General features: G+C 67.4%; 31 protein-coding genes and 1 pseudogene (1 of these 32 running past the window's edge). 14 read left to right on the top strand and 18 right to left on the bottom strand.

Translation table 11 applies throughout. The features are described 5' to 3' along the window. Positions 1–1044: 1044 nt before the first annotated feature. The 3 genes from ACWD0A_RS23660 (at position 1045) to ACWD0A_RS23670 (ending at position 3551) form a co-directional block, all read left to right on the top strand. The gene (locus tag ACWD0A_RS23660; protein ID WP_451301092.1) at positions 1045–1539 is read left to right on the top strand and encodes a hypothetical protein; all 495 of its coding nucleotides are present in this window, start codon (positions 1045–1047) and stop codon (positions 1537–1539) included. A gap of 247 nt (positions 1540–1786) precedes the next feature. Further along, the gene (locus ACWD0A_RS23665) at positions 1787–2395 is read left to right on the top strand and encodes a hypothetical protein (RefSeq protein ID WP_451301094.1); all 609 of its coding nucleotides are present in this window, start codon (positions 1787–1789) and stop codon (positions 2393–2395) included. Positions 2396–2462: 67 nt separating this feature from the next. Next, positions 2463–3551, top strand: coding sequence for a helix-turn-helix domain-containing protein (locus ACWD0A_RS23670; RefSeq protein ID WP_451301096.1), 1089 nt, complete (start codon positions 2463–2465; stop codon positions 3549–3551). Positions 3552–3558: 7 nt separating this feature from the next. Here the strand turns inward: ACWD0A_RS23670 and ACWD0A_RS23675 are convergent, their stop codons facing one another. Beyond that, positions 3559–8217, bottom strand: coding sequence for a sacsin N-terminal ATP-binding-like domain-containing protein (locus ACWD0A_RS23675; protein WP_451301098.1), 4659 nt, complete (start codon positions 8215–8217; stop codon positions 3559–3561). Positions 8218–8381: 164 nt separating this feature from the next. After that, complete coding sequence (locus ACWD0A_RS23680; RefSeq protein WP_451301100.1) at positions 8382–11609, bottom strand: N-6 DNA methylase; 3228 nt, start codon at positions 11607–11609, stop codon at positions 8382–8384. 302 nt (positions 11610–11911) lie between these two features. On the opposite strand from ACWD0A_RS23680, the gene ACWD0A_RS23685 reads away from it, so the two are divergent. Continuing rightward, positions 11912–13576, top strand: coding sequence for an RNAseH domain-containing protein (locus ACWD0A_RS23685; protein ID WP_451301102.1), 1665 nt, complete (start codon positions 11912–11914; stop codon positions 13574–13576). A 160-nt stretch (positions 13577–13736) separates the two neighbouring features. Here the strand turns inward: ACWD0A_RS23685 and ACWD0A_RS23690 are convergent, their stop codons facing one another. After that, a complete protein-coding gene (locus ACWD0A_RS23690; protein ID WP_451301104.1) occupies positions 13737–14162 on the bottom strand; it encodes a restriction endonuclease in 426 nt (141 codons plus the stop codon). 820 nt (positions 14163–14982) lie between these two features. Between ACWD0A_RS23690 and ACWD0A_RS23695 the strand changes: the two genes are divergently transcribed. After that, entirely contained in the window at positions 14983–15642 is a 660-nt protein-coding gene (locus ACWD0A_RS23695) for an HAD family hydrolase (protein ID WP_451301106.1), read from the top strand. Here the strand turns inward: ACWD0A_RS23695 and ACWD0A_RS23700 are convergent. Continuing rightward, entirely contained in the window at positions 15623–16897 is a 1275-nt protein-coding gene (locus tag ACWD0A_RS23700) for a tetratricopeptide repeat protein (RefSeq protein ID WP_451301108.1), read from the bottom strand. The two genes, ACWD0A_RS23695 and ACWD0A_RS23700, sit on opposite strands and share 20 nt — an antisense overlap. A 362-nt stretch (positions 16898–17259) precedes the next feature. Between ACWD0A_RS23700 and ACWD0A_RS23705 the strand changes: the two genes are divergently transcribed. The 4 genes from ACWD0A_RS23705 to ACWD0A_RS23720 are packed head-to-tail and all read left to right on the top strand — an operon-like array spanning position 17260 to position 20638. Continuing rightward, positions 17260–17619, top strand: a complete 360-nt coding sequence (locus ACWD0A_RS23705) for a hypothetical protein (protein ID WP_451301110.1) — start codon at positions 17260–17262, stop codon at positions 17617–17619. 5 nt (positions 17620–17624) lie between these two features. Further along, positions 17625–18929: a radical SAM protein gene (locus tag ACWD0A_RS23710; protein ID WP_451301112.1), complete on the top strand. Its 1305-nt coding sequence runs from the start codon at positions 17625–17627 to the stop codon at positions 18927–18929. Continuing rightward, the gene (locus ACWD0A_RS23715; protein WP_451301114.1) at positions 18926–19831 is read left to right on the top strand and encodes a radical SAM protein; all 906 of its coding nucleotides are present in this window, start codon (positions 18926–18928) and stop codon (positions 19829–19831) included. The genes ACWD0A_RS23710 and ACWD0A_RS23715 overlap by 4 nt, the downstream gene beginning before the upstream one ends. A 36-nt stretch (positions 19832–19867) precedes the next feature. Next, positions 19868–20638 (top strand): hypothetical protein, encoded by a 771-nt coding sequence (locus ACWD0A_RS23720; RefSeq protein ID WP_451301116.1) that lies wholly within the window; start codon positions 19868–19870, stop codon positions 20636–20638. A gap of 59 nt (positions 20639–20697) precedes the next feature. Here the strand turns inward: ACWD0A_RS23720 and aspS are convergent, their stop codons facing one another. From aspS to ACWD0A_RS23755, 7 genes are all read right to left on the bottom strand, one after another. Then, positions 20698–22008 carry an aspartate--tRNA(Asn) ligase gene (aspS, locus tag ACWD0A_RS23725; protein ID WP_451301118.1) on the bottom strand — a complete coding sequence of 437 codons (1311 nt, stop codon included), beginning with the start codon at positions 22006–22008 and terminating at the stop codon, positions 20698–20700. 1165 nt (positions 22009–23173) lie between these two features. Beyond that, entirely contained in the window at positions 23174–25606 is a 2433-nt protein-coding gene (locus ACWD0A_RS23730; protein ID WP_451301120.1) for a hypothetical protein, read from the bottom strand. A gap of 850 nt (positions 25607–26456) precedes the next feature. Continuing rightward, positions 26457–28727 carry a Helicase associated domain protein gene (locus ACWD0A_RS23735; RefSeq protein ID WP_451301122.1) on the bottom strand — a complete coding sequence of 757 codons (2271 nt, stop codon included), beginning with the start codon at positions 28725–28727 and terminating at the stop codon, positions 26457–26459. A gap of 36 nt (positions 28728–28763) precedes the next feature. Further along, positions 28764–30098 (bottom strand): AAA domain-containing protein, encoded by a 1335-nt coding sequence (locus ACWD0A_RS23740; protein WP_451301124.1) that lies wholly within the window; start codon positions 30096–30098, stop codon positions 28764–28766. Continuing rightward, positions 30095–31585, bottom strand: coding sequence for a hypothetical protein (locus ACWD0A_RS23745; protein ID WP_451301126.1), 1491 nt, complete (start codon positions 31583–31585; stop codon positions 30095–30097). The genes ACWD0A_RS23740 and ACWD0A_RS23745 overlap by 4 nt, the downstream gene beginning before the upstream one ends. Continuing rightward, positions 31582–32715 carry a hypothetical protein gene (locus ACWD0A_RS23750; RefSeq protein WP_451301128.1) on the bottom strand — a complete coding sequence of 378 codons (1134 nt, stop codon included), beginning with the start codon at positions 32713–32715 and terminating at the stop codon, positions 31582–31584. Before ACWD0A_RS23750 ends, ACWD0A_RS23745 begins: the two co-directional genes overlap by 4 nt. A gap of 37 nt (positions 32716–32752) precedes the next feature. After that, positions 32753–33610 carry a hypothetical protein gene (locus ACWD0A_RS23755; RefSeq protein ID WP_451301130.1) on the bottom strand — a complete coding sequence of 286 codons (858 nt, stop codon included), beginning with the start codon at positions 33608–33610 and terminating at the stop codon, positions 32753–32755. Between the two features lie 127 nt (positions 33611–33737). On the opposite strand from ACWD0A_RS23755, the gene ACWD0A_RS23760 reads away from it, so the two are divergent. Both ACWD0A_RS23760 and ACWD0A_RS23765 read left to right on the top strand, forming a co-directional pair. Then, complete coding sequence (locus ACWD0A_RS23760; protein WP_451301132.1) at positions 33738–35021, top strand: metallophosphoesterase family protein; 1284 nt, start codon at positions 33738–33740, stop codon at positions 35019–35021. Continuing rightward, positions 35018–38191 (top strand): AAA family ATPase, encoded by a 3174-nt coding sequence (locus ACWD0A_RS23765; protein ID WP_451301134.1) that lies wholly within the window; start codon positions 35018–35020, stop codon positions 38189–38191. The genes ACWD0A_RS23760 and ACWD0A_RS23765 overlap by 4 nt, the downstream gene beginning before the upstream one ends. Before the next feature lie 40 nt (positions 38192–38231). On the opposite strand, the gene ACWD0A_RS23770 is transcribed toward ACWD0A_RS23765, so the two are convergent. Genes ACWD0A_RS23770 through ACWD0A_RS23785 form a run of 4 tightly spaced genes read right to left on the bottom strand, consistent with a single transcriptional unit; the run spans position 38232 to position 46161 of the window. Further along, the gene (locus ACWD0A_RS23770) at positions 38232–39308 is read right to left on the bottom strand and encodes a Wadjet anti-phage system protein JetD domain-containing protein (RefSeq protein ID WP_451301136.1); all 1077 of its coding nucleotides are present in this window, start codon (positions 39306–39308) and stop codon (positions 38232–38234) included. Beyond that, complete coding sequence (locus ACWD0A_RS23775) at positions 39305–43819, bottom strand: hypothetical protein (RefSeq protein WP_451301138.1); 4515 nt, start codon at positions 43817–43819, stop codon at positions 39305–39307. Before ACWD0A_RS23775 ends, ACWD0A_RS23770 begins: the two co-directional genes overlap by 4 nt. Before the next feature lie 9 nt (positions 43820–43828). Beyond that, positions 43829–44629: a hypothetical protein gene (locus ACWD0A_RS23780; RefSeq protein ID WP_451301140.1), complete on the bottom strand. Its 801-nt coding sequence runs from the start codon at positions 44627–44629 to the stop codon at positions 43829–43831. Beyond that, positions 44626–46161, bottom strand: a complete 1536-nt coding sequence (locus tag ACWD0A_RS23785) for a hypothetical protein (protein WP_451301142.1) — start codon at positions 46159–46161, stop codon at positions 44626–44628. The genes ACWD0A_RS23780 and ACWD0A_RS23785 overlap by 4 nt, the downstream gene beginning before the upstream one ends. 386 nt (positions 46162–46547) lie before the next feature. Here ACWD0A_RS23785 and ACWD0A_RS23790 point away from each other — a divergent pair, with 386 nt between their 5' ends. Next, entirely contained in the window at positions 46548–47405 is an 858-nt protein-coding gene (locus ACWD0A_RS23790; protein ID WP_451301144.1) for a hypothetical protein, read from the top strand. Positions 47406–47495: 90 nt separating this feature from the next. On the opposite strand, the pseudogene ACWD0A_RS23795 reads toward ACWD0A_RS23790, so the two are convergent. Continuing rightward, positions 47496–47809 (bottom strand): annotated as a pseudogene (locus ACWD0A_RS23795) (transposase); the annotation flags it as partial. Positions 47810–48174: 365 nt separating this feature from the next. Here ACWD0A_RS23795 and ACWD0A_RS23800 point away from each other — a divergent pair. Then, on the top strand, positions 48175–48675 hold the full coding sequence (locus ACWD0A_RS23800) for a DUF6207 family protein (protein WP_451301146.1): 501 nt from the start codon (positions 48175–48177) through the stop codon (positions 48673–48675). A gap of 256 nt (positions 48676–48931) precedes the next feature. On the opposite strand, the gene ACWD0A_RS23805 is transcribed toward ACWD0A_RS23800, so the two are convergent. Both ACWD0A_RS23805 and ACWD0A_RS23810 read right to left on the bottom strand, forming a co-directional pair. Next, on the bottom strand, positions 48932–49222 hold the full coding sequence (locus tag ACWD0A_RS23805; RefSeq protein WP_451301148.1) for a barstar family protein: 291 nt from the start codon (positions 49220–49222) through the stop codon (positions 48932–48934). Positions 49223–49228: 6 nt separating this feature from the next. Further along, positions 49229–56299, bottom strand: a complete 7071-nt coding sequence (locus ACWD0A_RS23810) for a polymorphic toxin-type HINT domain-containing protein (RefSeq protein ID WP_451301150.1) — start codon at positions 56297–56299, stop codon at positions 49229–49231. Between the two features lie 247 nt (positions 56300–56546). Here ACWD0A_RS23810 and ACWD0A_RS23815 point away from each other — a divergent pair, with 247 nt between their 5' ends. Next, positions 56547–57671, top strand: partial view of a hypothetical protein gene (locus ACWD0A_RS23815; RefSeq protein ID WP_451301152.1) — the 5' end (the start) only. The gene runs 2217 nt beyond the window's last position; only the first 1125 of its 3342 coding nucleotides appear in the window; the start codon lies at positions 56547–56549; the stop codon falls past the right edge of the window.

Consider the following 57671-nt stretch of genomic DNA (forward strand, 5'->3'; position numbering starts at 1 on the left):
CCAGAAAGGGCGCTTCGTGGCCGATTCCGGCAACCCCAACGAGAACCTTCCGTCCCGCGCCGGGTCGTGGTCCCGGGGTGCCCAGGCGATCGACACCACGCGTTAGAGGATGGCGCGGCGTCATGCCTGGCGGCATGACGGGGTGTTGGTGGGGGCTGGCCCCCTGACGGGGGCCATGAGGGGTAGGAACGGTTGGGCCTGGCGGCCCAACGTGGTTGTCTTCGACTCCGGCCTGGCGGCCGGAGGTTGGTGGTGTGTCATGCCTGGCGGCATGACGGGGTGTTGGGGTTACGTTCCGGTCCCTGGCGGGACCGGGTTTGTGTGGGCGCCTGCCGGCGCCTTGATGTCATATAGGTTTGTTGGGCAGTGATTTGATTTGGTGTCGTCCCCTCCCCTGGCGGTGAGGGTTAGGTGGGCTGGCGCGCAGTGGGTGTGGCTGCCCCGGGGTTCGGGGTTGGGTAGCTGCGCGGTCGATCGGGTGCGATCCCGTCGAAGGAGCCTGCCCGGGTACAGCTGGGTGCGGAGCTCGTGGAGATGGATCCTGAGGAGATGTCTCCGCGGGCGTGGAAGTCTGGGACGAGATCTCCAGGCTCATTCCTTGAGCCGAAGGCGGCCGGTGACATTGTCGTGCTGCAACAGCGAGTGCACGCTTTTCTGCAGGGGCTGGCGCCCCTGACCGGGTGTCTCGCCCGCGCAAGCCGGGCTCCAAGTGCTGCGAGGTGGGTAGCGGGGTTCTGTCGGTGATGCCAGCGTCCTGGCTGCCCGTCTGGGTGCTTTGGTGTCGCCGGAAGAGAGGGGCTCGGCTGTTGGCGGGGTATCGAGGGCTGCCTGGCTCCCTGGGGGTGGGGGGCACCGCTGTGCCGGGGGCGGGATCCGGTCAAGTTACGGTGAGCCATAGTGAGATTCAGTGAGACACCGTGGGATCTGGTGAACACTCACGGACAACCACGGACTCTGGCGGACGATGGCCGGGTGTGGCCGAGGGTAACGGGCCTGGGAGCGGTCGCCGTTTCAGCAGAGTCTGGGTGCGTCACACTCCCCCGTATGCCGAGCTTTCAGATCAGGAAGGCAATCGGTGACGCCCACGAACTGCGCGTCACCCAGCAGCTCACTCTCCGCGGGTGGCATGTCAGTCCCTGGGGGCAGGGAGTCATGGGCGAGCCTATTCGGCGCGCCCTGCACGGCACTGGCAGCTGTCTGCGCTGGACTCCCGACCTCATCGCGGCATGCGGCCGGCAGATCGTCCTGATCGACTGCAAGAGCCGTATGACCAGCCGGGCCAGCCGGAGGCATGCCATCGAGCGGGCCGCCGTCATGGCCCACCTCCAGCTCGTCGCCTGGACACAGCTCCCGATCTACTACGTCTTCGACAACCTCGACCTCCTCACCCCCTGCGACGCTCTCACCCTCGGACACCAAGGGCCGCGGAGCGCCGTCGGATCGGGAACCCTGTACGTACTGGTGCCGGCTGCCAGATCTCTGCACTTCGACGACGTCTTCGGCGTCCCCGACCACAGCGGCATGCCATCCGTGGCGTAGCCGGAAGTAGGTCTCGGGGCCTTGTCGGAGGCTCCCGCTTCGTCTCCGGTTGATGCGAAGTGCTCAGAGAACGGACCGGGGTGACGGTGGGACAGCTCAGCGCATCTTATAAAGGCGGGACCTCATTTGCGGTAGAGTCTTTATAAGTTGATGCCGACTCTCGGAGGTCCCCTTGGCCCTGTCCCTCGTAACGCCGTCCCCCGAACCCGATGATGTGCGGGCTCAGTTGGGGGGCGTGGGGACCAGGTTGGAGTTCCTGCACGACGTACTGCGTGCGGGTGAGGCGGCAAGACGAATCGCCGTCCCTAACGATCCGACGGGAACGGCGGGTCGACGGGCCTACGAGGCGCATGTGCGGACCCTTCGCGAGCTGCACATCAAGCACGAGAAATGGGCGCGGCTCGTGCACGGCCGCCTGGAGCTGGTCTGCAACGCCGACCGGTCGATCGCGATCGGCGTGATGGTCGGCGACGCGGCCACCGGACAGGCGAGCCTGTTCCCGAAGAACGCCCGCCGCCGCGGCCGCGCCACGGAGCAGATCACGCGCGCTAATGCGGGCGAGGGAGCTACGCATGTTCAGACGGCTCTGTTCGTGGCCGGCGCTGGGCCCAATGGTGTGGCGCTGAGCGAAGAAGAGACCTTCGCGCTGAAGACCTGGTTCCTGCTCTCCTACCGCACGAAGACCGGGGACGCGGTGCGGATCGACTGCGAGCTGTCTCAGCCTAAGAGGTTCGAAGATGGCTTCGTGGTCGAATGGGGAAGGCGGATTCCGCTCCCTGCGCTCACGATGGACGGAATCGAACCTCTGAACGATGATGGGCCTGAAGAGATCGACATCCCCGTCGATTTCCGCTGAGGCCCGATGGTGGGGCGGCGGACTCCGTCGCCCCACCGTGCACCACAAATAACTGAGGCAGCCCCACATGGTGACCCCGTCGCGTATCACACTGGCCCGCAAGCGCAGGGGCCTGACCCTCTCCGAACTGTCGGACCGGGCCGGGGTATCGCTGCAGAGCCTGTCCAACTACGAGACAGGCCGCACTGCTCCGCGTCCCGACACCGTGGACAAGATCGCTTCTGCGCTGGACTTTCCCGCCACCTTTTTCGAGGGCCCGGCGCTGGATGAGCTCCCCCCCGAAGGGATCTCCTGGCGGGCACGCAGCAAGACCTCGTCACGGATACTGGATGCCGCCCGGGCAGCGGGAACGCTCGGCGCAATGCTCTACGACTGGATCGACGAAAGGTTCCGTCTCCCGGCCGTGGACGTCCCCTCGCTGGGCAAACCCGACCCTGAGACGGCCGCCGGTATGGTCCGCACCCGCTGGGGACTGGGCGAGGCGCCGGCACCCAACATGGTCCACCTTCTGGAGGCCCACGGGGTGCGTGTGTTCTCACTGGACCCCGACCACGCCGAGGTCGACGCGTTCGCGGTGTGGCGTGACGGCGTGCCCTTCGTTTTCCTCAACACGCTCAAGTCGGCCGAACGAGGGCGCTTTGATGCGGCCCACGAACTCGGGCATCTCGTGATGCACGGCAGCGAGCACGCCTGCTCAGGTCCCGAGGCCGAAAGGCAGGCAAATGACTTCGCGTCCGCGTTCCTGATGCCCAGGGCGAGCGTCCTGGGCCACATGCCCTCGGGGGCGCATGTTGACCAGATCATCCGCGGGAAGCGGATCTGGAACGTCTCCGCCATGGCCTTGACCTACCGCATGCACGATCTGGGTTTGCTCACCGACTGGCAGTACCGCTCGACATGCGCGGAACTGAGCCGTCTGGGGTACCGGTCCGACGAGCCCGAGGGCATGGGGCAGCGAGAAACGTCGCAGGTGTTGACGAAGGTCTTCACCGCGCTGCGTACGAAGCACGTCAGGCCTTCAGGCGTCGCGGCGGAGCTGGGACTGACCGGTGAGGAGATGAACCGACTCTTGTTCGGGCTCACCCTCACCACCTTCACTGGTGGTGGCCGACAGGACACTTCTGCTCTCAAACGGAGCCTGTCCGTGGTCCCCTGACCAGGCCTCAGTCCGCATGTTCGAAGGAGATCGTCAGACTTCGGCACTCCCGGACGCCGGCGAGGGTGACGGTTCCGCTGGGGCGGGCCGTCAGCTGCCGCAGCGGGTCCAGGATGATCCGTACGGTCGGCGGCGTGTCCGTCCCACGCTGCAGGCCCGACACCACGACGAGAAAGAAGTCCTGCTGGGAGGCTGCCCGCTCGTACTCGTGGGGGGTCAGGGAGAGGGAATCCTCCTCCGCTCCCAGGAAAGACTTCACCTCGTAGAAGCGGCTCAACTCGTCAACGGCGTCCGCCCCGACGCCGCGCTGGGCCCGCAGGTCCCGCAACTCCTCGGAGTCCCGTGCCAGGGCCGCCCGTACGAGGTCGAGAGCGACGGCCTCCTGCTCCAGCGGGGTGAAGCTCTTCACACCGCTCCGCTGTCGGGGTACTGCCGGACTCGGGCTCGGACGGGACAGCACGGGCCGGCTCGGGCCAGGGGTGGCGGCTCCGGATCGTGACTGTTGCTTCCGTGAGGTCTCTGCGGGGGCCGTGAGTACCGGGCGCAGCTCAGTGGGATCGACGAGCCGTCGCTTCTCGATCGCTGTGGGTGCCGGGGCAGGCAAGCGATCTTGGGGCTTGACCAGGCGTGCTGATCTGCTCTTACTGGCCGCGCTGCTCCGTTCCATGGTGTGGCGCGCGAGGGTCTCCTCGCGGAAGGCGGCCAGCCGTTGCTCCGCTTCCGCGTCGGCGGCCTCGTTGAGGGCGCTGATGCGGTCCTCTGCCCGGGTGATGTCGATCGCGGTCAGACCGGCCTCGGCTCGTTGCCAGGCTGCGACCCATGCGTGCGCCACTTCACGTCGTCGGGCGCGGAAGCGGCCTGCGAGAGTCCGGCCGACGTGGGAGAAACGTGCGAGCGCCGAGGTGGACCGGACGTACAGGATGCCCTCCGCCCGGTCGATCGCGGTCTCGACGGGGACGTGCATCAGGTCGGCACACCCGGACGGCGTGACCGCGCACATCAGTCCGGGCTCGACGCAGACGACGAGATCGGACAGCTCGTCCCAGGTGCAGGAGAGTTCGCGGGCGGTACTGGGATCGTTGCGTTGGAGGTCCTCGCGAAGGTGGGCTACGGCCGCGGCGAATCGGGCCGTGGCGTGCCGGTCGGGTTTCGGGGTCCCGGGCGGGTACGGGGCGGTGTCGTCTGGGCCGAGAACGGTGATGCCGAGCCGGTCGACGAGTCTGGGGAAGTGCTCCAGCTCCGCCCCGGGGTGCCACACTGCGGCTTCGCTTCCGCCCGCAGCGAGCGCGCCAGCGATCTCGGTGGCGATGGCCTCGTCCGCCGTGGCGTAGACGGGGCGATGGCTTGTCCATCCTCGGCTCGTCCACAGCGGCAGCTGCCGAAGCCTCTTTCCCTTCAGGGCCTCGGGATCGGCGGCCGCCAGGCCCTCGAGGAACTGCAGGCTCTGGAGCAGTACCGTCTGGGCCTCCGCGTCCGGTTCTTTCTGCCGGGCTTTCGAGGTGGACGGCGCAAGCTCCCGGATGACGGCGATCGCATCGTCCGTGCCGGGCTCAGGCACTCCCAGCATCTGCCACAGTGCATCCCCGTCGGCGACGTGGGGTGCGAAGGCACGGAACCGGCCGAACAGCGGCTTGCCGCGCAGGCACGTGGCCGGTGTCCGCCAGCCCGCGTCGGTGAGGACGAGGCCGTCGCCTTGGGCAAAGGCACGCAGAAGGTCGTCGCGGGACAGTTCGCCGGCGGGGGCACGGGAGGGAACCGTCTTGGCGGCGAGGGCGCGGTAGAGCAGCAGGGCACCGGACTCGTCGCGGTTTGCGCCTTCTTGTTCAGCCTGCCGCAGCCGCCGCAGCCGGTCCACGATGTCGGCGGTGGTGGGTTCGCCGCCGACGCCGAGGGCCTTGAGCACGTCTTCACGGCGCCCGACGGCGGCCTGGATCTGCGGGTGCAGCAGTCCGTCCGCGTCCGCGCCGTACACCACCGCGGTCGCCTCGGTCTTCCGACGCAAGACCGAGGGCGCCCTGGGGGTCCCGCTCTCGTTGTCGAGCCACGGGATCTCCTTCAGGCGCCAGAGCCAGAACCCGGGGACTTTGCCCACCGGGTTCCAGGAACGGTAGGCGATGGCGGCCGTGACCTCCGCGTGGTCCGCGTACCGCGTGGTCCAGGCCCTGCCGAGCACATGGATGAGTGCGATGGCCCGTTGACGTCGCAGCGCTCCGTCCGCCTCGTCGGCGATCGCGCGCGCCACGGTGTCGAGGTCGGGCGTTTCGCGGTCGTTCAGGGTGTACTCGGCACCGCGCGCGGTCATCTGGGCCACCCGGCTTTCCGGTGAGCCCGGCGCGTGGACGGGCACCTCCCGGCGGTTGAGCCGCTCCTTACGGTGGCGGTGGTGCTGGATCCGGGGCGCCGACTCTGCACCCAGCAGCCGCAGGAAACTCAAGGGGCTCATCCCTGAGCCGGTTCCGCGCAGGACGTCGTTGTAGCGGGGGCGCAGCCACGTGAGGCCCGGGGTGCTGCCGGCGGCGTGGGCGAAGCTCTCGGCGCGGTCGATACGGTCGAGGGTCGGAGGCAGATACGACTCCGCAACAGCCGCCCACCCGTCACGCCGGCCTCCGTCACGCGCATACTGGCGGACCTGGAGCGCGACGGCCTGGCCCACGTCGCCCCCGAGCCGGGCTCGGTCGCGGTCGTCGAGCCGGGCGAAGGCCTCCTTGAGATCGCGCAGTTGACCGTCGGTGAGCTGCAGTGCTGGGCCGGCGGTCCGGGCTCTGCCATGGTTCGCCAGACGCCGCAGCGCGGTGAGCTCGTCTCCGTCCGTCAGCAGGGCGTTGTGCTCGACCAGCCACTCTCGTACGCGGGCGGCGGAAGGGGAGTCGGCGAGGAAGGCCGGGTGCAGGACATGGGCGAAACCGAGGCTTTCCGCCAGGCTGCCCGGACGGTCGGCGAAGATCCGCAGTTCCCCGCTTCCGGGCGGCCGGTGCCGGGTACCGGTCTCGTCCGCCAGCCAGGCGAAGCCGAACAGGCGGAAGTCCCAGCCGGATGCCAGGCCCACAGCGGCCAGCTCGATGGCGTCCTCTAGCGAGCGGTTCTCGTGCCCCAGGAGCTCGAGGGCGTCGTACGCGTCGACCGGGTGCGGCTTGGCGGCGCCGTGGTCCGCCCAGTCCTCCAGGACCTCCCGGTAGCGGCCTGCCCAGTCCCGCGCCGCGTACGGGAGGGCCGGGCAATCGGCCAGCTGCTCGATCTCCGTCTCAGTCAGGAGACCGGTGAGTTCGGCGGTCTCGACGGCCAGGTCCTCCAGCGCCTGGGGCCCCCGGCCGGGAACGTCGATCCGCAGCCGCGCAGCGATCTGCAGACGGGAGCGCTCAAGCAGCGCCGCCTCCAGCGCGCCAGCGGCACCGGTGCGTTGGTGCCGACTCGACTGTTGAGGCAGGGGCAGCATCGACCAGGACGCCGCCGGGTCGAGCCGGAAATACTCAGTGACCGCAGCCGCCCACAGGTCGGCCAGGCACGGCACGAGCGCCTTGTTCCAGGCCGTTTCCCTGAGTCCCTGCCGGCTCGGAGTGGGGTCGAATGCGGCATGGACACGCACGGGCAGAGAGAGTGGAGTCACAGGGAGCCGGACATGGACGTGGCCGGGCCTGTCCTCCTCGGATTGCGATGAGAGGGCGACAGCCAGGGGTGTGGAGTCGCCGACGGCCTTCGCCTCGGGTTCGAGGCCCGGCGGAGGCGTCACGGCGGCGTGGCAGACCCGCCAGCACCGGCCGTCAGGATCACGCACGTGCGCCACATCCACCGCCACGCTCTGCCCGCCGACTTCGGCGGTAAAGCCTTCGGCGGCCGTTCTCCGCAGCGAGAGTCGCTGCAAGGTTCGGCCTTGGCCGTCGAGATGGACCACCGCGGCAACATGGCGGAGGAAGAGCAGCGCCTCATGCCCCCAGGAGGCCAGCCAGTCGTCCACGTCAGTTGCCGTGAGCGGCTCCTCGGTGAGCGGAACACGGAAGACCGTCCAGCCGTCGCCGCCGAACTCGGGGGGCAGAACCCGCACCGGGGCCAGACCCACACCTGACTCGCCGATCCGCAAACGGTAGTGGCCGCTGTACACCTCGATCGTGGGCGAGAAGCAGAAGAGCGTCATGAGGCCGATCCCGAACCGCCCGGTGGCTTCCTCGTCCTCGGCTTTGCTCGTCACCCATGGCATCGACAGGGGGAGGACGTCTGTGAGGAAGACCGGTCTGCCGTTGTGGGCCAGCAGCAGGGTCTTCTTGCAGACCTGGATCCGTACCTCGGTCGCTCCGAGGTCCTCCGCGTTCTGCACGACTTCTGAGAGTCCTTGCAGACGATCGGTGGACATCCGCTTGGCACCGCGCCGGGCCCCGATCACCGAGTCCTGCATCACACCGGCGTCTGCGGCCAGTTCCGCAAATCGTTCGACGGCAGCACTGGCTGCTTCCGGGGTCGGCGGTTCGGGCACGATTTGCCCCGGCGCGCACGTCTTCTTGAACAGCTGCTCCGCCCAATTGGCGGCCTCCTGCTCCTCGGCTGTCCGCACTGCCATGACTCCCCCGCCCGCTGTTAAGCCCGACTCGGCGATGATCCTCTTTCTTCGGACCGACACTTGGGCGTCGCGAAGCCGGCCGGGAAGGTGCCCGCGGTATGAAGGCGCCGCGGTCATCGGGCTGCTTCGGCCGCCCGCACTACGGCGTTCGAACCGATCCGACGAACACCTGGCCTGTCCACCTGCCGCAGCAGCAGTTTGGCCAGTTGAACCTACCGAAGGCCCCGGTCCGCTCCCCTAAAGTGGCCCACACGATCGAGGAGTCCACCCTTTGTCGCCGCTCATATGGCGGCGTACGGGATCTCCATCCAGTGTTCCTCCAAACTACGCAGGGTCAGCTTGTCGTCACGGATCTCATCAATCAGGAACAGCTCCCGAGCGTTGCACACAGTGCAAAGACTCACCGACGCCAGTGGCCATAGCCCGAGGGGGGCTGCGCCGTGGGCGTGGACGATGTAGATGCGGTCGGGCTTGACTGGAAGCGGGCTGAACCGCTCGAAGGGCTCCCACCCAGGGTGGCTGCCTGTCAGGCGCAGGCCCACCAGTCTGTACTCCGATTCGTCCAAGTACTCACAGCGCTCTACCCAGTCCCAGTGGATGCGGGAGAGCCAGTTGACAGAAGTCAGGGCAGACACGAGCTGGGGTTCCAGTTGAGTGATCTCTCCGTCGATCTCATGGCTCGCACGGATGCCGTGGGCGTGGTGGGTGTCGTTGCGAAGGTCCTTGATCTTTTCCAGGAGGGGGTAGGTCTGTTCGAGGACACCAGTCAACTCCCGCACGCCGGGAGAGGTGAGGTCGGCCATCAGATTGTTCACGAGCCACAGCCACGTGCCGAAGGTCGCGCCGCGGCTGAACTGCTGCCGTAGTTTCCTGGTGAATCCGTCTAGAGCAATCTTCTCTGCAAGGGTCAGGACACCCAGTACCCGGGCGATTCCCTCCCCCATTTTGAGCAGTCCGTCCTTCTTCTCTGATGCGTGGGTGCTGGTCCGGTATCGGCGAGCTAGCGCTGCCACGTGAAAGGGGTAGCTCGACTCCGCCCGCCATACAGGGTCTTCCAGAGGGGAAACGAGTGTGTCGATCAGTTGGGCTTTGGATGCGGCGGCACGCAGGTCTTCCCGCAGTTTGCCAGGATCGGTCTCCTTACTGGCGAAGACGTTCGGCAAAAGACTCGAGGTGGCCTTCTTCAGGGCTTGGCGACTAGAGTCGACGGCCTCGATGAGACGGTCGTTTTCTTCATTCGGGACGAAGTCGGCCGGGACCTGCCAGTCCATCAGGCGTGGGCCGCTGGTGTATGGCTCGGCCTCTTCGCGTGAGTTCAACCATTCGCACAGCGTGTGACCACTGCCGTGCAGCGGGTGGAGGACGTGCAGGGAGGTGACTGCTTCGCCGAACCCCGGTGGAAGCAGTCGCCAGTTCCCTGGGCGTCCCACGAGATCACCGCCCGCGCATGGGGTCAGGCTGGGCCCGGAAGCAGGAGCTTCGGGCAGTTCAACGGCCGTATCGACGAGCCGCAAGTCTTGTGCCCGCAAGTGGAATGGCCGGTCTTGGCCGATGGCGTCATCGCCGACTGGGGGGATCTTGGATGTTTCCAGGCGGGCGAGCTTCCACAGCGGTTCGAACGGCCCTTGCAGTTGTTCGGTGGAGAAGAATCGTTGGAAAGAGATCTCGTACCCGTAGCTGGTTTTAGCGTGATCGATCCAGAATGCTGAATCCTCCGGCAGCGCCTGCTCCACGTACTCCTGGGGGTCCTCACCGAAGGGAACTTTGAGGACCCGGCGGAGCGTCGGGTCCGGCTCCGGAGCGCCATTGAGTTTCTGGACTTCGCCCTGGGGGTCTCGCACGCCCAGTGCATCCCTCAAGGCCCGCTGGAATACCGCGCTGGCTGGCCAGGTGTGGCCCTGCCTGGCCAGCGCAGCCTTGACGGCCTTGACGGCAGCTGACTTACCCGGCCACCCCTCACCTGACATTGGGCGCAGGGCGGTGAGCAAGTGCTCTAGAGCGCCGGACTTCTGTATGGCCTTGGACTCGGCGAGGTGGGTCAGTGTCTCGTCGGAGATTTCGAAGCGCAGCTGCAGTGGTTGCTCAACGGCGATTTGCTGGTAACCGAGCTGGTCAGTGCGTACCACCCTGAACGTGCCGCGTTCCGGATGCCGGCCGTCGACAGCGGCGGCCATGGCTTGCGTGTACGCAGCGGTGATGGCTTCGGCTTGAGCGGATGTGATGTATCTACGTTTCGTCCCGAGAGGCCTGCGCATCTGCTGCTGGCGTTCTTGCGCGTCGAGCAGGATGACTGTGCCGCGCAGTTCCCTGGGTTTGCGGTTACTCAAGATCCAGACGTAGGTCGGGATGGAAGTGTGGGGCAAGACCTGTGTGGGCAGGGCGATGACCGCCTCAAGCCAGTCGTTCTCAATGATCCAGCGGCGGATTTCGGACTCGCCTGATCCTGCTGCGCCCGCGAACATGGGCGCGGCGCTGAACAGGACCGCCAGTCGGCTGCCCTCGGTCCCTGCGTTCGCCGGCTTCATCTTCGAGAGCATGTGCTGGAGAAACAGGAGCGCACCGTCGTTAACGCGCGGCAGTCCGGCGCCGAACCGGCCGTTGTAGCCTAGCTCGTGATGCTCGGTGAGGACGGTTTGCCGTACCCGCTTCCACTCCATGCCGAATGGCGGGGCAGCCACGATGTAGTCGAAGTGAGCATGCTGATGGCTATCGTCCGTGAGGACGTTGCCGAGTGTGATGGTGTCGGTCCCCCCGCCTCGCATCATCATTCTCGACTGGCATATCGCCCACGTGTGACTGTTCAGCTCCTGCCCGTACAACGCGACGCTGGTGTTCGGGCCATGAACGGATATCTGCTCAGCTGCTCTGCTGAGGAGGCCGCCAGTGCCACAGGTCGGGTCTAGGACGCGGACCTCGTCGTGCTGCTGGCTGAGTCGGTCCGCGTCAGGTGCGATCAGCAGCCGGGCCATCAGACCAGCCACATCTTGGGGGGTGGAGAACTCACCTACAGTCTTGCCTGCTTGCTCAACGAAGAGACGGACCAGTTCGTCGAAGGTGGCGCCCATCTGCTGGTCGGATACCTGCACGGGGCGTAGGTCGAGGTCGGCGAACCTCCGGGTGACCATGTTCAGGAGGTCTGCCTCGTGCAGACGTCTTACCTCCCGTTCAAACCCATAGCTCTCCAGTACTTTCCTGACTGGATCGGGGAAGGCGCCCACGTAGGCCAGCAGTGCGGACGTGGCGGAAGTGACGTTGCCGTCTGCGATCTGGCGGAGCGTGAGGGCACTTGTGGTGGGCAGTTGCAGCACATTGTGCGACACCTCGGCAATGGTCCCGCCGTCGTCCGCTGCATCTGCGGCATGCCTTCGTGCCGCCTCGGCCACACACTCAAGGCGCCGAATCACCGTGAAGGGGAGGATCACGCTGCTGTAGCCCGCAGTGTCGTAGTTGCCGCGCAGCAAGTCGGCCACGGACCAGATCAGCTCGGCTGGATGCTGTCCGTCACTCATCAAGGCTCGGCCCCTTCTTGTCATACGACGGAAAAGGGATCATCTCACTTTCATTGCGGGGCAGGGGCTTGCTCAACTCCATTCGTTCTGGGCGGCGCTGTCAGACACTGCGTGTAGGTTCCGAGACGTTGGCCCGTCTGAAACTGCCCCGAATACCACTGGTGGGGCATGGGGGGACTGAGCTGTGTCATCTAGTGAACGTGTTGCTGCTCGGAAGATCATCTCTGCTGCTCTTCGGGCTGGAGCGGCGTGGATCAACAGGGCTGAAGAGCCTCGTGCATGGCGGGAGTTGTCCCGTATGCATGGGGGTGATCCTGGCGAATCTGCCTGTCGGGGCCGGTCCTGCGACGCCTGCCGAGATGATCGACTTCCTGCCGGTGCGGCTGCGGGAATGGGTGCCTTTGGAGTGGGATGAGCTGCCTTCGGAGATGGGTGATCTGGTCGTCCTGGCGGACGTGCCGGCCGGCAAGGTGGCGCGCGCCATGGAGAACGCCGACCTGGACACCCTGCGCACCGTCGTACTGTACAAGTCGGTGGAGTGGCGCAGGCGGGTGATGGGGCAGTTGGCCCGAGACTACGCTCTGCCGACTCTGGCCGATCTGCCCGATGAGCAGCCAGTTGTCCTTGCGCCCGGGTATGAGCTCTTGGCAGTGCGGCTGCCTGAACTCGTCCGCCACGGAAGCCACGACCGGAGCCTGATCCTGAACACTCTGCCCTGGTTCAAGCCCGGTGCCTGGCGGGCGCTGGTCACCGCGTTGTGCGAGACCCGCTTCCTCACCGACCAGGAGAAGGACACTGGGGTGACGGACGCCAAGCACGCGCTCAAAGTGCTCTTCGCCGAGCGCGGCACCCCTTCGCAGTTCATCACCATGGACTCCGATCCCGGTGACCCCTACCGGCTGAACATGCGCGATCAGATCGAGCGGGCGAAGGCCCGCAAGGCAGGACTGCCTGAGCCGCCAGTCGCCTACAAGGACGACAATGCCGTGCAGATCGCTCTCGGCAGCCTGCAGTCCGACTCCGGCATCATCGACAACCGCCTGGCCGCCACGGCCTTCCACCGCAATGCCAAGGACACTGCCCTTGACCGGGAGGCCGTGGCCGTGAGCCTGTGGACCCGCTACCACCGCTTCGAGGAGCGACCGAGCCGCCCCCGCAAGCCGGCCGTGCTGGCTGTCACGCTGGTCGCAATGCGGATCACGCCCGGCGAGGACGAGTACTGGCCCACCCGCATGTACACGGACCAGGGCTGGCGTCCCCTGGCCCAGGCACGGGCCCTGCACCATGCCGGTCCCATCGGCAAGAGGGGGCATCATCTGCGCGAGGACCAGGCGGGGCCAACAAGCGTCCGCGCCTATGTGGACCAGGCGCTGGCTTCTCTCGGGCCCCGGTATCCGATCATCGTCTTCACCGAGCAGCGCGAACGGATCTGGCCTGGGTTGTGTAACGACAAGCTCGGTGATGTCTGTGTCCCCGGCCAGGGCCTGATCGCGCAGGGGTGGGATCTGGCCGTCGTCCGGGTCGGCAACGGGCAGGGGACTCCCCAGCCGTCACGGCGCACCGGCGGAGGCGGGAAGCTTCCGGCCAACCCGTTGCAGCCGGTCATGCCGGAGAAGATCCTCTACCGTCACGACCACGAGGGTGTCGTGTCATGGCTGTTTGCTGGGCAGTCGCGCCAGCATGCCGGCGGTCAGCGCACTGGCACCCAGTACACGCGCCGCACCTTGCCCGGCGGGCAACTGGCGCAGATGAGTTCTCCTTTCCATGCCATGACCCGCACCGAATACGTGGTCGCTCATCGCGGCGGCTGGCGCGAAGAGCAACTGCTTGGCCTTGCCGCGCGGGTCTCTGAACAGGCCGCCATGTGGGACGGGCGCACCAACCTCCCCGCGCCCTTGCATCTTGCGAAGAGCGCCGACGAGAAGCACCCCGGGTTTGGGGACCAGGAGGGACTGAACGATTACTAATCTTGTTGTCAAGCGCCTGCTGTGGCCGGTGGTGTCGGCCTGTAAAACCGTCCGTCACGGGGCAGTGTCCACAGGAAGTTGACGGGATGCCGGATCAGGGTGGCAGCCCCTGGGCCACTACGCCGCCTCTGAGACCGGCGTTCCTGGTCCGCCCCGTTGCCTACCCGTACGTCTTCTTCCAGCGCTCCCGGTGCTGACGGTCGCCCTGTCCCAAGCCGTTCACCGTACTCAAGGACAGCAGAGATGCCCCGCTGTTCCACAGGCCGAGGTGGTCACGATGGACGGCGATGATCTCGTTGTCCGACGCAAACCGCTCGGCCGGCGCGCTGAAGTAGGTGGTGGCCACGAAGATCGCCACATCGGCCTTGAAGTGCATCGTCGCCCCGAGCAGGTCACGGACCTCACGGCTGGGAATCTTGTTCTTGGGCGTGTAGCGCTTGCACTGGATCACCATGCTCCGGCCGTCGGGCAGGCGTCCCCGGACGTCGGCGCCGTTGTCGTGAGAGCCGCCGACCCGCCGTACATCGGTACATCCGTCCCGCCGGCACAGGTCCACGACGAAGTCCTCGAACTCCGTCCCCGTCATCGCGTCGACCTCTGCGAGGGAGAGGCTGCGGTGCCCGGCCCTCAGCGCCTCATCACGGCGCCACCGCCGATCCCCCCGCTTGATGAGGCGGTCTGTCCGCCACAGCCACCACCCGCCAGAGGCGGCCCCGCCGAGAACAAACGCAGCCACGAGGTACGGCCAGATCGCCGCCCAGAACACCACCAGCAGGACGACGGTCACTCCCCCGCCAGTGGCGCCGACCTTGAGCTGTTTCCGGCGACGCTTCCGGGCAGCTGTCGCTCGTCGTCTCCGTGTCGCTGACATGATCCTCCCCCGTTTCAGAGCAGCAGTCTCGGCAAGCCCCGCAGGCATCGGTAAGGGCACCGATCAGCCAGTGGCCGATACAAGACGGTTGACTGCAGCGACGGGTCCGGCGAGCGGGTGCCGGTCAGGAGCTTGGGGAGGCCGCCGAGCTCCGGGGTGATCAGTCACTGCAGCTCGCGTGGGGCGAACGCGTCGTGGCGAAGTGCTTCTCCACGTCGGCGATCCCCCTCAGGGACTCGATGCTCTTCATCGCCAGCACGGGCTTCACCGCACACTGACGGCCTGGTCCCCGGCACAGGGAGTCATCGGGCGCTGTCGGCATGCACAAGGACCGCTCGAAGGTGCCGCGGGCGACGTACTTCTGGGCCTGGTCATCGAGGCCGTCGAGCCATCTATGTGGCGGTCCATGACCTGTCGGTCGGTGGTACAGCCCGTTGGTCTCTGTGAACGGCCAGGGGACCCTGGGCGGGGAATGGCCGGGCGCAGTCCGAAAGGGCCGCTTCGCCGTCGTACTGGACCGTCTAACCTGCGGAGCATGATTCGTGCGGTGGTTTTTGACGTGGGTGAGTGTCTTGTTGACGAAACCCGGGAGTACGGGACGTGGGCTGACTGGCTGGGCGTGCCACGGCACACCTTCGCGGCGATGTTCGGGGCAGTCATCGCGCAGGGCCGGGACTACCGGGAGACGTTCCAGGAGTTCCGGCCCGGGTTCGACCTGACCGAGGAGCGGGAGAAGCGCGCGGCGGCCGGACAGCCGGAGTGGTTCGGCGAGGGTGACCTGTACCCGGACGTCCGGCCCACCCTGGCTGCCCTGCGTGAGGCGGGGCTGTGGGTTGGCATCGCCGGGAACCAGACCGTGCGGGCCGGCGGTCTGCTGCGGGGGCTGGACCTTCCCTCCGACATGATCGCCACCAGTGACGACTGGGGAGCGTCGAAGCCGGACGTGACGTTCTTCGAGCATGTCATCGACGCGACGCCTGCCGAGCCGGGCGAGATTCTTTACGTCGGTGACCGGCTCGACAACGACATCCGCCCGGCCGTGCAGGCAGGGCTCCTGACGGCCCTGATCCGGCGTGGGCCCTGGGGCACGATCCAGCAGCGCGACCCGGATGCGGACGCGATCACGACGATGCGCATCGACTCGCTGGCGGAGCTGCCGGAGAAAATCGCCAAGTTCAACGCTGAAGAGCGCTGACCGTCGTGCCCCAGTCGTAGAGACGCTCGTCGAGGTCCCGGACGCACTGCTCGTTCTGCCAGGCGGCGAGCGTGCGCCGGACCTCGCGGATGCGGTCCATGCCGGTGGCGTACCAGGTGACCGCCAACTGGTCGAGGGCCTGGATGGCGTAGCTGCATGCCTCCTCCGGTCTTCCGTCGGCGGCTTCGACCGCAGCGAGGTCGCCGAGGATGACGGTGCGCTGTTTGTCCGACTCGGGTGGCAGATGGTCGAGCACTTGGTGGAGCGTTTGGCGCGCTTGCGGCACGTGGCCCGCCTTCAATTGCGTGTTGCCTTTGAACGCGGATAGGCGGACAGGGCTGAACCAGTCCAGCCACTCAGGACTGGTGTGCTCGGCTCCCGTGGAGAGGGTGTCCTCGGCGCGGTGGATCAACCGCAGGGCCGTGTCAGGGTCTCCGCAGCGGGTCTCGCACTCCGCCTCGACGGCATCCAGCCACGCCCAGAACTCGGCTGATGCTTGTCCGCGGCGGGCGTAGGTCCGGGCGGCCAGCATGCGCTCGATCGCCGCCTCCCGGTCTTGTGCCCAGCCTGGGATGAAGGCCATGTGCGCGAGGATGGCTGCTCCGAGCAGCCGATCGTCCGCTTCGCCTGCCGCCTGCAGAGCCCGGAGGAGGGTCTCTGAAGCCTGCTCCGGCTGTCGCAGATCGAAGAACTCGATACGCCCGGCCAGCAGGTAGGACTCGGCCAGTGCGGCCGCGACGGTCTGGCGGGCTGGGCTCGCCGTCTCGGGGAGGAGGGCGCAGCCGAGGCGGGCGTGCTCCAAGACCGTTGGGTGCAAGACGGCAGGAGCAACGGACCAGTAGAAGTGGCGATGCGCGCGTGTGACGGCCTCGAAGTGCTTGCCGACACTCGCTGGCTGCGTTGTGCCTCCTGTTTGGGCGGGGACGGCTGCCAGCCGTGCTCTGGACAGGGAGGCGCGCGGGGTATTGCCGATCGCTGTGCTGGGCTGGGGCCGTGTGCTTCCCCAGGGAGGGGTGAATCCGAGGTCTTCCATGCTCTGCCCCAGGAGGTGGGTCAGGACTCGGTGGACATCGGGCTGCGGCCAGGGGGGTGTGGCGGACTCCCAGCGTCGGATCTGCCGGACGCCGACAGCCAGCCCTCTGATACCCAGCTTTGGCGCCGCCTTGGTGATGGCGTCGGCCAGGGCTTGCTGGGAGTTGTATCCAGCGGCCAGACGGGCGGCCTTGAGTCTGGTGTTGCCTGCGGGACGGGACATGGATCTCCTCCGGGGCGGGCTCTCATCAGAGAGTGACACGCGGTGTCCTCACAGCGGGCGCAAAATCATCCATGAGACAGCAATTAAGCCCTCTCTGGGTCCTCTTGATGACCTGTCAGGGTCCTCGAATAGGACCTTGTGGGTCAGGATGATTGCACCTCGTCACTAGTAAGCCGCGTCCCGCCACGCAGCTCTGCCCACCGCAGGGCGGCGGGGTTGGCGAGGAGGGCCGGCGCCAAGGAGCCCGGTTGCCACAGGACGGCTCAGCGCCGCCCCGCCCATCACCCCGAGTGGGGGCGGTACCCGCCGGACTCCGGCGGATGCGGTTGTTCCAGTACATCCAGAACACAGGAGGGTCAGTCATGCCCCAAGCCAGGCGAGAGAAGACGGATCACCTCATCTACGCGGACGTCGTGGACTCCAAGTCCAAGGCGGGCGTGTGGATGGGAGAGCGCGCCTCCTTCCAGGAGAAGCAGGGCCGCATCATCGAGGCGCTCAAGGAGCAGACCGACTGGGTTGAGCTGAAGGACGCGATCATGGTCATCGGCACTGACCCGGCCGGCATCACGGTCATCGCGCCGAACCCGGCGCTGCCCGGTGTGATCGCCCTCGCCGACGGTGGCTCCCTGGCCGCCTCCCGGAAGCTCCAGGCCGCCGCGGAGGACAAGGTCCGCGCGGTCATGGGCGAGCTCGGGATTGCCGAAGAGGAAACGGCGGCCTGACCACCATGGCCGTCCCCCGGATGCTGTGGGGGAAGTACTTCCAGTACGAGCGGGACGGGGAAGCGGTTCTCCTCGACCCGGTCGCACTGGGCAGTGTGTTCATCGACTCCGGCGAGGTCCACGACCTCGCCGGGGTCCCCCCGACCGCGACTCATGAAGCCCTCGCAGGTCTCGGCTTCACCCCCGGTGATGGGCCCGTGGCCGACCGGCGTGAAGCACTCCGTGACCGACTTCGACTCCTCGGCCTCGACTCCAGCCCGCGCCGCATCAACGGCCTGCGCGTGGTCCTCACCGACCGCTGCAACATGGCCTGCACCTACTGCTTCGTCGATACGAACACCGGCAAGCCGGACATGACGAAGGAAGAGCTCTCGCAGGGGCTGGAGTTCCTGTTCGAGCAGAACTCCGGACAGGACGAGGTGTCCATCCAGTGGTTCGGCGGTGAGCCGACCATCCGCTTCGACCTCATGCGATACGGCGATCAGCTCGCCGACACCCTCGCCGCCCGCTACGACGTGGCCAGGGTGCGGCGCACGGTCGTCACCAACGGTGCCCGTCTGACCGACGAAGCCCTCGACCACTTCGTCGCGTTCGAGTACGGGGTCGGCATCTCCATCGACGGCCCCCCGGGCATCAACTCAGCCCACCGTCTCCTGCTCGGCGGACAGCCGGCAGACGACCGGATTCGCCGCAACGTCGCCCGGTTCGTGGAGGCCGAAGGACTGCACGTTGGATGCAACCTCACCCCGACAGCCGCGAACATCGGACGCCTCGCCGAGACCGTCCGCTGGATCATCGACGACCTCGGCCTGAAGTTCATCTATGTCAACACGCCCATCCCGACCAAGGGCCACTGGCAAGTCAACGGCGCCGACCTGGCCCGGGAGCTGTACGAGGCGCGCCTGGCCGCCCTGGGACGGGGCGGCATGCTGTTCTCCGTCCTGGACCGCGCCTTCCAGGCCCTCGACACCCGGCGGCCGATGCTGTTCGACCACATGCAGGGCGACCGCAGTCTGAACGCCGCCCTGCTGCCCGGCAACCGGGTCAGCCTGTGCGACATCAACTTCACCGAGCCGTCGTTCCTGCACACCCTCGACGAGCTGCGGGCCGACCCCGGACTCCTGGCAGGCGTGGCGAAGAAGGTCGCCCCGATCCCCGAGTGCGGGAACTGCCCGGCGCTGGCCATCTGCGGCGGACCTTCCCGCAACGAGCAGACGCTCATCGGCGGCAGCATCCCGGACCCCGAGATGTGCGCCTTCTACACGAGCACCGTGGAGATCGCCGTGTGGGACAACACGGGGGTGCAATGAGCATCCACGTCCGTACGGCGCTCATTTCCACGGCCGGGCACTGCAAGGTGGCCTGCGGGTTCTGCTTTAGGGCCGACCGCGCCCACGGCTTCCTCGACACCGCGACCTACACCCGCACCCTGTCGCGGCTGAAGGAGACAGGCGTGGAGGGGGTGTGCCTGACCGGAGGCGAGCCGACCCACCATCCGCAACTCCGGCAGCTGGTACGGCTGGCCCACCAGTTCGGCATGGCGGTATCGATGGTGACCTCGGCTCGCACCGCGGACGAGGTCATCGCCCTCTCCCAGGTGGCGCATCTGCTGGCCAACGTGACCGTCTCCGCCGACTCACGGGGCGCGATGCTGCTGGGACGCACCACCCGCACCGCGGCCTCCGGGATCGACACGCCGCGCGCCATCAGCGCCGAGACGAAGATCCTGCACGTCACCTGCTGGGGTCTGAGCGACGATGAGTGCCAGAACCTGGCCGACCTCGTGTCCGAGGCAGGGGTGGAGGTCCAGTTCAGCCCCGTCGTCCTCGACGAATGCGCCTTGCGCCGCGATGGCAAGTCGGTCCAGGACTATCTGGTGCAACAGCAGCTCGACGCCAACGTGCTGGGCCGCTACTTCAACCTCGCCGACCGGTACCGGGCCTACCTCGACGAGCTCTGGTACCTGCAACTGCCTGCGGCCGGGGGCGAGCGGTGGTCGTGCCGCTCGGCAATCGCGTACGTGTCCGCGGACGGCCGCATCCGGCGCTGCCCCTTTGGCCAGGCGTCGGTCAGCGCCCACGCTCCTCGTGCCGCGATCAGACATTTCCTGACCGCTCCGGCGCAGGACCAGGTGACCCCGGACTGCGCCGCCATCTGCCGCCCCTCCGCCACGCCCGACGACCGCCGCGCGTCGTGCACCGCGCCAGCGTGAGGGCGGCCCGACGCATACGACTCCATGGACCGCTCTATGACGATCACGACACCCGAGGACTTCACCCGCCGGTGGCGGCAGCCGCCGAACTTCCCGATGGAGGTCCCCTTCGACTACACGTTCCTGCCCGCCGTCGACGTCCTCGACCACCTCCGCAAGGATGAGGAGGTCCGGTTCACGATCCTCGGCGACGACGACTGGCACGTGCGCATGGACCGCACCGCCGCGTTCCGCACCGCGCCGCTCGAAGAGATCCTCACCTGGCCGTTCCGGCTGGTGCACTTCAACCTCACCCGCATATACGACGACCTCCTGGACGGCTTCCAGGAGGAAGTCATGACCCCCTGGCGCACGCATCTGTCCGCCCACGGCTTTACCTGGCAGCGCTTGGCGCCCATCTTGTTCCTGTCCACCGAGGGCGCCTCATCGACCTACCACAACGACAACTCGCACGGCTTGGTCTGGCAGGTCCACGGCACCAAGACCTTCCACAGCTACCTCGAACCCGACAAGCACCTGCCGGCCGAAGCGGCGGTCCTCGGTGAGACCACCGGCGAGGAGCCGCCCGAGCACGATGCGGCCGATCGCCAGTCCGTCACCATGCGCCCCGGTGACCAGCTGTGGAGTCACGCACTGACACCCCACTGGGTCACCACCGAGTCGGCGCTTGCCATGAGCGTGACCCTCTCCCACGGCGGCCTGTGTCATCAAGGCCGCTTCTGTGAGCGGGAGCTGGCCCTGCGGGCCTACTGGGACAAGAATCCGGGCGAAGCGTGGACGCATGACCTGCGCAATGTCCGCTACTGAGACCGCGTCCCACGACACGAGGCACTGCGCCCGTGTCGTGGGACGCAGCCCGCCGCCGGTTACGGGGTGAGCCGGTTCGGCCCGCGGAAGAGGAACGTGGCCTCGCGGATGGAGTCCAGACCGAGCATCACCATCAGCACCCGCCCCAACCCCATGCCCAGGCCGCCATGTGGCGGGCACCCGTACCGGAACGCGTTCAAGTAGTCCTGCAACGGCTCGGGACTCATGCCCTTCTCTGCGGCCTGCTTCAGCAGCACGTCGTAACGGTGCTCGCGCTGGGCGCCGGTGGTGATCTCCAGCCCCTTCCACAGCAGGTCGAAGCTCAAGGTCACGCTCGGGTCGTCGGCCGGCCGCATGTGATAGAAGGGCCGGATGCCGACCGGGTAGTGCGTGATGAACGCGAACTCGTGCCCGGTGGCCTCCTTGATGTGAGCCGAGATGCTCCGCTCGCCCTCCGGGTCCAGGTCCTCCTTGACCCCCGCTGGGTCCCAGCCACCCTTGCGCAGGATCTCGTGCGCCTCAGCCATCGTGACGCGAGGGAACGGCGTCGTGGGGACGGTGACCTCGACGTCGAAGTGCTCGGCGATCGCCTCACCGTGCGCGTCGGCGACCTTGGCGATCGCATGGGCGAGCATCTGCTCCTCGAACGCCATCACGTCGTCGACGCCGTCGATCCAGGCCAGCTCCACGTCGACGCCGGTGAACTCGGTGGCGTGCCGGGAGGTGAACGACGGCTCTGCGCGGAAGACCGGTCCGATCTCGAAGACCTTGTCGATCCCCGCCGAGATCGCCATCTGCTTGTAGAACTGCGGCGACTGCGCCAGATAGGCGCTGCGGTCGAAGTAGCCGAGCTCGAAGACCTCCGCGCCGGATTCCGAGGCGGTGCCCATGAGCTTGGGGGTGTGCATCTCCGTGGCGCCCAGCTTGTAGGCGTACTCGCGCATCCCCTGCTCCAGGGTGGTCTGCACGGCGAACATCAGCTGGGTGGCGGGACGGCGGCGCACGTCCAGGAAACGCCAGTCCAGCCGCTGCTCCAGGCCAGTGTGCTCGTCGATCGGCAGCGGCGTGGCGGCCAGGTTCAGGACCTCCACCTGCTCGGGGACGATCTCCAGGCCGCCGAGCTTGACCTGAGCGGCGTCGACGACACGGCCGGTGATCTTGATTGCGGACTCGGGAGTGAGGGCTTCGAGCTGGGCCTCCAGTGGCCCGTCGTTGCGCTTGTGGGTCACCTGCACCATGCCGGTGTGGTCCCGAACGATGACGAACTGCATCTTGCGCTGCAGGCGGAGGGTGTTCACCCACCCGCACACGGAAACGGTACGGCCAACATGTTCTCGCAGGTCAGAGACATGTACGCGGCTGTGGATCATTTCGGTCCTCCGAAGGACGTCGTCATGATCCCTTGGGAGTGCGGGCGAGAAGGGCAACTCGCGGTACCACCGCACTTTCACCGCCACCAGGTGACGGCCTCATTCAGGCCCGGTGACGGGGGCCGGCCGGCGGGGCATAGGACCACCAGAGGGTCGTTCCTCCCCGCGCTCAGGAGGGTCTTCACCACGGGGCGCGAGACCGCCTTCCCAGCTACCGGCGGCTCTCTCTACTCGCGTGATCCCTGGCTACTCGTCTCCGTCAACGCGTTGCCGGAAGAATACGGACAGCGCAACCACGTTCGCAATCAAACAAGGCCCCAGACCGCCTCACACACGCCCCCAGAGCCCCGGAATCAGCCAGTCCGCGCGAACTTTCGGTCCACTGGATCCGAAGGCCACGAGTACGCCGACCGGCGGCACGACGCGCACCCGGCCGAGGGCGGACAGGTGTGAGAACCAGACAACTTCCCGACACGCACCCGGCACGGGATGACAAGCCGCTGCGGCGAGTCCTTGAAGACACCTCCATGAGCCGCTGGGAAGGCCCGCGCGACCTATTGGTTGGGTCGATGCCCCTGGCAGCGCACTCCCATGCTCGGGCGTTCGCAGACTCACCATCGCGCGAGAGCCTGTGCAGGTCACAACAGACCCACACCTGCCAGCCGCAACCCCCTGCAAGCGGGGGTTGCGGCTCATCGGGTCCCTACGTGAATCCTCGCCAGGCGACGACCGGTTCAGGCGGCGGCAACCAAAGAACGCCAGTTCGTAGGCAAGTGCGGCACACGGAAGCACCGTGGAGGCCGGCCACACAGGTCGACAACGGCCGCTTCGATGATGCGGACGACGCGCAGAGGAGTTTCCGGGATGAGGGGTATGACGGCTACGCGGTCCCAGTCCCGTCGTCTGCTGAGGTGGGTGACTTGATGCTCGCCGACGACCCGCTGCCAAACGGCGCGGCGGTGGTGGCGTGTGGCCGAGCCGATGTAGTCGATGACAAAGGACCCGGCGGGTCGCTGAGTGGCGATCAGGGGTACGTATACGCAGCGGAATGCATCGACGTCTCGCAGCCGGGCGATCGGATGGGCTACCGGGTCGTGTCTCAGCCGCCATTTTCCGGCCCGGTCGCTCATTGCCTGCCACAGAGCAGGGGTGAGTACGGTGCGACTCACGCGATCTCCTCTTCGGACAAGAACTCGTCGTCTTCTCCGTCACCGTGGAGATCGGTCGCCGCCGCCCGGTTGCTTTCATCGACGACGTCCTGGACGTGGCCGATCTGGGCTTCCCGATCCTTCGCCATGCGCACCAGGGCGTCGATGCGGCCAGCGATTGCCCCCTTGTCGGGCTGTCCGGCCCCTCTGACCTCAAGGGCAAGTTCGGAAAGCCGGCTGCGCTGAACGAGGTCAAAGACGTGATGCTCCTCCTCGAGTGCTTCCAGCTTGCTGATCTCCCTGCCCAGAGCCGGGATAAACTTCACAGCCGCGTCGAGGGCTTCGCTGGCCCGTTCGTCCTTGCCCAGGGGCCGGTTCGGCTCCTGGTGGTCGTTTGAAGCCCCACGCTCCTTGGCGCGGCGGGTGAGAGCCTGGTTGGAGAACTGGTCGAGAAGCCCGATGGGGGCGAGTTCCGGGACCGGTACCAGGTCGTAGCGCACCGTTCCGTCGGCGTGCTTCATGAGCCTGCCGAGGTCGTCAGTCATAGCTGCGCGGACCAGCCGGGGCTCTGTCGGAGAGCCATCCTCGCGGAGCGCCCCGGTCTTGCCAGCCGCCCAAGTGTTCCAGGAAGTGTCGGTGGGTGCCTCCAGGGCAATGCCGTCCATGGTGCCGGGGTCGGGGTTTTCGAGAAGGAGTTCATCGGCGAGAAGGGCGCGCATGTATACCGGGCCGCACGGCACGAACTCAGTTTGCGGGTCCGCAGTGGGTGCGGTTCGCACCCGTCGGCCGAGGAGGGCCTGGCGTGCCTTGATGCTCGCGAAGCCGCGGGCGGTTTGCCTTGAGCCGATGTCGACGATCTGCATGTTGTGGTGGGCAGCGGCGACGGTGGCCAGTACCTCGAACAGCGCGCTGAATGTGTCCGTCGTTTTCCGGGCATGCACACACTCGACCAGTGCGTCGGTCTCGCCGTCCCAGGCTCGCAGCGGGTCCTCGAAGAACGCTTTCGCGTTGACCTGTTCGAACGCCCGGCGGTTGACCGGCAGTTCCCCGAAGATCCACTCGCGCAACAGCGCCAGCCTGCGGTCGTCCAAGCGGTCGCTGTACTTTCCGCCCTGCGGGCGCGACTTGAGGACCTTGCCGATGATCGCCCGCTCGGGTCCGTCGCCGAAGACGAGCATCACCGTGGCAGCCACCATCCCCTGCCAGGTCGGTGGCAGCCCGATCTCCTCAAGCGGCTCGAGGGAGCCTTGGCCGCACACAGCTTCCAGCAGAGGCAGAGTCCACTCCGTCGTCGCCGGACTTCCGCTGGCAGCGGCCGTGTCGAAGAGGCCTTCCTTCGCGGCGCGCCTCAGCGCCGCATAGATGTCGTCGGCCACGAGGCGTTCGGCTTCCGTGGGGGGGTGGCCCAGGTGCTCGGGTCCGTGGAAGTGCTTCTGGATGCTGCGGAAGAGGGCGGGCCCGTCCAGCCGGACGTCACGGCCGCGGCGGTCGGTCACCCGGTAGGCCAGCCGTACCGGCATCACGGTGGTGTGCAGGAGTTCGCGTGCCTCGTCCGGCAGGTCATCGACGAAATCGAAGCCGGAGACAGTGCTCTTGACCCTGCCCAGATGGATTGCAACCGCCTCGCTGACGCTGATGATTGCGGAGGGTTCCTTGTCTGTGTTGTCGAAGACGTCCGAGCGACGGGGCTTGAGCAACGGGAGTGTGGCAAGTTTGCCGTCCGGGTCTACCCGTGCATCGCAGACCGCCTTCCGGCTTGCAGCATCCGCCGGTGCGAGCGCTCCGACCGCCCTGGTCCAGTCCGGTTCTTCTCCGTCCTCTCCGGCCGGGGCGAAGACGGTCTGCAGCCACAGGCCACCGTCTTCCACCCCGTCGCTCAGCACAGAGTCATTCAGCGGGTCCCATCCGTGCTCACGCTGTCGGGACTCCTTCACCTGCTGCGAAGCCTTACCCATCTCGTCGACGAGCCCAGAAGGCGTCAGGTACGTGTGGGCGACGCCCACAAGGGCAAGGCCCTCGCGGTCCAGGAGTGCCTGGCTGCGTGACACCGGATGTGCACTGGTCGGCACATCTCGCATCGAACGACCTTGCCGTGTGCGGTAGTTCATCAGCTGCTGGACCAGGGCCACCGTGGGCATGACCAAGTCAAGGCAGTACACACGGTACTCACCGAGGCGCATCGGGCGGACCCGGTCCCTGTAGCGGCCGGTCTTCGCGCTGAAGGTCGGAAGCGAGCGGTCGACCTCGTCCCAATTCTGGATGTAGGGGAGGAAATCAAGGTGATCGGGGTGAAGGAGTATCGCTCCGGCAGCAATCAGCTTCTGGAACTTCTTCTTACGCCGCTCTACCTTCTGGGAGTCGGCGACACCCCACTCACGCGCGGCAACAAGCGTCGGATCAGCGTCGTCAACGCCGTATGCATGGCCTTCATCGAGCAGTTCTTCGGCCATGAGGCCTCCCTCAGGGTAGGACGGACGGCACGGCGGCCGATGGCCCGTCGTATCCGCCTCCCGCGGCTGCGCCCTGCTCTTTGCCGTACTGGCTGAGCAGTCAGGTTCGGGCGGTCATGCCGCCCCTCCTGCTGCCCTGCACCACCACGCATGGAAGACGTCGGGCCTTGGGCCAGAACCTTCACAAGCGGGAGTCCACCGCAACGGAATAGAGAATGGCTCCACGTGAGTACGCAGAACTGTACTTGAGCCGCTGGCAGTTGAGATGCAATCACGCGAATTGCACGCCTTGACCCCGCTGGCCCCCTCGGCTCCCGCCCGCGACACCGCCAGCAGCCTTGGCGTCAGCAGCCCCACCAGCTTCCCTCCCCGCCCCCGCGGAGCTCGGGCCTGGAGCAAGTCCTGTGTGACCGACTGGAGCTGACCGACGAGGAAACTGGCCTCCCGGTGGCAAAGAAGCTGCCACTTCTGTCGGCGCCGGCTGTCTCCGCGCTGATCGACAGAACCAGGAGATGCGGGAAACCGACAACCGAACCTCACGAACTCCAGACCCACGTACACCGGCGCACAGGCGTCCAGCCCAGGTCCTGCATCGACAGCCGGCGGCCGAGCGACCTGGTGAACACCTCCGCGATAAGCGCCGGGGTCGTACCGTGGGGCTGCCGCGCGGCCACCCGGAAACGGGTACCGCACCGCTCAAGAACCGACGAGCTGGGCCTGCGGAAGCGGCGGCGGCAGCCCTGGGGAGCGTAGCCAGTCCAGGCCACGGCGCGGCGAGCCCGGACACCCGCGAGCGGGGCACGTCAGCACGGGGGCCCGTGCCCCACCGGCCCTTTTCGGGATGGAGGGGTTACCAGCGCATGCCGAGCGTGTCGAGAACACGAATGCGGTCGGGGGAAAGGCGGTCCTTGCGGCGGCGGGCGTTGCTGATCCACTGCCCCAGACGCACGGGTTCGCCGTGGAGGATTTCGATGTGTCGTTGGGGGACGTCGAGGTGTCCTTCCCGTGTCTGGAATGCGCGGGCGGCGGCCATGCCTCGGACCCAGTTCCGGGTGACCGGTTTTGCGTCATGGCGTGGTTCGGCAGTCTGGATCGCGCCGAGGCCAGCGAGCAATTGCTGCTGCTGGGGGTGCAGTCGCTCAGGGTGAAGGCGTTGGGTCCGCAGCCACTCCCCCAGGCGCTGCCCGTCATCGGTGACGTAAGACCTGGGTACGTCGGTCAGTGAGTGGCCGGCTTCGCGGTGCGAGCGGGCGGTGTGGAAGGCGCGTTGCCAGGTCAGGGGCCAGGGCGGGTTCCAGTTCGGGTCCAGGTCCTGGAGGGCCTTCATGCGGGCGGGGGTGAGCTGGTCGGCTCGTTTGCGCTGGGTGGCGAGCCAGCGGCCGAGGGCGAATCCGTCGTGCCAGTGGTCGACGGGGGCCGCCAGGTGGCCGTGCTGGTGGGCGTAGGCGGTGGCGTGGGCGAGGCCGCGGTCGAAGGCGTGCTGGTGGGGGTCCCAGATGATGTCCAGGCGCTCGAGAGCGTGGGTGCGGGCGGCATCGAGGGCGCCGGTGGTGTGCAGGTGGCGTTGCCAGGTGAGCCAGCGGCCGAGCGGGTAGCCGGCGGGGTCCTCGAAGGCCTGGGGAACATCGAGGTGGTGGTGGGTGCGGTGATAGCGGCGGGCTGCGGTCAGGCCGCGGCGCCACTCGGCGCTCTTGGGGGCAAGGACGCGCAGAGTGAGAGCGAGGGCGACTTCTTCTTGCTGGGTGGGGCGGTCGAAGCGGAGCCAGGTGCCGGGTTCGTCGGTGGTGAGGGTGGGGCGGTTGGTGCGGGGGTCGGCGAGGCGGGCGGTGAGGCGTTCGTCGTGGGCTCGGAGGGCTTGAACGGTGCGCCACAGGGGGGTGTAGGCGTCGGCGCCGAGGAGGTCGTCGGGGTCTTCCTCGGGGGTGAGGTAGACGGGGACGATCAGGGTGGCCTTCTTGCCGGCGCCAGGGGGCTGTCGCAGGGCGCGGCCGACGGCCTGGACGGTGTCGACGGGGCTGTTCTTGGGGTCGGCGAAGACGACGGCGTCGATGGAGGGGACGTCGATGCCTTCGCCGAGGACGCGGGCGTTGGCGAGGACGGCCGGCTGTTCGGGGTGGGTGTGGGCGGCGAAGTCGAGCAGGATGCGGCGGCGGACGCGGGGCGGGTGGGTACCGCTCACCCAGTTCGACCACAAGCCTTCGGGTTGCAGGTCGGCGGGCAGGGCGGCCGCGGTGTCGGGGAGGGTGGTGGAGAAGGCGCGGGCGTCGGCGACGCGGTGGTGGAACGTGAGGACCCGACGCAGGCGGTGGTCGTGGATGGCGCGCAGGACGGCGACCTGGCGGCCGGCCAGGCGCAGGCCGTCGACTCCTGCGCCGGGGTCGGTGGCGAGCCAGTCCCGCAGGTCGGTGCTGTCGACGACGGGGACGAGGATCTGGTAGTCGGCCAGCAGCCCGAGGTCGATGGCATCGGAGAGGGTCAGGCGATAGGCGACCGGGCCGAACAGGTTCTCGTCGTCCATGGATGCCACCGGGTCGTCGCCACGGTCGCTGTCCGGGTCCCAGACACGGGGCGTGGCCGTGAGGTACAGGCGGCGGGTGGCGGGGATCTGGTCGTCGTGGTGGATGGCGGCCCAGGCTTTCCCGAGCCGGCCCGCGGTGCGGTGCGCCTCGTCCACGACCGCAAGATCCCACGCTGGCAGCCGGTGGGTGTGATGGGCGGCCAGCAGAGTGGGCAGGGAGGCGTAGGTGGCGTACACGGTCACCGGCTCCCCTGTGTCGGCGGGGGTCAGGGCAGCAAGTTCGGCCGGATCCGTGGTCATGGGAATGTCGCCAGCCGAGGGATGCTCGACAGCCTGGCGTGCCGAACAGACCGCCACCGCACGCCCCTTACGGCCCGCCGCGTGCCAGGACCGCACCGTCTGCGACAACAGGTCCAGCGTCGGCACCAGCACCAGAACACGGCCCCGGGCAGCCAGCCGGAACGCCGTACGCGCAGCGATCAGGGTCTTACCCGTACCGCAGGCCGCGATCACGCTCGCCCGGGCATGCGTACGAAGTGTCTTGACCGCCGCGGTGACAGCGTCCTTCTGATGCGGCCGAAGCTCGGGGTCGGTGGTCGGCATGCTCTCCTGCCGGTGACGGGTGTCGGGACGATTCTCTTAGGCGGCGCGGATGCGGTAGTCGCTGAGGTGGGCGAGGACGTGCTGGTTAGCTTCCCAGCCGTCGGGGAATTTGGCGGGGACGCCCAAGTGCACGGGATCGGTGGAGGGGTGTGCGTCGAGGAGGTCGGCGATGCCTGCGCGGGCGATGACGATGCAGGCGTGTCGGTGGCGCGAAGTGAGCACGCAAAGGCGTCCGGCCTCGAGGTGGAAGGCGGAGGCGTCACGGCGTCCGGACAGTGGGTGGAGGACGATGGTGACGGCGTACTCGCGTCCTTGCAAACGGTTGGCTGTGTCGACCGTGATGCCTGCCAGGTGCGGGGATTGGCGGTGCAGGATCTGCTGGATGTGCCGTGCCTGGTCCCGGTGTGCGGTGCCGATGGCGATGTCGGCCGGTTTCAGGGCCTGGCCGCCGGGTTCGTTCTCGCAGAATGTGGTGGCGTGGCGGGTCAGCAAGCGGGTGGCTACGTCGGCGGCAGCCTGTGATGCCTGCGGGTCGATGCGGGCCGTGTGCCGGGGAGGGAGCTCGTGCAGGGCCCAGCCGGTGCGGGCGGCCAGGTCTACGGTTTCATCGAGCGGGCCGAGCATGCCTGCGGTGGCGAACTGCATGCGTCTGTCGGATTCGTGGGTGCCAGCGCTGAATCCGGTGAAGGGGTAGAACGCTTTGGAGACGGTGTCCGCTGCGGACGGGGGCAGCCTCCAGGAGACGGGAAGGCTGTGGACTGGCAGGTCGGGGTTCTTTTGAAGCAGGACTGCGACGGCGCTGTTCATGGGATCGTGCGGCAGGCCGAGCCAGCGCGGGGTGTCGATGGTGGAGAACGGATCCAGTTGTCCGGGGTCGCCGACGAAGAGGGACTGGTGTGCCAGTTCGGCGATCAGGAGCAGGGCGTCCGAGCGCATCTGGTAGGCCTCGTCGATGATGGCCCAGGGCCATTTCCGGTCGCGGACGCCGGCCCATTTGCGTGCGGTGGCGATGACGACGTCCGCGTCGTCGAGTGCCTTGATGTTGACGTCGATGCGGGTGTTGGCCAGGGATCGTAGGTCTTGGGGGGCCGTGTAGGTGTGGGCAGTGAGTCGTCCGATCTTCAGCTCACGGGCTTGGGCGGCCAGGCGGCGGACGAGGTCGTTGACCTGGTGGTTGGTCTGTGCGATCACGATGCAGGGCTGGTTTGCGGCGGCGAGGGCGCGGACCGCTCGGACGACCAGGGTGGTTTTTCCCGCGCCGGGTGGGGAATCCACGACCAGTCCCCGGTGCTGTGTGTGCCGCAGGTCTGCGAGGACCCTTTGGGCAGCGGTGCGCGCCAGCTCGGCCGGTGTCGACATGGGGGCGGTCATGAGTCCTCCTCGGCCGGTTCCGGGTCGGTGGTGTCGTCAGGGGGTCCCCCGTGGGTCCAGGGCGTGTTCTCCCGGGTGGGGAACTGAGGTCGCTGGAAGTAGTCGGGGGCGGTGGTGAAGCAGATTTCCGCACCGAGATCGGGTACGGCCTCACGGTTGGGGTTGCGCAGGGTGCCGGTGTGTGTGTTGGCCTGGATGACGACTTTGGTCCCATCGGGCACGGGGGTGCTCTCGCAGATCTCGTAGCGGCGTTTGGTGTTGTTGGGGGTCACCAGGGTGTGACCGGGTTCCAGGCGCAGTGGATCGGTGGTGTGGAGGGTGAAGCGGGGGCGCAGGGTGAGGTTCCCTTTGTCCGTGAGAGCGGTGTGGTCGGGGTCGGTTTCAGTGACGGTTCCGGTGAAGGCTTCTCCGGTGGTGTGGCGTTCGGCGAGTACGAACGGGTCTTCCAGAGCGCGTTCGGCTTCGAAGGCGGCGGCGGCCTGTTCGAGTTGGCCCAGGCGGCGTGCCGCCTGCACGGCGTGGTCGTGAATGGGCTGCGGGCGGCCGCCGTCATCGATGTAGCGGCTCTGCTGGGTGAACTGGATTCTGTCGTCGGTCCAGCGTTTGTTCGCGCCAGGTGTCTGGGGCAGTCCCTGGAGCACGGACAGGGCGGTCCAGGCGTTGTTCCAGGTGGGGTGCAGGTACTCGTCCAGTGTCTGGCGGAGGTCGGCGAGATGATGCTCTTGCGCGTCGGTGTTGGCGGAGGTCCGCGCGGCGTCGAAGTCCTTGAAGATGCGGTCCAGTTCGATGCTGTCGAAGGATGGGTCGGTGGTGGGTCCCGCGGGCCGGTGAAGCAGCGGGTTGTCGGCGTCGAGGGCGGCGCGCAGTCCGGTGGTGTGCGGCGGGGGGTCTATCCAGGCCAGGATGGCTGCGAGGTTGGTGTCTTCCAGAGGGCTCTGTCCGGTGGCCCAGTGCGTGGCGAGCAGATCGGTGAGGGGCAGCATGAGGGCGGAGCCGGGGTATTCGCGGCGTTCGCCGAAGAAGGTGAGCCACTGGCCCAGGCGGGGGGCAGACAACGCGGCGTCAACGCCGTCGGGCGTGGGGCGGAAGCGCAGGGCGCGGCCCATCAGTCGGAGGTACTGCGCCGATGCGGCGTTCGGGACGAGGATTTGGGGGGCGTCGGTGTACAGCTCTTGGGCGGCGCGTTTGGCGGTGGCGGGTCGTGTTTCGGTCTCCTGTTGGAAGCCGTGGATGTAGGTGTTGACCACGGCGGCGAAGTCGTTGAGGAAGTCGCTGTTGGCGCCTCGGGGCGGGGCGACCAGCAGGTGGGGGCGGTGCTGGTCGGTGCCGAGCATGAGGGCCAGGGGGCTTGCCGCTTCGCCCGAGCGGTTGAGGGGGATGATGATCAGTGGCCGGTGGGAGAGGTTATGGTGCCGCACCCGGCTCATGGGGAGGGCGTGTTCGGCTTTCGCCGCCCGTAGCTTGATCACGGTGGTCAGCATGCTCATGCGGCGCCTTCCAGTCGTGTGTGAATGGCGTGCGCGTGGCGCAGAGCGACGGTGAGGTCCACTTGGTCGGGGGCGGGGTCTCGTGTGCCGTCCGCGAGGTCAAGGGCGGTCTCGATGATGTCGATGCTGCCGAGGTCGTCGCGGACCGATGTCCCCAGCACGTCGACCAGGCCCGCCTCGCGTGCCTCGCTGCGGCAGAAGTAGGCCAGGTCGCAGTGATTCCTGCACCGCGGGGCATAGCGGGCTCGCGCGGTGTGCAGTGCCGCTCGCAGTTGCTGCGGGTCCCGTGTAGGGACGCCGTGGGCGTCGCGGGCCAGGTCGAAGGTGGTCCCGGTCGGCAGCTGGTCCACGAGGATCTCGATGCGGTCGAGGCGGGTGAGCTGCCGTTGCAGCGACTTGAGCTGTTTGCGGGCATCGACCACGGCAGCCGTGGCGCGGCGCGAGAAGTTGTGGGGGGTGACGAGGATGATTGAGTCGGAGACCTTGTCGGGCGGGATGCCTTCCTCGGTGAACAGTTCGCGCAGGGCCAGGATGTAGGCGGCGGCCTGGGTGGTCGCTCCGGCGACTTTCGCTCCGTCTGCCTGGCCGTCGATGATCGCGAAGGATTTGATCTCGATGATGTGGAAGACGCCATCGATCTGGAAGGCGATCACGTCGGGTTCGAGGTAGACGCGGTGTTCTCCGACGGTGAGCCGGAGGACCGGGTGGTCGAGCAGGGTGCGGGTGTCGGGCTTATCGTTGGCGGCCTGCACGATCAGGGACCGGGTGCGGGCGTGGCGCAGACTCATGGAGCCGCCCTGGCTACCGACGGCCGAGAGGTCGGTGTGCGAGACCTCGGGGAGGGGAAGGCCGAGAACGTCGCGCAGTAGGCGCAGCAGTTCGGCGCAGCCGTCGGCTTTGACCTGCTGCTCGAAGAGGACGCCTCGGGTGAGCGCGAGGGAGGATTTGGCGAGCGGGCGGGCTTCACCGAGATGGACGGCGAGGTCGTCCTTGTTCACGCCGGCAGCGTCGAGCAGTGCGCGGCGGGCACAGCCCGGGTTCGTGGTGAGCGCGGCGAGGGTGCGCGCGTTGTGCGGTTCAGGCCGGGCGGGACCACGAAGTGCGTCGAGCCGAGCGTCGAGCGATGTCACTAGGCGTTCCTTGCGGGCATGCACAGCTGTGCGGGGGTCAGGGGGCGGGCCTCAGGTGCCGGGCGGACTCGAAGGTTCCTCCGAAGAGCTGTTCGACGTCGTTGAGTTGCCGACGCGCACGGTCGGCGGCGGCGGTGCGCACGTGGGCGTCGGTTTCGGAGTGGATGGCGAGTTCTTTCTCGGCGGCACGGTGCAGCAGGTCGAGATCGATGGTGTTGCCGTGCGCGAGGCGTTGCCGGGCGGAGGGCTGGGCGCCGGGGATGTTCAGCGCGTAGCGGCGCAGGAGCTGGTCCACGGCGGCGGGGAGGTGGGTATCGCCGGCATGGAGGTGCCGGGCCTTGTCGACAATGCGGACGGCGCCGGTGAGGAAGTGGACCCGGGCGCTGAGCGGGCCGACGATGCGCTGTTCCATCGGCCAGATGCTGATGGTCAGCAGGCCTCGGGCTGGGGAGAGGAGGTCGGAGGTGAGTGCTGGACACAGGTAGTAGGGCCGGGCGTTGGGGGCCGACCGGTAGGAGCGTTCCTCATCGCGCCGCAGGCTGGTGAGCCGTGAGGGCGGCAACGGGCTGGTGAAGAAGGCTTCGTGGACTGAGCTGATCAGTTTGGGTGCTGCCGGCACGTTCAGCAGGCTCAGTACCTGGTGCACCTGTTCGCGGGCAGGCAGCAGGACCTGGGGTTCGGTCTGCTCCTGCTCTGCGAGGGGCCCGGTTTCGGGCTCCTCGTCGTCTTGGTCGTCCTCGGACTGGGCGAACAGCGTCTCCCAGGCGCGCTGGCTCCGTCGGAGTTCGGCACGCAGTTCCTTGAGCACGCTGTCGTCGCGCTCCGCGCGGGCGCGGCGCATTGCCTGCTGGAGGTCGCGGATGCGTTCTTCGATGGCGTCCAGAGGATCCGACATGAAAGCACTCTACCAGCTTCCAGTCTTTTCCAGTGTTCTCCAGTCTTCCTGTGTACAGTTAGTGATGCGGCGCAACTGTCCGTTGTGTGACAGGGGTTGACCAACGCCGCCCGAGGAGGGACCGCCCATGAGGCTCGTGCACACATCCGACTGGCATCTGGGACGCCAGACGTCCCGGCATGCGCGCGACAGCGACTTCGACGCTGTCCTCGAGGAGATCACCGGGATTACGCGGGAGGCCCGGCCGGACCTGATCGTGCACAGCGGAGACCTCTTCGACACCTATCGGCCGGCTACCCGCGACATCATGCGCGCGATGCGGGCCCTGGACGCCCTGCAGGCAATCGCTCCGACCGTGGTCGTGGCAGGCAACCACGACTCCCCCGCTCTGTTCGATCTCCTCAACTACCTGTGCGGCAGCGGCCTGCACGGCGGAACCAGGCGTCTGAACTTCATCGGCTCCCCCGACGACGGCACCTACGGAAGGGTCCTGGACTTCGGAGTCGGCGACGGAACGCAGCGGATCCGTCTCGGCGCCCTGCCGTTCATCCACGCCAACCGCTTTTTGGGCCTGTCCAGCGAACCAGGCACGACGGCCGAGGACTACAGCACCGGCCTGCGCGGCATCCAGGCGGACCTCATGACCCGCCTGCGAGACGGCTTCAACGCGGAACGCGACGTCCTGGTCTTCGCCGCCCACCTGTTCGTCGCCGGTGCCGTGCCCTCGTACACGGAGCGGGCCCTGGACATCACCGAAACGTATGCAACGGCGGCCGCCGACCTTCCGGCCGTCAGCTACGGCGCCCTCGGCCACATCCACAAGCCCCAGGCCGTCGCGGGCGTGCCGTTCGCCGCCCGGTACGCCGGAAGCCCGCTGCAGCTCGACTTCGGGGAAGCCGGCGAGTCCAAGAGCATCGTGGTGGTCGACGCCGACCCTGGGCGGCCCACCCGCATCAGCCTTCGCCCCCTCACGGCGGGACGCCGGCTCGCTGAGTTCACCGGCACCCTGCAGGACCTGGCCCAGCGGGCACACCAGTACACCGACACCTTCCTCAAAGTGACCATCACCAGTGACGAACCGACTGTCCACCTGGCACAGGCGGTCGCCGACGCCGTTCCCGGTGCCCTGGTGGTGGAGACCGTCGAGGACTGCGCGAAGACGCAATTGACGGTGCTGGACCGCGCCGCGGCCGATGCTGGCGAGCCGGAGATCACCGAGTCCTTCCGGACCTACCTGACCGCTTGCGGCACACCCGGCCATGTTGCCGACGACGTCCTAGGCGCTCTTGTCGACCTGCTCAGCGCCCCCGACGGCGACCCGCCGCCCCCCTGCACGGCAGAAAACCTCCTCGAGGAAGCCCTGCAAAACTCCTGGACCTCCGACACCTCTCAGCCCCGGGAGACGGTATGAGACCCCTCACCCTGACGTTCTCCGGGTTGCGCAGCTACCCCGGGACCTGCGGCCCCCTGGACTTCACCGGAAAGCGGCTCGTCGGCATCCTCGGCGACACCGGCGCCGGCAAGTCCACGCTGCTGGAAGCCATGACCGCCGCGTTGTACGGCAAGTGCTCGTGGAGCGAGCGGGACGTCTCGGACCTCATCGCCGAGAACTGCCCGACCATGAGCGTCGACTTCGTCTTCTCCGTCAACGGCGAGTCGTGGCGTGTGCTCCGGGTTTTCCACGCCAACACCAAACCCAGTCAGGCGCTGCTGGAGAACCTCCGGACCGGAAAGACCGTCGACAACGTCCGCGGTGTCGACCATGCCATCCGGGGCCTGCTGGGACTGGACTACAAGAGCTTCATGACCGCCGTCCTGTTGCCCCAGGGGCGCTTCGACACCCTGCTCAATGCCACCGACTCCCAGCGCACCGCCATGCTCAAGTCGATCTTCGGTGTCGAGGAGCTCCACACCGCGCGCCGGCGCGCCGAAGACGGGCGCAGCCGGCTCCTCGATCTGGTCCACCGAGCCGAACTCGCCCGCAGGGACTTGCTGGAGGATCCTCGCGGCGAGGCGGAGGCGGCCCAGCTCGAGGCGGACAAGGAAGCAGAGCTGGCGGACCAGCTGCAGGGCCGGCTGGAAGCCCTGCGCGTGTGTCAGCAGGAAGCAATTGCGGCACAGGCACGCGTCAAGGAAGTGACCGCGGCGAGCAACGGTCTCGCCGAACGGCAGGCCGGCGACGTGGACAGTACCCTTGCCGCCCTGCAGCAGACCCATGACGAACTCGAGGAGCAGCAGGCCGCGCACGACGCTGCCTACACTGCGGCGGACAAGCAGCGGGCTGACAGTGCAGAGCTCCTGGCCACGGCCAAGGCCCAGGGGCATACTCCCGCCACCCTGACCGCCGCCCAGCAGTTGTTGCACTCCCTCCCCCAGCAGTTGGCGGACCTGACCGGCGAGCAGACCCGGCTCACCGGCGACCGGAACAGGCTCGCCGCAGAAGACCAGGAACTCGCCGACGCCGCGACAGCCATCGAGGTGCAGCAGGCGGACGTCGACGCCCTCGAGCAGGTTGCACAGCATGCGCAGACCCGGTCGGCCATGGCCCGGCAGGCATCTGACCGGTTGCAGGAAGCCGTCCGCAGCATCGTGTCCCAGGCGGCCACGGTCGCCGGCCACCGGCAGCAGGCCGACGCGGCGAAGAGCGAGCACGAGCGCCTCATCGGTGAACTGCATCAGCTGACGGCAGCCCTGGACCTGCACCGGGCACAGCGCAGCAAGGCCGAGAACGTCCTCGCCGCCCTGCGACGCAACGATGCGGCGCACACGGCGGGACAGGGACTGTCGGGCGGTGACACGTGCCCGGTCTGCAGCCACACTCTCCAGGACGACTATGGACCGCCGCCCGCTTCCGCCCCGGAAGCGCTGGCCGCGGCAACGGACGGCCTCGACGCAAAGGCCGCTGCTCTCACCACAGCGATTGCCGAGCAAAAGCAACTGACCACCGCGGCACACAAGGCCACCAGCACCCACGAGAAGCAACTCGCCCTCGCCGACGAGGGCCAAGGCCTCCTCGAGGCCCGGCTCGAGGAAGTGCGCGCATCCGCACGAGAGCTGGCGGTCCACGCGGAGCATGCCGCCCCCGACGTCTTCGCCCAAGAGCTGGCCGCCCGAACCAGCGCCGTGGCGGGTCGGCTGGCAGACGGGCACGCAGAAGGCAGCACGCACACAGATGTCGTGGCGGAGGTGAAAGAGGCCGCTCAACACCAGGAACAGGCCCTGGCCCGGGCATGGTCGACGGCCCACGAGACGGTGGCCCGGGTTGCGACGCAGCTGGAGGCCGCACGGCGCCGCCTGGATGAGCAGCACACCGCCCTCACCGCTGATCTTGAACGGCTGAAGAAGGCCGAACAGCGCACAACGGCCCGGCACCAAGCTCTTCTCACCCAGCTACGGCAGCTGCCCCTGGTGGCCCGCGAGGCGCTGCCGGGCGGCGAGGCGCTTCCTGACGCACAGGACACCCGTGCGGCCGTCGAGGCCGTCGCCGTGCAGCTGCAACAACTGGAAGCCCTCGTCGAGGCGCAGGCACAAGCCGAAAGCGCGCTGCGGGACCTTGCACAGCAGGACAAAGAAAGGGCCCAGCGTCGTAAGGAGGCCGTCACCAAGCCTCTCCAGGAGCTGTCCAGGACACTGTCGAGCTGGGCGGAAGCGGCCGCTCAGGCCGCGGGACTCATCGCACACGGTGAGCGGCCTGCACTCCCCCAACCCGGCGACTGGACCGATCCGGCAGCCGCACGCTCCCACGCCGGAGCCCTTACGCGGGTGTCGGAGACCCTGCACACCCTGCTGGACGCCGCCGCAGTAGCAGCGCAGGAATCCGTGACGGCCTTCGAGCGGGACATCGCCGCGGAAGCGATCCCCGGCTCGGGAGCACCAGTGACCGGCCCGGACCTCTTCTCCCCCGCCCTGCTCGACCCGCTCACCCAACAGGCCGTCACCGCACGGACTGCCGCCGAGCAGGCCCTCGCAAGACACAAGCTCGCAGACTCCCAGATCGCGCACGCGGATCAACTGGACACCGCCCTGGCGGCCGGGAAGCGCCAGCACTCAGCTTGGGACGGGCTGTACAGGCACCTGACCGATGCCAAGTTCCCCGCCTACCTCACCGAACTGCGCACCCGTTCCCTGCTCGGCGTTGGCAGCGCTCTCCTCGACGAACTGTCCGGCGGCAAGCTCGGCTTCGCAGAGAACTTCCGCATCGTCAACCGCCGCAGTGGCATTGCTCGCAGCCCGAAGACACTGTCCGGCGGAGAGACCTTCCAGGCATCGCTCGCCCTGTCCCTGGCCCTCGTCGAACTCCACAGCCGCAGCAGCACCCACATCGAGAGCCTCTTCCTCGACGAGGGCTTCGGCACACTGGACACTGCCGCCCTCGACAGTGCCCTGTCCGTGCTGCGCACGCACGTGGGCAGCGACAAACTGCTCGCCGTCATCAGTCACCTGCACCCCGTCGCCGAGACCGTCGATGACGTCCTGTGGGTGGAGAAACAGGCCCTGGGATCCCAGGCACGATGGCTCACCATCGAGGAGCGCAACGCCCTGATCCGCGATGACGTATCCGGACTGACGGATCTGACCTGAGGAGCACGGAGCAGCAACGCTGATAGAGCTCATTGGACAGTCAGTTGGGGAATGCGAGGCCGTCCCGCCACGCACTCGCGTCCATGTGCGCCTGCAGAGCACGCGTGCCGACTGCCTCTTGCGCAAGCCGACAGCCGGTGGTGAGAAGGGATGCTGCACGCGTTGCCAGGGGCTCTGGGAGCCAGCTGGCGAGATCGTTGGCCTTCCCTGCGGCTAGCGGCGTTTGGCCAGGCTGGGGCACCCCGATGTCGAGCAGCAACCGGTACAGGCCTGTCGCCGGACGTACGGGAGGCAGTCCGTCCTGCGCAGCCCTTCGGTGTGCGCCGACCGGGATGCGAAGTCCATCGGCGTCGAGGTCTCCGAAGTATGCGATTGCGCGTATTTCTGGCATGTCGAGGACCGAGGCGACCGATGCCTCGAATGCTGCCCCTGCCCCCCACGCTACCCGGCCGACCTCGCCGGGGCCGGCGGTCAGCACGCGGGTGAGGGTGTCGAAGGTGTCGGCGTTCTCCACGACGAGGAGCACTGGGCCGTCTCCGGTCCGGCGTGTCGGCAGGGGTGGGTGCGCGCGGAAGGTGCGCAGGAGTTCAAGCGTGAGCCGGCCTGGTGCAAACAGGGAGGTGCCGAGCAGGGCATCGAGGCGCTTCTCGTGTCCGAGGACTTCGAGGGAGCGCTCCCTCAAGGGTGCGACGTCGTGGTCGCGGCCGCGGTCACGCAGCCAGTCGTTGATTGAGCGCAGGAGGCCGATCTGTCCCAGCGTGAGCCGAGCTGAGGCTGCCCAGGCGAGCTCTGGGCGCCACGCGATCGTGTGGGCCAGCGCTGCGGCCGTGGACGAGGGTTGCGGAGCTGGCAGCGTCAGGCGGGTCGGCAGTGCGGGGGCTGCGGACGTGTCCCGGGTGCGGGAGCAGTTGATCAAGCCTGCGGCGGCGAGCGCTTCGAGGGCCTCGGCGAGGTCTGTGCGGCGGCTGGGGCGCATTGCGGAGGCAGCGTCGGCGATCGCGAAGATCTCCCACAGCTCGGCGAGGGTGAGAGTTCTTCGCGGCCATTCCTCCAGCGCTGCGGCGAGCCTCAAAGCTCGTGGGGACAGCATGACGTTGCCTGAAGTCGAGGGGGTCATTGCGTCTCCGTGGGCCGGCGGTAGACACGGGCTGCGGTGACCGTGCCTGGGGCTGCGCCGGGGAGGCCGGATTCTTCGTCATCGTATGGATCGGGCAGTTGGGCGCGGACGGTGTCGGCGACTCGGATGTGCTTGAGTCCGGCCCGCAGGTCGGCGTCGTTGCGCATCCGGATCCACAGGGGGAACGCTGCCAGGGCGCGGTCGTCGGACAGTCCAGTCGTGTAGACCAGCTGTACCCCCAGGGCTGAGGCCACGCCTTGCTGCAGGTCGAGGAGGTACGACGCGCTTGCCTTGCCGATCGGGTTGTCGAGGAACAGTACGCCGGAGTGGCGGTTGCGCATCTGTCCCCGTTCGTTGGCTCTCAGCGCTGCCATGGTGCAGTACAGGATGATCGCGGCGGTGAGTTCTTGTCCTCCGGAGAACACGCTGTTCATCTGCTCGACGGGGACGCGCTCGTCGCGCAGGACGGAGTCCGGCTTGAGGACTTCGACGGTGAAGCCTTTGGGGACGGCCACCTCGGCGGAGCGCAGCAGGAGGGTGACGCCGTCTCGCTTGGGGGCGCTGCCGCGGGTGCCGATCTGGCGGGTCGCTGTGGCGGCAGCGATGTCGTCGACCAGTTCGCCGATGCGGGCGGCGAGCAGGCTGGGGTCGGGGTCGGTGAAGCGGATGCGGAGGAACTCCTTGTTTTCCCAGTCGCCGAGCCCGGTGGGCAGTCTCGACAGCCGTGATGCGGTTCGGAGGGTTTTGAGCGCGCCGTCCGTGAGCGCGGCGAGTCGCTCGACGATGAGTTTGCGGTGCTTGCTGGCATTGTCGAGGTCGGTGTTCAGCGTGGCGAGCCGCTGTGCGAGCTGTTCGGCGAATTCCGCGGCACGGGCGCCCAGATGTTCGCGTCCCAGGCTGATGATGGCCCGTCGGGCAACGTTCGTCATCGTGTCGAATCGAGTTCCGCTGACGAAGTGGACTGCAGCAGCGATGAGGTCATTGAGCTCCTGGTCGGCGGTGCTGGCGGCGGCGCGGGCTTCGCGCAGATTGCGCCGCAGCCGGTCGGACTGCTCGCGAGCGGTCTCTACCGACTGCTCATAGGGCTCGGCCGTTTCAGCGTCCTGTTCCGTGGTGGAGGGCGGCCCTGCCAGTGAGCTGGATGTGTCCTCAAGGGTCGCCTGCATGGGTTGGAGTACTTCTCGGAAGCTGCGGGCGGCTTCGCTTGCCTGCTGGGTCTGACGTTGCAGGTCTGTGGCGTGCCGCGTCAGGGTCTCCAGGGCCTCTTGCGCGGAACGATGCTCGGCCTGTGCGGTCAGCAGGAGCTGGCGTCCCTGCTCTACGGAGGTGGGGCGGCGTGCCTCGGGGAGAACGATCCACACGTTTCGGTCGCGTTCGGCTCCGGGACTAGCGGTGCGCAGCTCGCTGCGAAGGTGTCCGACACGTTCGACCGCTGTGCTGATGGCCGTGGTCAGCCGCTGCTTCTCACGGTTTGCCCGGGCGATGGCGGCCTGCCGGCTGGCGCGGTCGGCACCGGCTGCTGTGGTGAGCAGTCGTTCGGCTTCGGCGATCACTTCGGGTGTGAGGCTTTCTACGTCGGTGCGGCGCCGGGCTGCCTCAGCCGTGGCCCGGTCTGCTTCTGACCTCAGGTCCTGGCCCACTTCCAGGCTTCGGTAGACGTCGGCTGCTGCTGCGTAGGCCTGTTGGAGAGCGAGCAGGCTCTGCCTTGGAACGGCCGTGGCCACCTCGCCGCTGGCGGTGACGACTTCGGCTGCAGCGGCGAGGTGGCGCTCGGCTCGGTCACGGGCGTTTTCTGCCGCCCGCACGGCTTCCTCTGCCTGCTCCAGCAGCTGTTCCCTCGCTGCCGTCGCCTCATCTACGGAGCGGCGAGCTGATTCTCTGGCCTGCTCCAGTTCTCCGGCTCTTCGCTGCGCGGCGGCAGAGCGTTCCGCTCGTGCCGCAAGGCGTTCGAGGGCGCTCGCGTTGTCCGCGACGACCCGCTCCTGTACGCGCAGCTCAACAAGTCGCGTGGAGCAGCCGTTCTCGCGCTCTGCCCACGATTCCACGTCCGTAGTTGCTGCTGCTGTCTCTTCCTGGGCTGTGGTGACGGCGGCGTCGGCAGCGAGGACTTGCTCGGTCAGCTCGGTGAGACGACCGGCTGGGCAGGCATGGCGCCAGGCAGCCAGTTCCGCAGCAACATCCCGGGTGCGGCGTACCGCCGTGGTGAGCGTCTCGATGTCCTGGCCGCGGCGGTTCATGTCCTCTCTTAGCTCCGCTCGGCGGGCCTCGGCGGCTGCCTCGTCGAACATCGCCGGGTTGGTGTCGAGGACGAAGCGGGTGCCGGTCAGCTCGGCTGCGGTAAGGAGCTGCATGCCGCTGCCGACGGCGATCGCGGCTGCGGGCAGCAGCCCTGCCGCCTCGATGGCGGTGCGGGCTTGCGGAAGCTGCGTGGCGTCGACGAGTACGACTCCGTCGGCGAGTTCGGGATGCGCAGCAATGAGTCGGGTGCGCTCGTCGGCGGCGGCGTTCTGTGCCAGGTACTGCCAGCCGGTGTGGGCAGAAATCCCTGAAGCACGCAGGGCCTCGACAGCGGCCTCGGCCTCGGGCCTGGCGGGCAGCAGGCCACCGTCGCCCAGGGCGGTCAGCACCCGGATGTCGTTGTTCTGCGCGCTGCGCAGGCCGTCCAGGCGTTCCTCACGCATGCCGATGTCCTCGGCAAGCTGACGGGCGAGCGCTTCGGCTGATGCGTCGAGGGCCTGGGTGTCGAGGCTGTCCACCGCCAGGGCTGCGAGGACAACTTCGTCGGCGGCGAGCCGGGAGGCACGGCTCGTCAGATGCTGCAACTGCTGCGCCAGCGGCTCCCGCGCGCGCTCTTTGCCCAGCAGTACCTCGTCGGCTTTCCGCGCGCGGGCCTGGGCGGCCTTCAGCTCCCGTCCGATCTGGGCAGCATCACGTTCTGCCGCGGCGAGCATCTCGCCCAGCCGGGCTGCGTTCCTTCGTGCTTCCACGGCGGCAGCCGACACGTCAGTGCCGGCCGGCAGAAGTCCCTCGGAGACCGCCTGGTCCACTGCCTGGGCAGTCTCTGTGACCTCGGCCAAGGCAGACTTCTGCTCGCTGCGGGCCTTCTCTTCAGCACGCAGAGCGGTGGTCCGCTGCTGGTCCGCCTCCCCAGCGGCCGCCTTGTGCTGTTCGGCCTCCTGATTGTGCTTTCGTGCTCGCGTTCGGTCGTTGGCTGCCTCGTCATGCAGTTTTGCCAGGAGCCGGGCTGCAGCGGTATCGCGTGCGGCCAGGGCGGGCCGTGCGTTCTCTTCGGCGTCGGCGATCTGTTGCGCCACGGCGTGCGCATCAGCGGCTGCTTGATCGCGTGCTTCGACCACCTCGCACGCTGCCCAGCCGGCCAACTCGAGCTCCGCCGCGGCAAGTCCGCTCCGTGCGGCGTTCTGCTGTTCCTCTGCGACGGCAAGTTCGAGAGCAAGCGTCTGACGACGGATTTCGTTGACGACGTCACGCGTCCGGTCCCGGTCGCTCTCGGACGTACTGGCTTTGGCTGCAGCGGCTTCGTGCTCGGCGCTCAGCCGTCGGGCCGCAGCCTGCTCAGCGGCATGCCGCGCGGCAACTTGAGCACTGAATGCCCGAACATGCTGCTGTGTGCGCTCCAGCATCGCGCGCGCCTGCGTCGCCTTGGAAAATGCGGCACCCACCGGGCGTAGTGCCGCCACGGTGCCCTCGGCAAAGTCACGCTCCAGCACCATCGCGGAGCGATCGCCGACGGTGGTGGCGTAGCTGTCGAAGTTCTCCGCGACGCTGACCGCATCGGCCGGGTCCATGACGACCGTGAGCAGCCAGTCGACGAACTCCTTGCTGCTCTTGAACTTGAACGCGCTGGCCGCCTCCCCTTCGTCAGCGTTCATCTGTCGCTGGATGGCGAAGAGGTCAGGTTCGATTCGCAGGCTGCGCAGATGCTCGAGCCACTCCCCCTGGTGGGACCCGATCCAGGCCAGCTGGGTGACAGTATGGGTGCGGTCAATCTCCTCCAGCGCCTCCTGAAAGCCTGCCAGTCTTAAGCGGCGGCCGTTGGCGGTGAACGGCAGCGTGGCCACCTCCACGGCGGCGTTAGGGCGCAGCGACCACCATGCCTCGCTGAGCTTGCGGCCGTCGCTGGTGCTCTTGCGCCGCCACTGGTACGTCTTTCCCGTGACGACGCGCTCGCCGGTTTTGACGTGCATCCACTCCAGCACGACATGGCCCGCGTCCTCACCCACGACGAATTTCTCCAGGACGTCGGAGGCGCCGCCGAGGGTGTTGCGCTTGCCGGGAAGGATCACGGAGAACAGCAGTTTGAGCAGCACACTCTTGCCGCCGCCGTTTTCCAGAAGGAGCAGGCTGTAAGGGCTGGGGCGACGCGTCGGTGCATCGAACAAGGTGCCTGCGCCGATGGGTGCTCCCACATCGGCGAAGTTCAAGGTGACGTCGGTGAAGCGGGCTCCACGGGGGCCGACACCGAACATGCGGACTCGGTTGAGTTCGTACACTGCCATCCCCTACGGCTTGGCGATGTCGTCGGGCGCCCATTCGACCGCGGCCAGCGTGCCTGTCCCGTCGGTGATGGCGGTGATACCGAGGGCCAGAAGCTCCTCGAACATGATGGCTCCGGCCTCCCGGACCTGCGCCCGGTAGCGCGGCGTCGTGCGATAGGTACCGCCCCGTGCGTCACCGGTGCGTACGAGCAGGCCTTGGTCGGCGAGGAAGGCGAGTGCCTTGCTGACGATGCCTGTGGTGGAGCTGGCGAGTTTGCGTCCGTCACCGGTCGCTCCGGTCCGGGCGCGGCGCGCATAGACCCGCCACACCGTTTCCAGTCCCGGTCGGTCGCTGGAGGGGTCACTGTCCTCTCCTTCGACCGTCGCGTTCTCGGCGAGCACCGTTGCAGCCTGCCGTACGAAGGCCTCGACTCCCTCTACGGTGATCCGGCCGAGGTAGCTTTCGTCGGCCAGATCGGCAGGCCGGGGGAAGGCAAGTGTGGCGGCACCCAGGTGGGCCAGGGCGTGGAGCACCCGCTCGTGCGCTTTGCCTTCGCCGCCGGTTCGGCGCGCGTAGTCGGACATCCGGATGGCGAACACGCTCTCTTCGGTAGAGGCGACGACCACTCCTGTGCGCTCGGTGACCTCGAGGATGACCAGGTCCAGTCCCCGGGCAACGGCGGCGGTGACGGCGGCGAACTCGTCGTCGGCACGGAAGCGCCGCACGAGTCGCCGGTATTCCTCGTCGCGGGAAGGAACGAGTTTGGGCCGCAGTCCGAAGCCGACCAGGCGGGAGGCTTCGGCTGCGGTATCTGAAGCGCTCATGCGGCTCCCCTCTCATGCGTGGCAGGGATGAGGCCTGCCGGAAGGGCACCCACGCCTGCACTTTCGCTGTCGGAGTCACCGGGTTCGGCGGGGCTGGAAAGCCCGGCCCGGGCAACGATGAGGTCGGCGCCGGCGAATTCAGGGTCGTTCAGCGCAGTGCCGTCATCAACGGCGAGAAGCACCGAGGCCGCACCGTGCCGGATGGCCGGGCCGATTTCTTGCGCCGCAAGTGCGAGAACCCGCACCACCACGAGCAGCGGCAGCTCAGGGTGCAGTTCGCGAGCTTCCTCCAGCAGACCGGACAGGCGTCGCGGGGCGTCAACATCCAGATCCAGGAGCCACTCCAAGTGCTCGTAGCACTCGTCCGGGAACGCCGGCAGCTCTGCCGCGTCGGACAGTTCCGGCTCCTCGATCTCGCTTCCCACCACCTCCCGGACCACGGGCGGCGTCACCAGCAAGGTGAACAGGTCAACCAGTCGCAGAGCCGGGCGTACGCTCAGGCCGACCACCCGCGTGAAGTAGGCAGCAAGCACCCCTTCCGCGTCGCAGACGGGCAAGGCCAGTGCAGGCTGCAGCAGTTGAGCGTGCAGGTCGAGGCCGGCCCGTGTCGGCTGCGGTGCGAACGTCTGCCGATCCTGCTCGGCCCGGAAGCGCCGTCCCGCGTTCTGCAGCGCTGCCTGGAGTTGCTCGTGACGCCGCAGGCAATCACGGACGATCCCTACGAGCGCCGCGGCCTGCTGCTTGCGGACCGGGGTATCAGCTGTGTCCCGCGCCTCTGTGATGTTCACCAGGATGGCGTTCTCCGCCCGGCAACGGGCCTCGATGTGCTCAAGCGCCTCCTCGATGAAGGCCGGCATGGCGGTCAGCCAGTCCACGGTGCGCACGTCGCGGCCGGTCGCCTCGAGTCGCTGGCGCAGCATCTCGCCGTACTGGATCGTCCGGTACCGCGCGGCCTGAGCCGCGGCTTGGGCGTCGGACAGCCGGCCGCGTCGAATCAGCGTCTCGAGACGCACATCCGCGGCGATCTGCGCGGATTCGATATCGACCTCCAGCGCACCGACGAGGACATTGACCGCCTCGTTCGAAGCACGCAGGTAGATACCGCCGTCGGCTCCGGGAACCTCCTCCAGAAGCTTGAAGTCGAAGTCGCGCCGCTCGTAGTTGCCGTCCACGCCCGTCATGCCGTAGACGGCGCGGAAGCCGCGGTCGGCGGACCCGACGTTGAGCAGGTTCTCAAGCACCCACCCCGCAGCGTGCTCGTATTCATCCGCTGTACGGCCCGGTGCCTGTTCAGCTGCGTACCGGGAGAGCTCTGCAACAGTCCGCTCCGGAGGGGCACCGGCATCGAAGTCCATCGCAAGCGTCACCAGATCAATTGCGTGCAGCGCAAGCTCACTCATCTGGTAGACACTCAAGTCCGCCGTCTGTACAGATGACTTGCGGGCGTCGAGATCGTGCAGGGGCGCAGTGCAGGCAAGCGCTTTGATGCGCTGCGCGAAACCGGTGTCTAAGAGCACATGTCCATCGGCCACTCTCCAAACGGTACGGCGGAGCACTGACAACGCGGTCCCATATGGCCGAATCCACCAGCCGCGACGCTTCACAGTCGGTCTGGCGGGTGCGGTTGTCGGGGGCGCTCGTCGACCAGTGCAGAGGCGGCGTCTTCGATGAGACCACCTGGTTCCTGGACGCCGCCTTAGCGGCGTGGTCGAGCAGGCCGGCGACCTCGACCAGCCAACAAGACGACGTGAATTCGGGACTCTCAAGTTGCGGTTGTGCGGCTGCAGAGGTCTGCCCGCGGACAGCCGGCGAGCTGGTGGCCGGACGGGCGGATCCCGCTCTCTCCAATAGTGCTGTTTAGCCACGTGCCCGCCGCGATGGAATACTTCCCGCCCGCCCCACTGCTACGGTCGCGTGTATGACGCTCTCGGTCTCCACGGGTCGGGCTGTTGATCTACGGGCGCAGCCGGTTGATGAGGTTCTTGATCGCGTCGGGCGGTCGCTCCAGGTGCGCTTGCTCCCGGATACGGTGGTCCGCAAGCGGCGGTCTGTGGGGGCCAGAACAGACCGCGACACCTGGGTCCGGATCGAGCGACGCTTGCTCGACAAGATCCCCGACCAGGGGTGGAACGGCACCGAATGTGCCGCGCGGCTGGAGGGCATCGCCCAGCCTGTATGGCGAGGGTGCGTGGTCTGGCGGGACAAGTACGAGCCAGTGATGTGGCGGGCCGACGAGACTGAGCTCCTGCCGGGAGCTCCCGTCGGTTCCGCCGTGTTGAGCGAGGCCCCGGAGCTGGCGGATAAGTGGTGGGGAGCGCTGAACGCCTCGTTGGACGCGCTGGCGGCTCAGAACACGAGGCGGATCGCCACCCCGGACACCGTCACCATCACCCAGGCCCTCGTCACGGAGTCCATCCGCTGTGCCTTCCCCGGTGACTTCGATTCGATCGTCGAGCGGTGGGTGCCGGCCCACGCGGACCTGAACTGGGCCAATGTGACCGCTCCGGTATTCAGCCTCTTCGACTGGGAAGACTGGGGCAGCGCACCGCAGGGGCTGGATTCTGCCTCACTGTGGGCGAGCTCCCTTGCGGTCCCGGCTCTGGCTGATCGCGTGCGGCAGGAGCGCCGGTCCGACTTCGAGAGTCGGGACGGCAAGCTGATGACGTTGTTCGTCTGCTCGAAGATCCTCGGGCCGGATGCGCATCCGGAGGACCCTCGGCTGGAACCCGCCCGGCGCATGGCCGAGCAGGTCATCGAGGAGCTTCAGGCGGGCTGACCACGTGAGCGGTCTCGAAGGAGGCTGCGGTAGTCCTTGATGGCCCGCTCCTCGATCTCGCCGGCCAGGGCGCCGACGAGTTCGCCCAGGGGCGCCTTCGCCGCCGTCGCCGGCCCACACGCCGAGGAACTCGCGCCGGCCCTCCGTCGTGACGGCGAGTACCACATAGTGGGCCGGTTGGCCGCGGCCACCGTCGCGGATCTTCACGTGGATCGCGTCGACGAAGATCACGGGAGACGGCGTCGAGCGGCCGGTTCTGCCATTCGGCCATCCCGTCCAGGGCCTTGTCAGTGATTGGTGAAGATGCTCTGGCGTTTCACGTCAGCGCCATAGACCTCGGCGAAGTGGGCTTGGCCTCGCCTCGCCGCCAGCGAGATGACCAACTCATCGACGCCGGACAGGCGCACGCCGTCACGTCCTGACCTCCGAAGTGCAGGGCCGGCGGGCGCCCCTGCTCACCGTCGACGCGGTGCACTGCTGCCTGTCCCGGGCGGCAGCGCCAGGGAGAAACGAAGACGGCTGGCTGGCCGACAGGGCAGGTCGCCGACGGCGGACTGGTGACAGGGCGCCGCCAACGGCACTGACGACGCCGTTGCAGATTCGACGCCACCAAGCTCGAAGGGCCGAAGGTCTTCGCCGATGGCCCCTGCGAGGCGCCCATCGCGCACGACACCCTGGCGCCGTCTCATGGAACATTCGCCTCACCCCCGTTCGGGTGAGGGGCGGCTCCGGCCGGAACCACGGCCGGAGCGCTGACCTCGGTCACAGCATGAAGCCCTTCGAGGAGCTGCACATCAGCGAACCCGGACTTGTCGTCATCGAGGTGGCGGCCGCCGACGAAACAACGGCGCTTGCCGCGATCGTGGAGATCGGCACCCGGTGGCGCACCTCCGGCCCGTCGATCGCCTGCCGTGTGGCGGGCGAGCCAGGCGTGCGGGTGCGCACGTACGCAGACACCCGGGCCGGCCTAGTGAGGACGACGACGAATGACCATCGGGTGCCACGGGCGCTCCGGCGCTGGCTGGTCCTGCATGGCGACGGCACAGGTTCGCAAGGACTCTGGGGAAGCAGCCAGCGAATGCTCTCAGCGCCAGGCTGGCTTCCGCCCCTGTGGCGTAGGGCGGTGGGGGCGGGGCGCTGCCGTCGACGCCAGTACCGCTGCCATCTGCCGCACCCTGCAGCGCGCCAGCACCACGGGTTCACCACGCTCCCCATGCGGCATGCGGTGACCCTGCAGCTCCGTGACCCGGTGAGGCGTGAGCTGTGGTAAGCGGCGGAGACGGCGCCAGCCGACGTCGAGGCCGGGAGAGGCGTTGCGCATCCCGGGTCCGGACGGTCAGGTGAAGGCGGGGATGGGGTTTTCGGCGGTCCAGTCGCCGTCGAAGAGGACGGCGACAAGGCGCTCGTGTTCGGCGTCGAGCCGGCCGGGCCCTCGAACGCTTCCATACCAGCTGATACCCAGCGACCAGTTGCCGTCAGGCCGCTGAGGAGCCCACCGGGCGACCTCCGGTGTGGCTCCTCACATGCTATTCGAATGTCACCGAGAAACGATCGCGCCATCCGAAAGATTGATCCTGCGACTGGACACGGAGGAGTAGATCGCGAATCTTCTCAAATTCACTTTCACCCAGCGCCAGTCTACTGAGCTCTGATTTCTTCCAGACGATCTCGACCGGTCGTTCTACATCCGTCGATAGCCGGTCCCACAGAGCGCTCAGATTGGCTCCATAGTAGGGACCAAAATCCAGAGCTCGCGACAAGAACTCATGAAGATCCACCTCAGAGTGAATCGCTGCACCATCTATTTCAACCCTCATAGCTTCTCATTTCCAGTTAGGCAGCTGATAGAAGCTCCTGTAGTGGTCGCTGGTCACGTAGGCGAGCCCGTCATTCGAATAGACCAACCGAGTTCCTGGCTGCTTCGACCGCTTCATCATGTTGTTGATCCCTATGTCCGCCTCATACCACGTCCGCCCCCCAGAACTCGGCAACAACCCATCAGAATTCTCGAATACATCTCCACCGATCTGAGCGCCGCGTATTTTGTTCCCCAATGCCTTTCCGGGCTCCCAACCGGCGGCAGAAGCTTGCGCCTTGGTCACATAGTTACCGGGCAGCTTCCCCGTCGCACGGAGACTTTCAATCAGTGGATTTGCCGCCTGCGCAGCTGCAAGAGCACCGCCGTACCGAATGCACGTGGAATTATGCACGAGAACTGGTGTCTCGCCCGCCAGTACATAGTACGTGTGAAGGTCTTCAACGGTGAGGTTGTAAGTACGTGCGTGCTTGGTGAACGGGCGGTTGTTCGTGACCGTGACGGTGGTGCCGTCGTCTGTGAGGAGTGTCGCGCCCAGCTGGAGTTGGCCTGCTTCGACCCACCGCTTCTCGGAGGGGGACCAGAAGGGGTGCTCGTGTGTGGCAGTGAGCTTCTGGGGTCCGTCATCAGTTGCGATGGTCAGTTCGTTGAAGTGCTTGTCGTCTTCGGTTCGAATCAGGTGTGAGACCTTGTGGCTTCCGGACTTTCCCGTCTTAGGGTCTGTCGCGAGGACTTCGTCTCCGACCTTGATATCTTCAATATCCTTCGTGGATCCATCAGCCATGAGGACGTCGGTGCCGGCGAGGAAACACTTGCAGCCGAGGCTTCGGTACAGGCCTTTCAGTTTGCTGCCGAATGCGCTTATGGCTGCACCTGCGCCGAGCGATCCTCCTGCGGCGACCTGAATCTCGCCGACTACGGCATCCATGGCGGCGGTGACGCAGGCTCCCGCTGCCATTGTGCAACCGGCGATCACGACAATGGCGACTCCGACCCACGGGTGCTCGAGGTCGAGTAGGCCAATATCGGCGGCTGCAGAGCAGAACGAGGTGTTTTCACTGGCGGCACTGCCTTGACAGCTGTGCTGTGCCCACAGCTGGATGGCCTCTTCGTAGGTGTTCCAGGGTGTCATGATCCCGCGAGCCGCCAGCTCCTTCGCGGTGGGGATCGGTGTGCCCCCGATGGTGGGCTCTTCCGGCTCGCTGCCACTGCCTCCCGACGTGGTGCCACTGTCCCCCGACGTGGTACCGCTGTTGTCCCTGGCCCCGTTGTCCCTGTCCTTGCCAGAGAACTGGTCCGGGGTGCAGTACTTGACGTCGTAGGAGCAGGTGCCCGGCGTGGAGCCAATCTCCAGTCCCGTGGGATCGGAGAAGGTCGCGGGACTGTTGTTGGCGTAGGCGTACCCCTGCATCTGCTGGGGGTCGTCGGGGTGCATGATGGGGTCGACGCTGATGAAGCGGCCAGTGTTCGTGTCGTATTCGCGGGCGCCGATGTGGGTGTAGCCGGTGACGGCGTCGATGTCTCCGCCGACGAAGCCTTTCTGGCCGGGCCAGAAGGTGGGGGCGCTGCCGCGAGGGCCGCCGTAGGGCAGGGTCTTGCGGCGGTTGAACGCGAGGGTTGTGGCGCTGACGGAGAGTTGGTTGGTGCCGTGGTGGTCGGCGACCAGGAGGCGGACCCTGCCGTCGCTGCTGGTACGGATGGCTGAGCCGCCGGGCACGGCGTAGTAGCGGGTGCCGGCGAGCGTGTTCGTGGATTTGGTGAGGACAAGCTCCTGGCCGCCCGGCAGGTACAGCGTGGTGGCGGTCGGTTCCCGCTTGAGGATGCGCGTGCCTTCGGTGTCGTACAGGAACTTGGTGGTGGCGCCGGAGACTGTGGAGGTGGCGAGTTTGCCTTCTGCGTTCCAGGTGAGGTCCTGGACGGCGCCGGTGGCGGGGGTCTTCTTGGTGAGGTTGCCGGTGGCGTCGTACTGGTAGGTGTCCGTCCCGGTGGCGCCGCCGGTTGCGGTGACGGTGCGGGCGGCGTGCGGCTGGGCGGCGCCGGTGGTGGTGGGGTAGGTGTAGGTGCGGGTCGTGTCGGCGGGGATGGGGCCGGCCTTGTGCTGGGTTTCGGTGGCGCGGTCGCCCGTGTTGGTGAAGGTCCAGCTGGTCCAGTACGGGTCGACGGTTCCGAGGGCCGGGGTGCCCGTTCCGTTGACCGGCTTGGTGGTGCAGGCGTCCGCGGTGGTCCAGGCCTCGGCCAGGCGGCGGGCCCAGTCGTAGGTGAAGCACTGGTCGTCGGCGATGGTGCCGTCGTTCTGGTCGTCGCGGATCCGGGTGATGTTGCCGGCCGTGTCGTAGGTGTACTTGATGTTCGACAGGGTTTGGGGGCCGGAGGTCTCGCGGTCGGCGATGGACGTGGCGAGGCGGCGGGTGACGGTGTCGTAGCTGAGGGTCTGGATGACACGGGCGCCGAGGTTCCCGAGGGATGCCTGGGCGAGTTCCCCGAAGGGAGTGTATTTGGCGCCGGTCAGATAGACCTGCGACAGGGTTCCGTCGACGATGGCGAGCTGGTCTTGGGCGCCGTAGCGGTTGGTGACGGTCTCGGCGGGCAACGCCGTGGTGGCGTTGGTGTTGCCGGTGCTGTAGGCGGCGGTGGCGGGCAGTCCGCTGACCGGGGTGGCAGTGGTGGCGATGGTGTAGGTGCCGGCGAGTTTCTCTTCACCGGTCACCGATGGCACTGTCACCGTCATGCCGGTGGAGTGGCCTGTGGAGTCGTAGCCCGTCACCGCTGTCTTGTAGGCGGCGGCTGGGGTGATGGATGTGTCGTAGCGGGTGGAGGAGGCGGGCAGGCCCTTGCCGCTGGTGGCAGTGTCGTAGCTCCACTCCGCCAGCTTGGTGCCGGTGACCGAGCCAGTGCGCAGGCTGGTCTTGCGGCCGAGTTCGTCGTAGGTGGTGGCCAGGGTGGTGCCACGGGCATCCGTGGTCGTGGCGAGGCGGCCGTCGGCGCCGTAGGCCATGCTGGCGGCGCCCTTGTCCGGGTCCGTGGCAGCGATCTGCCGGCCGCGCAGGTCGTAGCTGTAGGTCCAGGAGTTACGGCTGGACGTGTCGGTGATCTTCTCGAGGTTGCCGGCGCGGTCGTAGGCGTAGGTGGTCTTCTCATACTGGCTGGCGGCGGCGCCGATGAGGGGGTTGCGGTCCTTGTAGTGGCGCAGTTCGGTGGTGCGGCCGCGAATGTCGTTGATGGCCAGGGTTGCGGTGCCGCCGGTCGGCGGGAGGGTGGAGGTCCAGGTGTCGCCGTGGGCGAAGGTGGTGCGCCACTGCTCCACGTTCAGGGACAGGGTGATTGAGGCGGTGGTGCGGCCTCGTCCGTCGTACTCGGTGACGAGGGAGGTGGGGATCTGGTTGGGCGTGACCACGAGCATCGTGGTGGAGACGGCCTGGCTGTTGTAGAAGGGGGCGTCGGTCTGGAAGGCGCGGCCGTGAGTGTCGTAGAAGGTGTTGCTGACGGTCCGGCCGGTGACACCGATCGCGTCCGATTGGGTCTGGCGTTCACGCAGCAGTGAGTCGTAGATCGTGACGCTGGTGCCCCAGGCGCCGTCCTCGTACAGCTTCTTCGTCGTCACCGTGGATGGTGTGGTGGCGGACATGCTGTAGGTGAAGGTGGCGTTGGGGTTGCTGGTGGTGGCGCGGCCTGCGCTCCACACCTTGGTAAGGCGCCCCAGCGCGTCGTACTCGCCGGTGGCGGTGCGCTGGTTGGCGTCGGTGACCTTCAAGGTGAGCCCACGAAGCCCGTCCATGGTGGTTGTGCTGGTATGCGCCTTGGGATTGGTGGTCGTGAATGAAGTGGGCTGCGCGCCGGTGGCAGGCGTGTAGGCAGTGGTGGTGGGCTGACCGTCCTGCCCCGCGGCGGAAACCACGCGCCCGTACTGGTCGTAGCCGGTTTGGGTGGTGGTCTCCCAGACGAGCTGGTCGTTGATGTCGAGCTTGGATGCCTGCTCGGTCTTCGTCGTGTTCGCTTGCCCCGGCTTGGGGGCGACGCCGGGTGCCTGGCCGTCGTAGGAGACGCGGGTGGATCCGGTGACGGCGGTGTTGAGGTAGCCGAGGCCGCAGGGTGCCTGCGCAACGGTGGTGACCTGCGAGGGGTAAGCGATCAGCCAGTTGGTGGTGTCGGGGGCGACGTAGGAGGTGCGGGTGCACTTCGGTTTCACGCCGCGGGTGGTGTCGCCGTCATCGCCCTCGGCGGTCACCAGGCCGTAGACCGGTTCGTAGGCACGGGTGGTGGTGAGGGTGCGCCATGTCGTGCCGTCGTCGAGCAGGGTGCTGGCGGTCTCGGTGACCGTGCCCGAATGCCGCGCGACAGCGTCCGGCAGCGCCGGGCCAGGTGTGCCTGGTTTGTCGGGGTCGGTGATGCCGGTGATGTTCTGGGTGGCAGTCGGGTCGGATTCCCACGGGGTGTAAGTGGTCTTGGCGACCACCTTGCCGCCGGTGCCGTCCTTGTCGAAGGTGCGGGTCTGCGCGGGTCGGCCGGCGAAGTCGTCGCGGTCGGTGATGCCGTTGATCTTGGCGGCGGGCCTGGGTTGGCCGTCGGCGAGGGTGTCGCCGGCCATGCCGAGGAAGTAGCTGGTCTCGGTCTTGGTGCGGTTGGTGGCGCCGGTCAGGGTGCGGACCGTGCCGTAGCCGCGGAAGACGCTCCAACTGCGGTGCTTGTCGAGGCTGAACTCGGATATGTCGCGGCGCCAGTTGGGGCCGTTGGCGTATTCGTAGGTGGTGGTCTTCGAAGGCGAGCCGGTGCCGGCGGTGGTGTCGTCCTCGACGACCTCGGTGACCAGGTACTTGTGGAACCAGTCCTTGACCGGATCGGCGGCGCCGTCCGGGGTCCACCAGGACGGGTAGCAGCGTTTGTTGTTCTGGTCCGGGGAGGACGGCAGGGTGGTGGGGGTGCACTCGGTTGGACTGTAGGTGACGAGGGTTTGGCCGCCGGTCTCGTTGGTGATCCGCGTGATGCGGTACTTGTTCAGCGGCGGCCGGCCCTCGGCCGAGTTGACCCGGTTCGGCATCGGTGTCCCGCCGAAGGTGGTCTTCGTCGGCAGTGTGAGGTCCGGCAGAGCGCCGGACTTGCCGGTGCGCTGGATTGACGCCAGCCACAGTGCGGGCTTGGAGACGTCGCCGGTCGCCGGGAAGGACTGTTCAAGGGCCCAGGTGTCGACCGGCTGCATCGTGCTGCCCTGCAGGGCAAAGGTGTTGATGTCGGTCAGCCGCTTGCGGGACCAGAACGACGGCGACGGGTTCAGGCACTGCTTGTCCGCAGTGCAGTTCAGATCGACTGGGACGTCCGGCCAGTTGGTGGCATGGGCTTCATCGAAGGTGCCGCAGTTGGCGAGGCACCGCTCCTGCACACCGAACGTCACCCGGCCCGCGGGGTTGTCCGTCGTATGCGCGGCGCCGGCGCGCAGGCCGTAGTCGATCCGGTTCAGGTAGCCGCCGCGGATGTAGGGAACCGGGGCATCGACCTCGAGGTTCTGCGCGTAGTGGCCGATCTCCTTCGAGTAGTACAGGGCCATGGCGTTGTGGTGCGGGTCGACGATGTAGTCGAGGTTCCAGCGCCAGCCCTGGGTGTCGGCCGAGGAGGCGAAGTCCGTGCTGTGGCCTGGCTCGCCGGGGTGGTTGCCGTAGACCGGGACGGTGAAGACCGAGTTCGTCTCCTCCTTGCCGCTTGACCAGCCCGGGAGGCGGTTCTTGCCGAACCAGTACTGGGTGCCGTCCACCGTGGTCAGCTTCCAGTACTCGTAGTTCTCGTCACCGTTGACATCGTCCGGGGCGCTGCCGGTTACGCGCTCCACCCGGGAACCGTCATCGTCGGCAGGCTTCCACACGCTCTTGCCGGCGTCCCACACCAGGGGGGTGGACCTGCCGTTCAGCGAGAGTGTCGCGTTGTGTGACTTCCAGCACAGGTCGCCGACCTTGGCGGTGTTGTTGCCGCCTTGTTTGTCGTTCTCGCAGCCGGCGTAGGTGCGCTCGATGAACCCGGGCGAGTAGTCCCAGCCCTCACCGATCCACGAGGTCTGGTTGTTCGTCGAGGAGGTCCGGCCGTCCACCGCGGAGGAGTTGTAGGACAGCGCCACGCTCGGCTGCAGTCCGCCCGGGACAGGCGGAACGGCAAGCGGCGCACTCCATCCGAACCCGCCGGAGTTGCCTCCGGCCGACCACGACCCGGACGGGGACAGCGAGGTGGCGGTGAACGACCCCTCTCCGCCGTCTGCGGCCGCTGTGGCAGCCAGCACCACCATGCTGTCGCTCGAGGTTGCCGCCGTGCGTGACTGCTTGCGTGTGCTCTGGGTGTCAGGAAACGCCACAGTTGCGGTCAGTGTGCGGGTTTTGGCGTCGTTGTCTGTCGCGAGCGGCACACCCTTGATGCATGCGGCGTTGTCAGGGGTGGTGAGGGCGCAGGCAGGAAGCTGGACCAGACGCAGCCGGGACGACCAGCCGGCACCGAAGGCTGACTCGATGCTCGCGTAGTCGACCTGGACCTCGGCCGCGCTGGAGCGGCTGGTGGTACCGGTCCGTTGGAGCGACAGCATCAGCCCCCGGACCCCGGCCCGTTGCGCGGTCTTGCGATCGGTGAGAGTCACACGCAGCCGCTCCGGGCTCGAGGCTCCGGCAGTGCGGTGACCGGTCTTGGTCCCGGCAGAGGGAGTGGTCGGCCGCCCGATGCGGATCGGGAGGGACCCCGCTTGCACCCGCCGGTGACCTGCGGCGGCCTTCTTCGCCGTGCTGTTGGCGGCGTCAGGCAGCGTCACGTCCACCTGACCGGCGGTCGGCCAGGCGATCTTCCCCGGCGGATGCCAGCGATTGCGCTGAGAGGGCGGGATCGCCACGAAGCGATTGACGGTCAGGTCCTTGCCCGGCACCGACGCCGTCTTCTGCACCGACCGCACCGAGAACCCCTCGCCGGGCTTCGCCAGCGCGGGCGCGGACAGAAGCGACAGGCTCAAAGCCGTGCAGAGCAGACCGACCAAGGGGACCTGTGTGTGGCGCAACCGCGCCAGCGGGTGGGCAGAAAAAGGCATGCCAAAGCCACCAAAGCCACGGCGGAACAACATGAAAACCCCACCCCTAGGACCGCGTCACGTGCCAAACGAGCGAATCAAACCCGACTAGTTGGCACGCACACAAGACCTCCATCCAAACACCCCGGTTTGGGCGGTTCTCTCGATGTACCGATGTCTCACCTGTCGAGATCATAGGTTTGACCAGCCCTCTCATATGACATGACGTCAAAAGTGTACGAGTGGACCTGATTCGGAATAGCAGGATGGAATCAACTGGTCCGCTTGTGCAGGCGCCGGGATGGTCGACGTCGCTGCGAAATACGGCATGAGTGTGAGTAATCTGCGGGTCCCAGCCATCCTGCGCGTGCGCTTCAGAAAGGGCCTCATGACAGACCCGGACAAGACTGGCCGCAGAAGAAGACGCTCCATAGCGGTCCTTCTCGCCCTCGGACTCCCGTTGACGGCCGTCACCACCTTGGCTCTGCCCACTGCGGCCGCGGCCGACGACAGCGCCCCACCCAATCCGCCTGCTTCTGAGGCCAAGGCCTACGACATTGCCGCCAAGACCGGCCGACGCGTGGAGATCCTCGATCGGCGCGAGGAGAACGCGGAGATCTTCGCCAACCCTGACGGCACCACCACCCGCCGCCAGCACTCCACCCCCGTGTGGTCCCGCAAGGACGGCGTGTGGAAGAAGGCCGACGCCACGTTGGTCCGGCACGCCGACGGCTCGATCGGTCCCGCGTCGCCGACGTTCAGCGTCACCTTCTCCGGCGGGGGCAGCGGCCCGCTGGCAACCATGGTCAAGGACAACAAGAAGCTGGCGCTCACCTGGCCCGGAGTACTTCCGCAGCCAGTCCTCGACGGGAACACCGCCGTGTACAAGTCGGTGCTGCCGGACGTGGATCTGAAAATCATTGCTGAAGTCGACGGCTTCGCCGAGCACTTGGTCATTCACACGCCGCAGGCCGCCGCCAACCCTGAGCTCAAGAGCATCGAGCTCGGAGTCTCCACCGTAGGTGTCACCCTCGACGATGACGCGAGTGACAACCTGACCGCCAAGGACGCCAGCGGAAACGTCGTCTTCAGCGCCCCGCGGCCGAAGATGTGGGAAGAGCCGGCCGCCACCGACGAGCAGCCGACATCCGGTCTCGCGCCCATGACCGCGACCAGTGCCGACGACCAGCCGCAGACCGCCCCGGTAGCCGCCGATGTGTCCGGCAACACCTTGACGCTGACCCCGGACCCCACGCTCCTGGCCACGGCAGACCAGTTCCCGCTGGTCGTCGACCCGGTGTTCACCGGCGGCTACCGGGAGAAGTGGGCCGTGGTGTACTCAGCGACACCCAGTGAGGCCTATCCGAACGGTTCTGGCTGGCACTCCGGAACGCCCAGCGACGAGCCGCGGGTCGGCTTCAACGGA

It is taken from the genome of Streptomyces sp. NPDC002867 (genome assembly GCF_053591895.1).

Bases quoted from the DNA above. Each gene is read 5' to 3' on its own strand.
- ACWD0A_RS23660 (WP_451301092.1), top strand. From the start codon at position 1,045: ATGCCGAGCTTTCAGATCAGGAAGGCAATCGGTGACGCCCACGAACTG.
- ACWD0A_RS23670 (WP_451301096.1), top strand. From the start codon at position 2,463: ATGGTGACCCCGTCGCGTATCACACTGGCCCGCAAGCGCAGGGGCCTG.
- ACWD0A_RS23675 (WP_451301098.1), bottom strand. From the start codon at position 8,217: ATGACCGCGGCGCCTTCATACCGCGGGCACCTTCCCGGCCGGCTTCGC.
- ACWD0A_RS23680 (WP_451301100.1), bottom strand. From the start codon at position 11,609: ATGAGTGACGGACAGCATCCAGCCGAGCTGATCTGGTCCGTGGCCGAC.
- ACWD0A_RS23685 (WP_451301102.1), top strand. From the start codon at position 11,912: ATGGGGGTGATCCTGGCGAATCTGCCTGTCGGGGCCGGTCCTGCGACG.
- ACWD0A_RS23690 (WP_451301104.1), bottom strand. From the start codon at position 14,162: ATGACGGGGACGGAGTTCGAGGACTTCGTCGTGGACCTGTGCCGGCGG.
- ACWD0A_RS23695 (WP_451301106.1), top strand. From the start codon at position 14,983: ATGATTCGTGCGGTGGTTTTTGACGTGGGTGAGTGTCTTGTTGACGAA.
- ACWD0A_RS23700 (WP_451301108.1), bottom strand. From the start codon at position 16,897: ATGTCCCGTCCCGCAGGCAACACCAGACTCAAGGCCGCCCGTCTGGCC.
- ACWD0A_RS23705 (WP_451301110.1), top strand. From the start codon at position 17,260: ATGCCCCAAGCCAGGCGAGAGAAGACGGATCACCTCATCTACGCGGAC.
- ACWD0A_RS23710 (WP_451301112.1), top strand. From the start codon at position 17,625: ATGGCCGTCCCCCGGATGCTGTGGGGGAAGTACTTCCAGTACGAGCGG.
- ACWD0A_RS23715 (WP_451301114.1), top strand. From the start codon at position 18,926: ATGAGCATCCACGTCCGTACGGCGCTCATTTCCACGGCCGGGCACTGC.
- ACWD0A_RS23720 (WP_451301116.1), top strand. From the start codon at position 19,868: ATGACGATCACGACACCCGAGGACTTCACCCGCCGGTGGCGGCAGCCG.
- aspS (WP_451301118.1), bottom strand. From the start codon at position 22,008: ATGATCCACAGCCGCGTACATGTCTCTGACCTGCGAGAACATGTTGGC.
- ACWD0A_RS23730 (WP_451301120.1), bottom strand. From the start codon at position 25,606: ATGGCCGAAGAACTGCTCGATGAAGGCCATGCATACGGCGTTGACGAC.
- ACWD0A_RS23735 (WP_451301122.1), bottom strand. From the start codon at position 28,727: ATGCCGACCACCGACCCCGAGCTTCGGCCGCATCAGAAGGACGCTGTC.
- ACWD0A_RS23740 (WP_451301124.1), bottom strand. From the start codon at position 30,098: ATGACCGCCCCCATGTCGACACCGGCCGAGCTGGCGCGCACCGCTGCC.
- ACWD0A_RS23745 (WP_451301126.1), bottom strand. From the start codon at position 31,585: ATGAGCATGCTGACCACCGTGATCAAGCTACGGGCGGCGAAAGCCGAA.
- ACWD0A_RS23755 (WP_451301130.1), bottom strand. From the start codon at position 33,610: ATGTCGGATCCTCTGGACGCCATCGAAGAACGCATCCGCGACCTCCAG.
- ACWD0A_RS23760 (WP_451301132.1), top strand. From the start codon at position 33,738: ATGAGGCTCGTGCACACATCCGACTGGCATCTGGGACGCCAGACGTCC.
- ACWD0A_RS23765 (WP_451301134.1), top strand. From the start codon at position 35,018: ATGAGACCCCTCACCCTGACGTTCTCCGGGTTGCGCAGCTACCCCGGG.
- ACWD0A_RS23770 (WP_451301136.1), bottom strand. From the start codon at position 39,308: ATGACCCCCTCGACTTCAGGCAACGTCATGCTGTCCCCACGAGCTTTG.
- ACWD0A_RS23780 (WP_451301140.1), bottom strand. From the start codon at position 44,629: ATGAGCGCTTCAGATACCGCAGCCGAAGCCTCCCGCCTGGTCGGCTTC.
- ACWD0A_RS23790 (WP_451301144.1), top strand. From the start codon at position 46,548: ATGACGCTCTCGGTCTCCACGGGTCGGGCTGTTGATCTACGGGCGCAG.
- ACWD0A_RS23800 (WP_451301146.1), top strand. From the start codon at position 48,175: ATGAAGCCCTTCGAGGAGCTGCACATCAGCGAACCCGGACTTGTCGTC.
- ACWD0A_RS23805 (WP_451301148.1), bottom strand. From the start codon at position 49,222: ATGAGGGTTGAAATAGATGGTGCAGCGATTCACTCTGAGGTGGATCTT.
- ACWD0A_RS23810 (WP_451301150.1), bottom strand. From the start codon at position 56,299: ATGTTGTTCCGCCGTGGCTTTGGTGGCTTTGGCATGCCTTTTTCTGCC.